Origin of the sequence: Pedobacter frigidisoli (assembly GCF_004331675.1) — a bacterium.
Lineage (GTDB): Bacteria > Bacteroidota > Bacteroidia > Sphingobacteriales > Sphingobacteriaceae > Pedobacter > Pedobacter frigidisoli.
Genome location: NZ_SJSN01000007.1, coordinates 115,344 through 173,014, shown reverse-complemented (window position 1 = coordinate 173,014; position 57,671 = coordinate 115,344). Strand labels below are relative to the sequence as shown.

Here is a 57,671-nt window from a genome sequence, read left to right as displayed (position 1 = left end):
CCACAAGCACCTGGAGAAAAATCGACCAACATAGCGGGAAACGTAAATGTAGAATATGCACTTTCTGCTGATGGGAGATATCGTTTAAGAGCTTATCGTAGAAATCAGAACGATATGATTGTTCAAGGACAGATTATTGAAACAGGCTTAGGTTTTACCTTGGTAGTAGACTACAATAAATTCAGAGAGATTTTTCAGAAAAAAAGAATAAAAAGAATCAGAAACATTGAACAAAAAGCACAAGATGAGACAACTAACTAGACCCTTTTTATTTTTAATGGCCTGTTTAGTTTGGGCGAGCTGTAGCAGTACGAAATCACTAAAACCCGGGCAAATTTTATATACAGGTGCCGAGGTGAAAATTAACCCTGATTCTTCTGGCAGAATTGATGATGAAAAACAAGTTAAATCAGATCTGGAAAGCAAAACAAGACCTCGTCCTAATAAATCCATTTTGGGCATAAAATATAAACTTGGCATTTATAACCTTGCGGGAGAACCTAAAAAACCAAAAGGCTTAAAAAACTGGTTACGGAAACAAGGTGAACCTCCCGTATTATTAAGCGAAGTAAAATTGAAATACAATAATGATGTTTTAACTAGCTATCTGTTAAGTGAGGGATATTTGCAAGCGGTAGTTACTGGAGATACCATCGTTAAAGATAAAAAAGGAAAGGCGATTTATACGGCCAATACTGGAGATCGATATAAGATTAATAAGATCAATTTTCCGCCAGATACCGGGAATTTGACTAAAATCATCAATGCAAATAAGGATAAAACCTTATTAAAAGTTGGCAATTTCTATGATTTGGATGTGTACAAAAATGAAAGGATTAGGATTGACAACGACCTTAAGGAACAAGGCTACTTTTATTTCAGTCCTGATTATTTAATTTTACAGGTAGATAGTACAATTGGCAAAAACTTAGTTAATATTTCAGTTAAGGTAAAAGATATAGCTCCAGATGCTGGATTAAAACCCTACACCATTAAAAACATTAACATCTATCCAAATTACTCTTTGCGAAGAGATAGTATTCTAAGAAGATTGAAGCCGCTTAAATACAATGATTTCAATATTTACGACGATAGAAATACTTTCAAACCTCGACTTTTCGATCGATTGGTTTTCTTTCAAAAAGATGAACCTTACAATCGTAGGGATCATAATCAATCGCTCAATAGAATGGTTAACATTGGTGCTTTTCAAGATGTGAGGGCAGAATTTTTACCAGATAGTGCAAAAAATGACCAACTCGATCTCAATATTTATTTAACTCCACTTAAGAAAAATTCATTAACTTTTTCGGTTACTGGAACTAGTAAGTCTAATAACTTTGTTGGATCAGAAGTTAAATTAACGCAAACAACCAGAAACCTTTTTAGAGGCGCAGAACAATTAGATGTGAGTGTGAGCGGTGGTTTTGAAACCCAAACTTCTGGAACCTCTTTGGGCAAAAACTCATTATCATTAACAGCAGAGGGAAAGTTAACATTCCCAAGATTTATTGTTCCTTTTTATAAGCCCAATAGCACAACAGCTTTTATCCCGAAAACAATTGCATCACTTTCATATCAAATGTTAAATCGTGGGTCGGAATATACGTTGAACGCATTTAAAGGCGAGTTTGGTTATAACTTTAAAGAGAATCTATACAAAGAACATAACTTCAATCCCATATCGGTAAGTTATATTTCTACAAGTTTTCCTGATACAGCTATTAGGGATAGTCTATATAAAGTTAATCCATTACTTCGTACAACACTAGAAAATCAGCTTATCATTGGAAGTAGTTATAACTTTACCTATACCAACCAAATGGAGCAGAATAGAAGGAATAATACTTATTTCTATGGCTCCTTAGAAACAGGAGGTAATGTTTGGGGTGCATTTGTTCCAAAAGATGAGAAGGGAAAACGAACGCTTTTCAACGTTCCAGTGTCTCAATTTATTCGGGTTGAAGCAGATTTGAGAGATTACTATAAAATTAATAGAAACCTTATTTGGGCAAATCGTTTGAATTTAGGTTATGGTTATGCTTATGGAAATAGCACTTCATTACCGTTTGTACGACAGTTTTTTGCGGGAGGTAGTAACGACATCAGAGCATTTGCAGCACGAACTTTAGGGCCTGGGACATTTAAAGTTGATGATAATGCCATTTTTTCTGATCAAGGTGGAGACATTAAATTGATGTTAAACTCTGAGCTGAGGTTTAAGATTGTGAGTGTTCTTTACGGGGCCCTTTTTGTTGATGCAGGAAATATTTGGCTACGAAAAGAAGATTTGGGTATCCCTGGAACGACAAATCTGGGTAGGCCAGGATCGGGCTTTAAGTTAAAAAATGCGCTTAATGAATTGGCGGTTGGTACTGGAGCTGGTGTGAGAGTTGATGCAACTATCTTTGTAATTAGATTGGATGTTGCTTTTCCAGTACGTAAACCTTACTTACCTGATGGACAACGTTGGGTATTTGATGATGTCGCTTTTGGAAATAAAGATTGGCGAAAACAAAACTTAATCTTTAATATTGGGATAGGCTATCCATTTTAATTTTTTGATGAAAGTAATCCATAAGATTAAACATTTTTTTATTGCCCTTTATCACCTGCTTATTGCTGCGGGAAAGGGTTTCGCGGAAGATAGAATTACTAAGCTTAGTGCTTCTCTCGCTTACTACACTATTTTTTCGCTTACACCGCTCATAATTATTATCCTATCTGCAGCTACCCTATTTTTGGGCGATAAAAGTAACACTGATACCAGAAACAAGTTTTTCGCTCAGGTTACAAATATGGTTGGGCCAGATGCTGCAGTTCAAATTCAGGGATTTGTTGAGCATTCTACTAAAACTGGTCAATCTACAATTGGTTTAATTATAGGTATAGCAACACTTATCATCGGTTCTACTGCAATTTTTATCGAAATTCAGGATAGTATAAATATGATTTGGAAAGTAAAGGCTATACCAAAAAAGGGATGGCTAAAAATGCTTACTAATAGATTGCTGTCGTTTTCCTTAATCGTGTCAATGGGGTTTTTACTATTGGTTTCCTTGGTAGTAAATACCTTTGTTGTTGGTTTAGGAGACAAGCTTATTAATTTACTTTCAAGAACCGATATTGATAAAGTTGTACCTGTTGCAGATGATACCATGGCGCTAATTATTTACATATTGAACAATGTAATCACCTTGGCGGCGGTAACCGCTGTATTCACTGTAATATTTAAGGTTCTCCCAGATGTTGTTATTAGGTGGAAATCGGCAATTATTGGCGCCCTATTTACAGCAGTGCTTTTTAGTTTGGGTAAATATTTAATAGGCATTTATATAGAAAAAGGAAATCCAGGATCAGCTTTTGGGGCAGCAAGCTCTATAATTGTCATATTACTATGGATTTATTATACTTCTATTATTCTCTACTTTGGAGCTGAGTTTACACAAGCTTATTCCGAAAAATACGATGGAGGAATTAGCCCAAGTAAGTATGCTGTGTTTACAAAAATCACTATCGTAGAAAAGAAAGTGGATGTATTACCTCCTCAACATCCAGAAGATACAGTTGACGCACCTGTGAAATAGTCATTCTGAACCTGAACAATTTTATTAACCGATTTTAGAAGTGGAATTTTGGAAAAGTTAACGAATAAACCTGCCGTTATTCCAAAAATAACCAAAATTAAAAATACGATGATGAGGTATTTGGTTGCTGAATTTTTAGTGGGTTTCAATTGCGTTGATTTAATTTTTATGATAAAACCAACGCCGAATTTTTATGCTACTTCATCAATAATTTTAGGTTCTTCCGCTACCTCGTCTTTTTCTACACGTAAATTCCTGATGATGTGCTGCTGCCTATCTGGAGTATTTTTCCCCATATAATATTCCAGCAAACTTTTAATGGTTTGGTCTTTCAAAATAACAGGGTCGAGCCTGATATCCTTTCCAATAAACAAACCAAATTCATCAGGAGAAATTTCTCCCAATCCTTTAAAACGAGTGATTTCTGGCTTATTCCCTAATTTTTCAATGGCATTTCGGCGCTCTTCATCACTATAACAATAAATAGTTTCTTTTTTATTTCGAACCCTAAACAATGGGGTTTGTAAAATATAAACATGTCCTGCTTTTACTAAATCAGGGAAAAACTGGAGAAAGAAAGTCATCATCAATAACCTGATGTGCATACCATCTACATCAGCATCGGTAGCGATAACAATGTTGTTGTAGTGCAAACCCTCTAAACCATCCTCAATATTTAAGGCATGCTGTAAAAGGTTAAATTCTTCATTCTCGTAAACCACTTTTTTGGTTAGCTCATAACAGTTAAGCGGCTTACCCTTTAAGCTGAAAACAGCCTGGCAATCTACATCACGAGATTTGGTAATCGAACCCGAGGCTGAATCTCCCTCAGTGATGAATAAGGTGGTTTCGTAACGTTTTTCGTGTGTGGTATTGAAATGAACTTTGCAATCGCGAAGTTTTTTATTATGCAGCGATGCTTTTTTGGCTCTATCGTTTGCCAGTTTTTTAATGCCTGCGATATCTTTACGTTCCCGTTCCGATTGATTGATACGTTTTAAAAGTGCATCGGCAACATCAGCATTTTTGTGCAGATAATCATCTAATTCTTTTTTAACAAAATCGTTGATGAAAGTAGCAACCGATGGCCCCTCTGGGCCCATATTTTGAGAACCCAGTTTTGTTTTAGTTTGCGATTCGAATACAGGTTCCTGCACACGAACGGAAATTGCTGCAATAATGGATGAACGAACATCCGCAGCATCAAATTCTTTTTTGAAAAACTCCCGAACGGTTTTTACCACAGCCGCCCTAAAAGCGGCCTGATGCGTGCCACCTTGTGTAGTATGTTGCCCGTTTACAAAAGAGTGGTAATCTTCGCCATATTGCTGACCGTGAGTCATTGCGATTTCAATGTCGTTACCAATCATGTGTATAATCGGATAACGGATTTCTTCGGGCTTATTAAACTTAGAAAGCAAATCGTACAGACCTCTTTCCGAAAAATATTTTTGATTGTTAAAATTTACAGTTAAACCTGTATTCAGGAATACATAATTCCAAACCATGCTTTCCACAAAATCAGGAATGTAATGATAGTTTCTGAAAATGGTTTCATCAGGGTAAAAAGTAATTGCGGTACCGTTTCGTTGTGTGGTATCAATGATGGGTTGGTCGGAAACGATTTCCCCTTTCGAGAATTCGACTTTTTTTGATTTCCCATCGCGGTAAGATTGTACAACAAAATTGGTAGATAGCGCATTTACCGCTTTTGTTCCCACACCATTTAAACCAACTGATTTTTGGAATGCATTACTGTCGTACTTACCGCCAGTATTTATCTTGCTCACACAATCTATAACTTTTCCCAAAGGGATGCCGCGACCGTAATCTCGTATGTTTACCTTTTGCTCGGAAACCGTAATTTCTATGGTTTTTCCACTGCCCATTACAAACTCATCGATAGAGTTATCTACAATTTCCTTAAGTAAAACATAAATTCCATCATCTTGCGCAGAGCCATCACCAAGCTTACCGATATACATACCGGGGCGTAGTCTGATGTGTTCTTTCCAGTCTAATGAGCGAATACTGTCGTCGTTATAAATTACTTCTGCCATAAGTTTTGTTATTGTTAGCCAGGTTGATTGAACTTTGCGAGTAAACAAAGTAGCCATACCGAGAGATGTTCGGAGCAAGCTTTAACGTTCAACATGACCAGTATTTAGGGATGATTTGATATTGAGAATTTTTGAAGTTAAAGTTGTTTGGTTTCGCAAATCTCAAATAGCAAAAATTAATATACAATAATAGATTTATTATGTGAGGGTAGCAAAATAAAATTTCAACAAAAATGAAAGGTAAAATGTAAGAGGTAAAATGGATGATGGGTAAGTCGAAGATATTAACTCTACGTAATCCTTTGTATCTTGTGCCGCTAATATAAATTCTTATCTAATGAACGAAAAAATCTCAAACTGGCTCGAAGAAGTCAGTAATGGCTGTCACGAAATCGCATCTAAAAATGAAACTTATCCTGATTTTTATGTATTCCAATCGGAAATTTTTGAAAATCCTGATTTATTAATCATTGGTGCAAATCCGGCGGGAGTTAAAACTTACAAAGAAGCAAAAGAACAAAAAGGAATTACCAAAAGAACTAAAAGTGATTTAAGTTCTGGAAAGAATATGTATTTAGCGAATCCAGATTGGGCGATAAGTAAGCCCGTTTTAAAAATATTCAATGAAACCATAAAACTTAACGAACTTTTAAAAAAGGCACTAATTATGAATGTCGTTTACTTCAATTCTAATCAAGTTTCCGATTTGAAAATTAATTTTGGTGATGATGGAAAAAAAATGATTAATTTTTGCAAGCAAAAAACCCAAGAGTTTATTAAGCTTGTAAGACCTAAAAATATAATATTTTTAGGAAGCGATGCCCCTAAATGGCTTAAGATTAAATTTGGTATAAGTCATAATGTATTAACAATAAAAGAGGGAACAAAAGAGCTATATCTTATTCAGAAAATCCATTTTGAAAATATACCCTGCTATTTAATGCATCATCCTTCTAGAAATCCCAAGTTTAACAATCCTGACAATCTCAGATTGAAGTCTGAATATTTGGATAAACACCTTTAATAATGCAAATGATAATTCAAAAAACTGCTGAGAATTTAATTGATGCATTCATTCAACCGCATGCTTTCACTGAATTTCTTTTCTATCTTAAAAAAGAAGACTTGGAAGTTATTAAAATACACATGGATGATTTCGCAAACGCTAAAAACTCTACCAAAGAAATACGAGAAGCATTACAAGCCATACATAGTGATGAAAACAGTTTTATATTGATACCAAGAATCAGTATAAAAAATAGATTAGACAATTCAAAAGCATTTATCACCAAATATCCTCAATATAGAAGCCTTTTAGATAAAAATTTTGAATACATGATTATATCGTCTATTGAGTTTGAAAGCAATAATCTAAGCTTTCCAGAAGATGAAGTAACATTCGGTTTGGAAATGGAATTTCTAACGAAAGGGATTCAATCTTCAGACATAAAATTAAAGTGGACGGATTTTTATAGGAATTTAGCAAGAGTAGAAGCATTAAAATGGTTGAAAGACATACAGAAATGACAGAACAAAAAAAGCAACTTTCGCTCTTCGATTTATCCATGATTGTGGTCAGTTTGGTAATTGGAATGGGCATTTTCCGTACCCCTGTTAACGTGGCTTCGAAAGCTCAAATTCCTGAACTTTTTTATCTGGCTTGGTTTATTGGTGGTTTCGTAGCTTTTTGTGGCGCCTTAACTTACGCAGAAATCGGCTCACGTTATCCGGTGACAGGCGGTTACTACAAAATTTTCTCACAGGCTTATCATCCGTCCATCGCTTTTGCCATAAACTGTATTGTACTTATTTCAAGTGCTGCATCTGTAGCCGCGATTTCCATCATCGGTGCAGAATACCTGAGCAAAATTATTTTGCCAACAGAAATGCAGACTGAAACCTACAGGGTTATAATTGCCATTACAACAATTCTGGTTTTCTACCTGATTAATTTGTTAGGATTAAAGGCCAGCTCTAAAACACAAAATGTATTAACGATTATTAAAATCGGCTTGATTTTAACCTTAATCTGTGCTGTGTTTTTTGGCGGACAAGCACAAACCGTTACACCAATTTTCAAAACCACAAGCGGCGCTTTACCTACCTGGTCTGATTATGGAAAGGCTTTGGGATTATGCCTTATTGCCGTTTCTTTCTCTTACGCAGGTTATGCACAAACCATCAATTTTGGTGGCGAAGTTAAGGAAGCAAAAAAAGTTATTCCGCGTTCCATTATTATTGGTTTAACCATCATCGTAGCACTTTACCTCATCCTAAACTACGTTTATGTAAAGGTTATCGGCTTTGAAGAATTAAAAACTGCCGAAAGTATTGCTGCAATTTTAGCTTCTAAAATATTCGGTCCTGCAGGTTTCAAAATGTTCTCGGTAATTATCTTCATTTCTGTAATGGGTTATGTAAACGTGAATTTATTGAGCAATCCACGGGCAATGTTTGCTATGGGCGAAGAAGGTGCCTTACCCAAAATCTTTAGCAAAATGAATAAAAAAACGGAAGTAATAACTTGGAGTTTAACCATTTTCACTTTGGTTGCAGTAGTCATAATCTTCTACGCTAAAACTTTCGATAAGATTTTAAACTACACCATTTTTCTCGAAAGTATTAGCATGGCAAGTTCTGCAGCCACAATTTTTATCTTGAGGAAACGCACCGCACATCTTGATAAAAAAACCATCTATACTGTGCCGTTATATCCTATATTCCCAATCATATTTATTGCCGCTTACACTTTTGTTGCCTTTAGCATTTACGCCGACGACCCAAGCGCTGCATTAAATGGATTGTATATTTTTATTGGCTTTCTGGCGATTTATTTTGTTTCGAGATTGTTTAGCAAAAAATAGTTATTTGAAAAGCAATTGTTGTGCTCGTCGGTTTCGATAGTCCCGCCATACACTAAAATCTTTTTAAACTTCTGTCATTCTGAGGCACGAAAACCTGCGAAGCAAGCATGAATTCCTATGAAAACGGTAATCTAAAATGAATAATCTGTTTCATAGTTTGCAGATTCTTCGTGCCTCAGAATGACAGCCTATTCAAGGTCGTGGAACATAAAAAGTATTTCCGTTTCTGTCGGGTTTAATTTGCAAATTTGCTACCTTGACCAAAGGAAGTTTACCATGCATTATTTTCTAAAATATTTTAGGTTAACCTGCGTAAAATAAACCTGATTGGAATTATTAAATTAAATCGTCATTTCAACTGGAGCTTAGCGCAATGGAGAAATCTTTGAAATAAGTTGCGCTGTACAAAGATTTCTCCACTGCGGTCGAAATGACGAATAAATAATATCAATAATCTAACTTTTTAAATTATTAATGAATAAAACACTCTCCTTAAAACAAGAAATTTTTTATGCTGCCGGTATGATTGGCTGGAGCACGATGACGAATATTATCATCGTAATGCTTCCTTATTTCTATTTGCCGCCAAGTAATGCGGGTTTACCTCCATTGGTGCCACAACTTGTTTTTTTAGGTGCTTTTAACATTCTCTCCATTATTGCAGCTTCGGGCAGATTGATTGATGCCGTTTTCGACCCATTTATTGCATCGAAAAGTGATGCCAGCAGAAACCCAAACGGACGTAGAATGCCGTTTATGAAATGGGCAATTATTCCTGCCATGATTTTTTGTGGATTAGTCTTCTACCCTATTCAAAAAGGAGAAAGTTTGCATAATGCTTGGTGGTTAACCATTACACTCTGCTTGTTTTTTGTTTCGGTAACTACTTATATTATACCTTACAACGCCTTATTGGCCGAAGTAACCCATACGCCAAGGCAAAAAGTGAAACTCTCCAGCTACCAGCAGGTTGGTTTTGTAATCGGAATTATTTTATCGGCATGCACCAATAATTTTGCTGATTTAGTTCAAAATAATTTCCATGTTGCCAACCGCAGCGAGGCAGTTCAAATTGCTATTTGGGGCTTGTGTATTCTATCAGGATTAGTCATGCTTTTGCCTATATTTTTTATTGATGAGAAAGATTTTTCGGTAGCAAAACCAACACACGTTCCGCTTTGGCCAGCCATTAAAAACACGTTTAAAAACAGCAACTTCAAATATTATTTGATATCTGATTTCGCTTTCTATACCGCACTGAGCATCATTTCAAGCGGATTGTTGTTTTTCTGCACCGTACTTTTGGGCTTAGATGAATCGGAGGGCGGGAAATTTATGGGCGCCATGGTTTTAGCATCTTTATTCTTTTATCCGCTGGTAAACTTCGGTTCGGCTAGATTTGGTAAAAAACCTTTTGTATTACTTGCCTTTGGTGTGCTTTGCTTAATATTTGTCACCATTTTCTTTTTAGGGAAGCTGCCTTTCGGTCCTTATACGCAAATTTATATCTTGGTGTTATCGGCATCTTTTCCGCTGGCTGCATTAGGGATTTTACCAACCGCAATCTTGGCAGATATCGCTCAAAAAGACACGTTAGAAACAGGTGAAAACCATGAGGGAATGTTCTTCGCCGTAAAGTATTTGTTTGTAAAACTTGGTCAAACTTTGGGAATAGCCATATTTGCCATGCTTACCATTTACGGTAAAGACCCCGGCAATGATTTCGGTTTGCGCCTGAACGGGATTGTAGGTTTTGGTTTATGTTTGATTGCACTGCTATTTTTTAGCAGGTTTAAGGAAAATAAAGAGTGACCAGAATTTTAAGGATAATGGTATTTAAGGATTAAAGCGCTTATTTAAGGAGTAATATGCTCGAAATCTGAAATGCTATCCTTTGTTTATAAACCTGATGGGAACGGCAGCCCCGATTTTTCATCGGGCTACAGTGTACAGCGGGGCAGGTGTTTCCTAAAAATTGCTGACATTCATTTCCAAAAAAAAATAAGCAAATTACATGTTACATGAATGCACTTAGACTGGTTTTAGCAAAAAGCAATTAATTTTTCTATCTTTGCCGCCGAAGCAGAATTTCTTTATCATTTAAAGCAATCCGCAAGTTAGTCCTTCAACAAATGATTGTTCTAGCTTCTTCGATAAATATTACACAAAAAAACACATGTTATTCAAAGAATTAAACCTCATTGAGCCAATTTTAAAGGCCCTTGAGACCGAGGGTTATACACAACCTACGCCTATACAGGAGCAATCCATCCCAACGATATTAAAAGGAAAAGATTTATTAGGCTGCGCACAAACTGGAACGGGTAAAACTGCTGCCTTTGCCATACCGATGTTGCAATTGTTGCACGAAAAACACATCAACACTAAAGCTACAAAAAATATTAAAGCGTTAATTTTAACGCCAACACGTGAGCTTGCCATCCAAATTGAAGAAAGTTTTAAAGCTTATGGCCGCAATTTAAACCTGCGCCATCTGGTAATTTTCGGTGGTGTTAGTCAGCACTCGCAAGTAGAATCGCTTAAAAAAGGCGTTGACATTTTAGTAGCTACACCTGGTCGTTTGATAGATTTAATGAACCAGGGTTTCATCAATTTAAACACTATAGAAATTTTTGTTTTGGATGAGGCCGACCGTATGTTAGATATGGGTTTCATCCACGATGTGAAGAGAGTTGTGGCTAAATTACCTGCAAGACGCCAAACGCTGTTTTTCTCGGCAACCATGCCCGATGAAATTCAAAAGTTAGCGAATACGATTTTATCCAGCCCGACGAAAGTAGAGGTTACGCCAATTTCTTCTACAGCAGAAACCATCGTACAATCGGTTTATTTTGTTGATAAGCCAGATAAAAAGAAATTACTGATTCATCTTTTAGAGGATAAAGGAATTGAAACTGCGTTAGTATTTACGCGTACAAAACATGGAGCAGATAGAATTGTAAAAGATTTGGGCTTTGCCGGAATTAAATCTGCTGCTATTCATGGAAACAAATCGCAAAATGCTCGCCAAAGGGCTTTAACTGAATTTAAGGATAGAAAAATCCGTGTTTTGGTTGCTACTGATATTGCTGCCCGTGGTATCGATATTGACCAATTATCTCACGTTTTCAATTACGAATTACCAAATATTCCAGAATCTTATGTACACAGAATCGGCCGTACTGGTCGTGCGGGTGCGAATGGTATTGCAATTTCATTCTGCGATGCGGAAGAAAATGAATACTTATTGGATATTCAGAAACTGATAAAAATTACTCTTCCTGTTGTTGACGACCATCCTTATCCGTTAAGTTGGGAAAATATGATGGCCAAAAACCAAATTAAACGCAAACCTCAAGCGCAATCGAAAGGCGGCGGCGGTGGTGGCGCTAAAAGAAATGGTGATGGTAACATGAGTGGAAAACCTCGTAACGCCAGCAATAATAGAAGATTTGGCGGCAATAGAAATAAGGCGAAAGCATAGTTTTTAAGCTGAAAGACCAAAGCTTTCTGGCTAATTGTATAAAAAACCCGGGTTGTAAATTACAGCTCGGGTTTTATTTTTATTTTTTCCGTCGGCTGAAGCCAGACGGCAATGAATAGGCGAATTGTAAATAATGCACAACACACAAACGGTAGTCCTTGCGAGGCACGAAGCAATCTTAATGCGGGCGCTGTAAACCCATAGTAGTAAGATTGCTTTCCCGAAAAGTCGGGACAAGCTGTGCCTCGCAAGGACGATAGCCTAAAAAAGCAAACCCCGAATTGATTGCTCAACTCGGGGTGTTTTTATAAAAATTGCAGGATAGCTTTCTGCTTTAGTCTTTAAGCTCCTTTAAACCACTACATTAATAATCTTTCCTTTTACGAAAATGATTTTCTTAGGTGCTTTACCATCTAAATATTTGATGAATTGTTCATCAGCTAATAGTATAGCTTCTGCCTCGGCTTGAGCTAAAGTTAAGCTCAAATTCAGGTTCATTTTCATTTTACCATTAATCGAAACCGGATAAGCAAACTCATCTTCTACCAAATGTTCTGGATTGAAAGTTGGAAATGCCGTGTAGGATAAACTTCCGGCTTCATTACCCAACTGAACCCAAAGTTCTTCGCAGATGTGTGGTGCATAAGATGATAACAAAATCACCATATCTTGCAAAATGCTGCGTTTATTGCATTTTAAATCTGTTAGTTCATTAACAGCAATCATGAAACTTGAAACGGAAGTATTAAATGAGAAACGCTCAATATCATCCTGAACTTTTTTGATGATTTTATGCAAGGTTTTCAATTCTGCTTTAGTTGGTTCAGCATCAGATACTGTAAATTTCCAAGCATCGTTGTGGAATAATCTCCAAAACTTGCGCAAAAACTTAAATACACCCTCAATACCGTTGGTATTCCAAGGTTTACTTTGCTCCAACGGACCTAAAAACATCTCGTACATACGCAAAGTATCAGCCCCATAACGTTCAATCAAATCATCGGGATTAACCACGTTGAATTTTGATTTCGACATTTTTTCTACTTCGACGCCGCAGATATATTTTCCACTTTCTAGAATGAATTCTGCATTTGCATATTCTTCTCTCCAAGCTTTGAATTTATTTAAATCTAATGTATCGTTCTCAACAATATTCACATCAACATGCAATGCTGAAGTTTTATAGTCTTTTCTTAATCCTGCTGAAACATAAGTATTAGTTGGTTTTCCATTTTCATCACTAATGCGGTAAACAAAATTACTTCTACCCTGAATCATCCCTTGGTTAATCAATTTTTTGAAAGGCTCTTCTTCTTTAGTATGACCTAAATCTTTCAAAAATTTATTCCAGAAACGGCTGTATAATAAGTGACCGGTGGCATGCTCAGAGCCACCAATGTATAAATCCACATCTTTCCAATATTCAACTGCTTCTTTCGAAGCAAAGTCTGTATTGTTATTGGCATCCATGTAACGGTACCAATACCAGCTACTTCCAGCCCAACCCGGCATGGTAGAAAGTTCGTAAGAATATCCAGCCCCACCTAAATCCTCCCCAGTAGGGAGGACTTTAGTATCTTCCATCGTGGCAAGTTTCTGCTCAATTTGAGCTACAACCCCCTCAGGATTTCCAATAACTTCGTTGTTTGTAAATCGAATTACTTCATAATTATAAAGCGCTAAAACTTCAGTTCTTTGCTTATCCTCTTCTGCTATTGAATCATGGTGTTTACCATCTACCTCAATGACCAATCCCTTTTTAAGCGAGATAAAATCGACAATGTATTTATCTACAGGATGTTGTCTTCTAAATTTAACTCCAGTTTGATTATCTCTTAAAAATTGCCATAAAATATTTTCCGCCTCTGTTGGCTCAAAACGATGTTGCTTAGCATTATCTTTCAAACTTCCATAAAGCATTGGGTCGGCTTTAGCACGGTAGGCGTCTTGCAGCTCCCTCTCCTCTGGGGAGGGTTGAGGTGGGGCTTGATACCTCCAACCTTCAGCTCTAGCCAAAGGTGGTTCTCCAGTTTCGGTAGGTAAATATTTATCAATTTCTGGTAAGATTAAAGGCAATTCTTCCTCTTTGATTAAGTAAGGTAAACCATCTTTGAAATATACGGGAATCGGCTCTCCCCAATAACGCTGGCGACCGAAAATCGCATCACGCTGACGGAAGTTAACTTTTGCTTTACCAACTTCATTGTCTTCTAACCAGTTATTCAATAGTGGAACAGCTTCTTGATAAGTTAATCCGTTGATGAAACCTGAGTTAATATATTTCCCCTCTTTGGTATGGTCTGCCTGAACATCAATATCTTTTTGTCTATCCAAAATCTGGATAATTGGTAAGTTGAAATGCGTTGCAAACAACCAATCGCGTTGGTCGCCACTTGGTACGCCCATAACCGCACCAGTTCCGTAACCCGCAAGCACGTAATCGGCAATCCACAATGGAACGCGTTCGCCATTCACTGGATTAATAACGTAACTTCCCGTGAAAGCACCCGAAACCGTTTTCGTATCCGCCATGCGGTCTAATTCCGATTTCTTTTTGGTCTGAGCAATGTAGTTTTCAACTTCTTGCTTTTGCTCTGGCGTGGTTAATTCAGCAACCCATTCATGCTCTGGTGCTAAAACCAAATACGAAACGCCAAAAATGGTATCGACGCGGGTGGTGAAGACTTCGATACAGGCCTCACCCCGACCCTCTCCGAAGGAGAGGGAGGCAGAATCGCCTAGTTTAGGGACTGTTTTATCTGGACGGCTTTCAAGAAGATCTTTTATTTTATTAGCAACAGCACTAGGACTATTTAAGACTTCTTCATTTGAAAAACGAAATACATCAAAACCCAGTTGATTAAGCGTATCTGTTCGAATTTGATCATTTTCTTGATTTCCAACATGATAACCTCCATCAATCTCAATTATCAATCGTTTATTTAGACAGATAAAATCAGCTATATAAGTACCAATGGGATGTTGTCTTCTAATTTTATGCCCAAGTTTGTTATTTCGAAGCTCCTGCCAAATTGCATCTTCAGCATCTGTTTGAACACCTTTATTTATTCTTGCATTAGTTTTTAATATATCCCATAACAATGGATCCGCAGTTTCGTAGCCATTGTTATTAGCTCCCTCTCCTTCGGAGAGGGCTGGGGTGAGGCTTAAAGGGAATTTCACACTCGCCCCCACACTTTTACCAATCCAGTTGCGTTGCATTTCCTTAATCGGTTCAGGCCAATCGATGGTATCCAATCCTTGCAAAAGCCTGTCAGAGTAAGCCGTAATTCTCATGCTCCACTGCGTCATTTTCTTTTGCTCAACAGGATAACCACCACGCTCAGAGAAACCATCTTTCACTTCATCATTTGCCAAAACCGTTCCTAAAGCAGGGCACCAGTTTACGGTACTTTCTCTAAGGTAAGTCATGCGGTATTTTAACAATTCAATTTGTTTTTCCTCGTCAGTAAAAGTTGCCCAATCGCTTGGTAAGAAAGATTTAACATCCTCATCACAAACTGCTTTTACATCGGCTGTGCCGGATGCATTGAATTTTTCAATAAGGGTGGAAATATCTTCTGCCTTATCGTTTTCGATGTTGTACCAGGAGTTAAACAACTGCATGAAAATCCATTGTGTCCATTTATAATAAGATGGCTCACTGGTACGCACTTCACGGCTCCAATCGAAAGAAAAACCAATTTGGTCTAACTGGCGGCGGTAAGTTGCAATGTTTGCCTCAGTTGTAATTGCCGGGTGCTGGCCGGTTTGTATTGCATATTGTTCTGCAGGCAAACCGAATGAATCGTAACCCATTGGATGCAAAACGTTAAAGCCTTTAAGGCGTTTATACCTCGAAAAAATATCTGATGCAATGTAACCAAGTGGGTGACCAACGTGTAAACCTGCTCCCGATGGGTAAGGGAACATATCTAACACATAGTATTTTGGTTTTTCAGAATTACTTTCGGCTTTAAATGTTTGATTATCGGCCCAAAATTTCTGCCACTTTTGTTCTATTTCTTTGAATTGGTAATCCATTACAAGTTTTAAATTTTTAAAGGGGCGAAATTACGGAAATTAAGGGGTTTAGGAAAACATAATTTTCGTGATGGAAACACGATTTACTAGGAGTTAGCTGAAAAAAAAATGCGCCATTGATATAAAAACCAATGGCGCAAGCAAATAATCCGGGGATCAAAATTTTTATCTTGTCAAATAATAGATTTTAACAATGTTTGTTTTATCAATTTTTGAGGTAAATTGAAATTGATTTGTGGTAAGGCTATTTACGTTTGCATAATTCACACCATCATTTAAATCCATGGTAAATTGATCTTCATATACAATAATATAAGTTCCAATTGTTCTGTTTCCGCTCAAACTTATCTCTACTTGATCATCGTTATTTGCCTTGAAATCTACATAATCCGCAGAGGTTCCATAATTGAAAGTTCCATTTTTTGTTACTGCATCGGTACCTGTATATCCAGAAACTACAATTTTGCTCAATGACCATTTTCCCATCATGCGAGCTTTTAATGAAGTGGTGTCCTTTTTGCAAGAAATAATTGTCGATGTAAAAAGTAATAATAGGCTCAGAAATGTAATTTGTCTTTTCATAGTTAGATTTAGTTTAAGATATCATAATTAACGCCGTTTAAACAAATTTCGTACCGCGTTTGGAGAAAAAGCAAATTTAACCTAAAGAAATTTATCATCAAACTAAATCTTTAACATATCCGTTAATGTGATTTAGCACCGCTTTAATTGGTGTTTATCAGGTATAATTTATATTTTCGCAGAAACAAAATTCAAATACATGGAAGAATTCGAAGTAAGTGACGCATCTAAGAAAACCAAAACCGTATATATCTCTACTATTATTAGTATTGCATTGGTTTTATTAATGCTCGGACTGCTTGGGTTGGTACTTGTACATGCCAAAAACCTATCTAACTATGTTAAAGAAAACATAGTATTAAATATTATTGTTGATGAAGGTGCTAAAGAAACGGATGTTTTGGCTTTTCAGAAAGAATTAAATGCAAATCCTGCGGTAAAGCAAACTCAATACGTAAATAAGGAATTGGCAGCACGGAATTTAACGCAAGATTTGGGCGAAGATTTTGTAAATTTTTTAGGCTACAATCCACTAACCTCTACTTTTGATGTTTATTTAAAGGCAGAATATGCAAACAATAAAAGTATTGATCAATTAAAGGCCAGCATTTCGAAAAACCCTGTGGTTAAGGAAGTGGTTTACCAAAGTTCGTTAATTGATATGGTCAACAAGAACATCAGTACCATTAGTTTAATTATTTTAGCGTTTGCAGCGCTGTTGCTAATAATAGCTATCGCCCTAATTAACAACACAATACGTTTAGCGATTTACTCACAACGATTTTTAATTAAAAGTATGCAGCTCGTGGGTGCAACGAAAAACTTTATCAGACGTCCTTTCTTATTATTTGCTGCCTTACATGGTTTAATTGCTGCATTTATAGCAATTATTATTTTATTGGCTACGTTAATTTATGCTCGTAAGGAAGTGCCTGAGATTATTATTCTAAACAACTACAAAGAATTTGGTTTTGTATTTGTTGCTTTGATCATCATTGGTATTTTTATTACAGGTATTAGCACTTGGTTTGCAGTAAGCAGATATTTACGTTTAAAATCTTATCATCTATACAGATAATGGCATTAGAAAAAAAAACAAGTCCGATTGTTAAGGACGTTAAAAGCGAATTGGTTTTTACCAAGAAAAACTATCAGTTATTATTAATCAGTATTGCTATTGTAGCTGTTGGTTTCATTTTAATGATGGGTACCACAGGTGATATCTATGATTTTAGAAGAACTTTATTGGCACCTATTGTTGTGTTATTGGGTTTTGCTTTTGGAATTTACGCCATTCTAAAAAAATAATCTCTTCGACAAGAATTTTATATTGAGAACGCTTAATTTTTATTAGGCGCTTTCTACATTCTACGCCATCTAAATCATTATGAACTATTTTGAAGCTATCATCCTAGCTATAATTGAAGGATTAACAGAATTTCTTCCTGTTTCGAGTACTGGCCACATGATTGTCGCATCGTCATTCATGGGAATTGCAAGTGATCCATTTGTTAAGCTCTTCACTATTATAATACAATTAGGAGCAATTTTATCGGTGGTGGTTTTATATTTCAAAAGATTTTTCAAATCAATAACCTTTTACGTTAAGCTATTAGTTGCATTTATTCCTGCTGCTGTATTTGGCTTATTATTATCAAAAAAAATTGATGAACTTCTAGAAAGCCCTATGGCTGTTGGTATTTCGTTGTTGGTTGGTGGAGTAATTCTTCTTTTCGTAGATAAATGGTTTAACAAACCAACCATCAACGAAGAGGAAAACATCAATTACCTTACTGCTTTAAAAATCGGATTTTTCCAATGCATAGCCATGATTCCTGGAGTATCTCGCTCCGGTGCAACCATTATAGGTGGAATGAGCCAGAAACTTAGCAGAAAAGTTGCTGCAGAATTCTCATTCTTTTTAGCGGTGCCCACTATGTTTGCCGCAACAGCCAAAAAACTTTACGATTTTTATAAAGAGGGCCACACCATTACTCATGAGCAAACCAACTTATTAATTGTTGGTAATGTTGTTGCTTTTATTGTAGCATTATTAGCTATAAAAAGCTTTATTGGCTATTTAAATAAACATGGCTTCAAAATGTTTGGCTATTATAGAATTGTTGCCGGCTTGGTAATCATCATCTTATTACTCACTGGCCACAGCATGGAAATTATATAATCTGTATCTTTGCGCAAAAAAGATTTGTGAGTACAGAAAATTCAAAGTTTAAAGATTTCAATTTTGCAGAAGGCGAATTGTTGCTAATTAACAAGCCATACAAATGGACATCTTTTGATGTAGTGGGCAAAATTCGAAATTCTTTAAAACCATTAAAGCTTAAAGTTGGCCATGCCGGCACTTTAGATCCCTTAGCAACAGGATTGTTGATCATTTGTACAGGAAAGTTAACCAAGCAAATAGATACCTTTCAGGCTGAAGAGAAAGAATATACTGGCACCATGATTTTAGGTGCAACCACACCATCTTTCGATATGGAAACGGAAGTAGATCAAACTTTCGACATATCTCAAATTACCGAAGAAGAAATTTACGCCGCCACAAAACCTTTCATTGGCGATATCGAACAATATCCACCCGCTCATTCTGCCGTTAAGGTAAATGGCGAACGTTTATACGTTAAGGCAAGATTAGGTGAGGAAGTAGAACTTAGAAAACGCTTTGTTAATGTGCCAGAATTCGAAATAACCAGAATTGAATTACCAGAAATAGATTTTAGAATTGTTTGTAGCAAAGGAACTTATATCCGCTCTATTATTTCTGATTTTGGTCTGCAACTAAATAGCGGCGCCTATCTTTCTAAATTAACCAGAACAAGAAGTGGAAACTTTTTGCTTTCAAATTCGTTTGAGGTTCTAGAGCTTGTTAATTATATTCGCAGCAAGAAAGAAGAAGCTAAAGCACAAGAAGAAGCATGAACCACATCAAAAACAAGAATGCTCGATATTTAAAAGAGATACTTCTAATTATTGCAGGTGTAACTTCGGCTTGTTTCGGCTTAAAAAGTTTTTTACTGCCCAGCCATTTTATCGATGGTGGTGTTACAGGTATCTCACTTTTGGTAAGCACATTAACAGGTTGGAAACTTTCTTACCTCATCGTAATCATCAATATCCCATTCGTAATTTTAGGCTATAAGCAAATTGGCAAAGGTTTCGCCATTAAAACAGCCATAGCAATTGTTGCACTCTCTGTGGCGCTAATCGTTATGCCATTTCAACCCATCACACACGATAAATTATTAATTGCCTTTTTCGGTGGATTATTTTTAGGTGGAGGAATAGGGTTAGCAATGCGTGGCGGTTGCGTAATCGATGGCACTGAGGTTTTGGCACTTTACATCAGTAAAAACAGCATTCTAACAGTTGGAAATATTATCCTCATTTTAAATATCATTATTTTTGCCTTTGCAGCTTATTTCTTAAACATAGAAACAGCCTTATATGCAATCTTAACCTATCTTTCAGCATCTAGCACAATAGATTTTATTGTAAACGGAATCGAACAATATACAGGGGTAACCATCATTTCCGAGCATCAAGAAGCCATAAAGGGATTCATTATTGGAGATATGAAACGTGGTGTAACGATATACAAAGGTGAGGGTGGCTATGGTGAACAAAAAGATATCGATATCGTTTTTACTGTGGTTACCAAGTTGGAGATGAGCAAATTGCAAGCAGCAATTAGGCAAATCGACCCCGATGCATTCGTAATACAACAACAAATTGCCGATTTAAAAGGTGGCGTAGTTAAGCGCCATGCCTTACACTAAAGTAATTAAAGGAATTAGGGCATGCCCCCAAGCTACGCAAGGGGTCGGGCTGTACGCTAAATCTTTTTTGTTAATGCCATCTTAGGTTTAACGAAAGAATAACAAAAAAGTATACCGCTTCCATCCCTCATGCAAAAACCCAATTCTATAAATAAAGCGTAAATTGAAAATATACAATAACCTTTCCGATTTTAAAAAACTAGATAATGCCATTGTAACCATAGGCACTTTTGATGGTGTACATTTTGGCCACCAAAAAATTATAAGGCAATTGGTAGAAAAGGCAAAGGCAGATGGTGGCGAAAGCGTAATCCTGACTTTCTTTCCACATCCAAGAATGATTATTGATCCCGAGAACCAGAATTTAAAAATGATCAATACTATAAACGAAAAAGCAGATATTCTAAAAAGCCTTGGTGTAGATCATTTAATTATTACACCTTTTACCAGAGATTTTTCCAATCAACTTCCCGAAGATTATATCAAGAATACATTAGTTGATAATATTGGCACCAAACACATCATTATCGGTTACGATCATCGCTTTGGTAAAAATCGTTCAGGAAATTTATCCGATCTTAAAACAGCAGGTTTACATTTCGGCTTTTCAGTAGAAGAAATTATGGAACAGGATATTCATGATGTGGCGGTGAGTTCTACCAAAATACGGCAAGCGCTTTTAGCGGGCGATGTTAGTTTGGCTGCAGATTATTTGGGTTATCCATTTTCTATTTTTGGCAGGGTTATCAAAGGAGATAAAATTGGAAGAACGATTGGTTTTCCAACGGCCAATATCTTTGTAGAGGAAACCTACAAACTCATTCCAGGCGATGGAATTTATGCGGTAACGGTAGAGATGAATTGCCACGAATCGATTAAGACTTTCCAAGGAATGGCATATATTGGGCAAAGGCCAACTATAAATGGTATGACTAGAAATATCGAAGTAAACATATTCGATTTTAACCAAGAAATTTACGGCCAGGATATTAAAATGAATTTCTTAAAATTCTTGCGCCACGATGTAAAATTCACTGGACTAGAAGCCTTAACCGTTCAACTCCAAAAAGACAAAGAAGCTACGCTAATTTATTTTGAATCTCTAAAACAGCAATAATAGTCCATTTTTATCTTTCAAAATAGCCTCATTTTCGTTATATTAGCGGCAATGAGGCTTTTTTACATCATCATATTCTTTATATTTTCTTTAAATTTTGCGGGTTTTGCAGCGCAAGAAAAAAGAATTGATGTACAAAGCAAAATCCCAAAAATTAGTTTTGTTTCTGGTAAAGATCGCTTGAAATTAAACACCAATCTAAATCAAGATAATGAGCGCTTGCAGAAAGATTTCATTAACAATACTATTGTAAAAACAGTTTGTAATGCTTTTATCGCACTTATATTCTTCATATTTCTTTTTTCAAAAAATAATTTAGTCAGTACCAATGCAATAATCAAACGATTAAAATATAATTATTGGTGTTTATTTAAAATACGCTATCCAAAACACTTTTTTTGGTAAGTATTTTCTAACTCAACCGCAGCGATGCGGATTTTCAAGAAACGTAAACAATGCATAAAACTATGCTTGTTTTTATATTTTACATCATTATCGATTTAATTATCAAATGCATTTACCCGATTTAATTGCCGATTTAGGATTAATTCTTGCAGCAGCAGGAATAACCACGCTTATATTTAAAAGAATTAAACAGCCTTTGGTTTTAGGCTATATTTTAGCTGGCTTATTGGTTGGCTCCCACCTCAGTTTTTTCCCATCCGTTACCGATACTAAGAGCATCAATATTTGGGGAGAAATTGGTGTAATCTTCCTTTTATTTAGTTTAGGATTAGAGTTTAGTTTTAAAAAACTGGTTAAGGTTGGCGGTTCCGCCTCCATTACGGCCATCGTAAAAGTGCTGTTCATCATCCTTGTAGGCTATCTGGTTGGACAAGCAATGGGCTGGTCGAACATGGATAGCTTATTTCTCGGTGGAATTTTATCCATATCCTCCACCATGATTACCATAAAGGCATTTGAGGAACTTGGCTTAAAACACAAAAAATTTGCAGGCCTTGTTTTTGGGGTTTTAATTGTAGAAGATTTACTTGCTATTCTCTTACTTGTTTTATTTTCTACACTAGCCGTAAGTCAACAATCTGCCGGAACGGAAATGCTTTTCTCCATCCTTAAATTGGCCTTTTTCTTGGTTTTATGGTTTCTAGGCGGCATATTTTTAATTCCAACTTTTTTAAAGGCAACAAAAAAATTGATGAATGATGAAACCATGCTTGTGGTATCATTAGCCTTATGTTTAGTAATGGTTTTATTGGCAGATAAAGTTGGCTTCTCCCCTGCCCTTGGCGCATTTATCATGGGCTCAATTTTGGCAGAAACTACTCAAGCGGAGCGAATAGAACATTTAACCAAATCAGTAAAAGATTTGTTTGCTGCGGTTTTCTTTGTTTCTGTCGGGATGCTTATCGATCCTTCCATGCTTGTGAAATACGCTGTTCCAATCTTGGTGGCTACCTTTGTAATCATCTTTGGAAAGATTTTATTTACCATTTTGGGCGCTTTATTATCAGGTCAGCCGCTTAAAACATCAGTTCAATCGGGAATGAGTTTGGCCCAAATTGGTGAGTTTTCATTTATTATCGCCTCTTTGGGTTTAACGTTAAAGGTAACCAGCGATTTTCTTTATCCCATTGCAGTAGCTGCGGCAGCCATTACAACATTTACAACGCCATACCTGATAAAATTATCTGATCCATTTTATCAATATTTAAAACGTGTTCTACCTCAAAAATGGCAAGATGGTATTGAGCGATACAGCTCGAGTACGGAAGGGATTACAACCTTAAGCGATTGGCGGAAATTATTACGTTCTTACATTTTTAATACCATCGTCCACTCGGTTATTATTATTGCCATCATCTTTTTGGCCTACCGATATGTTCAACCGTTTATTGTTAAAAATATTGCCAATAGTTTAACCTCAATTATTATTAGTGTTGTGGTTTCCTTTATTTTAATGTCTCCATTTTTATGGGCATTATCCATCCGTAGGATACAGAAAACAGCCTATTCTCACCTGTGGCTAAATAAAAAATATACACGTGGCCCGTTAATTGCCATTGAGGTTTTTAGAATTGCATTAGGTATTTTCTTCGTTGGATTTTTAATGTATGAATTTTTCGATACCTGGGTTGCTGCTGGAATTGCCTTGGGATTAATCATTTTAGGAATGATTATTTTTGCCAGAAAGCTCCAATCATTTTATGATAAATTGGAGAAACGATTTATGCTTAACCTGAATGCCAGAGAAAATCAAAAGCCAGATATTTTACCTTGGGATACGCATTTAGCTGAACTAACTGTTTCTCCAGAATCGGAAGTTGTAGGGCAAACGTTAGCCAGCTTAATGATTCGTGAAAAATATGGAGTGAACATCGCAATGATTGAAAGGGGAAGAACCAATATTCCTACTCCCGGAAGAGACGAAAGACTTTACCCTAACGACAAACTTCTTCTAATTGGTGCTGATGATCAACTTGCAGCAGTTAAGACCGTTCTTGAGGTTGATTTACCTGAAACCGAATACGAAAAAAGCTTTCCAGATAAGGAAATGACTTTACAAAAAGTAGTTGTACACATAGAATCTCCTGTATATGGTTTGAGCATTAGAAACGCAGGAATAAGAGAAAAAGCGCAGGCCTTAATTGTTGGTATTGAGCGTGGAGAGGAGCGGATCTTAAATCCATCGTCTGATTTTGTTTTTGATAACGGTGATGTAATTTGGATTGTAGGCAATAATAAAAAGATTAAAGAGGTGATATAACAGTCCGAAAGTCAGGGGTCTGAAGTCGAGCGCCTTGAGACTAGGTGCCAATGTTTAGGTATATGTTTACCATAATCAAAACTCGTTACTACCAACTAAAGACTCCGGACTTATTTTTATATCTTCGTGTATAACGTGATTTATGAAAGTTGACAGAGAAAAAAGTGAGTTTCTTGATGATATGATTGAGCAGTGGCAAACCGACGGCCTAATTAATGAAGAAACAAGCAATAAACTCCGCAAGAGTTATGAGGCAAAAAACTTCGATTGGCTACGTTTAGCTCAATATGCATTCTGGGTAGCTTTAGCCTGTGGCTTTATCGCTTTAGGTTCTTTGTTGATAGATAACTCCATCCTTAATTACTTAAAACGCGTTTATAACACACCAAATATTGTTATTGCAATTGTTTCTGGTGGCTTGGCCGGTTGGCTTTATATTTTGGGTTTCCGTAGGAAGAAGAAATTGGCGCATTTAAAGTTCAGTAATGAGGCTATCGTTTTCTCTGCAATTCTTTTAACTGCCAATGCGGTTGCTTATTTTGGAAAATCGATTGACAACGGTTCTGGTAATTTTTCAATCTTAATTCTTATTTCGGTTTTTATTTATGGCGCTTTAGGCTATGTTTTTAAATCTAGATTGATCTGGATTTTCGCACTAATTTCTTTAGGCGCTTGGTTTGGTACAGAAACAGGTTATTTAAGCCGTTGGAATTATTATTTCCTTGGAATGAATTATCCTTTACGTTTCGTAGTATTTGGTGCAGCACTCACGGCTGCATCGTTTATCATGAAAGCCATACCCAAAACACAACATTTCTTTCAGGTTACCTATATCTCCGGAATGGTATATTTGTTCATTTCCTTATGGGCTTTATCCGTTTTCGGGAATTTTGCAAGCTTAGAGGAATGGTATAATGTGAGGCAATTAAGTTTATTTTATTGGGCACTAATCTCTGCTGCAATTTGTTTAGTCAGCACCTTATACGGACTTAAATACCACGATGATATTGCCCGAGAGTTCGGAATTACTTTCCTATTCATCAATCTCTACACCCGTTATTTCGAGTATTTTTGGGATAGTTGGCACAAGGCACTTTTCTTCTCTGTATTAGCCGCATCATTTTGGCTCATTGGCAGAAAGGCAGAAAAAATTTGGAATGTAGAGTTTTTGAAGTAAAATTTAAAGCTTGATTAAAGCTAATACTTAAAAATATTTCTAATTTCATCATAAGTAATTTGTCCGCTAAAGATATATCACGTTAAAAAATGGATGTTACCAACCAGCAATTATATAGCAAGGTTATTCAATTGCTTAACGAAGCAAGGCAAAATGTTGCTCAAACCATTAATAATACAATGGCCATGGCTTACTTCGAGGTTGGTAAAATGATTGTAGAAGAAGAGCAAAAAGGAGAAGAAAAAGCTGAGTATGGCAAGCGGGTATTAAAGGAACTTTCAGAAAAACTAATATCAGAATTCGGCAAGGGCTTCTCCTTTAGGAATTTAGAGCAAATTCGCCAATTTTATCTCACTTATTCAATTACGCAGACAGTGTCTGCGCAATTGGAAAAAAGTCAGACAGTGGCTGACGAATTCAAAAATGATGAAATTCCCAAAACCATTTCTCGGAAATCGACTAACCCAATTCAGCAGACACTGTCTGCGCAATTCAAACTGACCCGGTCTCAATCCTTGATTTAATGAAGATAAACATTTTGGCAAGCGAAAAAGACCTTATCCAAATCATCGAAAATTAATTCAATAAGAATATGAAAATATTTCAGCAAGCATTAACGCTTAGAGAAAGAAGACGAGGCTTTCATATTATTACTGATGAAATAGAAGATGCCATTCCCCAAATTGATGAACTCGACACAGGAATCTGCCAAGTATTTATTCAACATACTTCTGCTTCTTTAACGATAAACGAAAATGCTGATCCTACCGTTCGGGTTGATTTTGAAATGTTCTTTAACAAAACGGTAAAAGAAAATGATCCCAATTATGAACATGATTATGAGGGATCAGATGATATGCCAGCCCATTTAAAAGCAGCAATCTTAGGCAGTTCGATAACTATTCCTATTCGAAATGGAAGATTAGCACTTGGAACTTGGCAAGGTATTTATCTTTGTGAACATCGTAACCGTGGCGGCCAACGCAGATTGATTATCACCGCTTGGGGCGAATAAATTACTTTTTCTCTTCTTCTTTTATCTGCTCTTTTATTTCAGGATGATTATCTTGAATGGAATTCGCACCAGTTTCTACCTCTACTTCTTTGGTAATCACAGCATAATGTGATGGATAAATTTCTGATCCATAAGCTACTGCATAAGCTTTGGTAAATTCTGCTCCGAAATAAAGTATAATGGAAGAGTAATAGGTCCAAAGTAATATTACAATTAGCGATCCTGTAGCGCCGTAAGTTCCTCCAACATCACTTTGTCCGATATACATGGATATGGCGAATTTACCAATCATAAATAAAATCGCCGTTACTACAGCACCTGCTAAAACATCTTTCCATTTGATGATTGCATCAGGTAAAACCTTAAATATTACACCGAATATCAGTGTAATTACGCCCAGAGTTACAATCTGGTTAATGATATAAAAAACCACGACAGAAACCTCAGCAAATCTTGATTGCAAACTCTTGCTAAAAATATCCAAAACAGAAGTTATCGCTAATGAAACCAGCAACACAAAGCCCAAGCTAACAATTACCGAAAAAGATAAGAAACGATTCTGGAGCATTTTCACCCATCCTCTTTTAGGTTTAGGCTTTAGTCCCCAAATGGTATTGATAGAATCCTGTATATCGCCAAAAATAGTTGTTGCTCCAATTAAGAGCGTTACTATTCCGATGATTAATGCAACTGTACTTTTACCATCGAGATAAGCATTTTTAATAAGTTCTTGTAATGAAACGGCAGATTCTCTACCTAAAAAGCTCTCCAGCTGAGCGTAAACCTGTCCTTCTGCAATTTCTCTCCCTAAAAATATCCCACAAAGTGAAATAATTACCACCAATAAAGGTGCCATTGAAAATACAGTGTAATAGGCAAGAGAACCACTAAGTTTTGTAACCTTATGATCGGTAAAACCTGTAAAAGATGCTTTTAAAACACCCCAAATTCCTTTTAGTGTGATTTTTTCCTTTGCCATAAATAAGGTTGATTAGATTGTTTCTTAAATCTAAACCCCTTATTTTTTGAATTGTTTGTTATTTAACAACCACAGTTTATCGAAGTCCTCATTTTTAGTTGATTAGGTTTTAATTTTAATGTTCGATAACTGGAATCGAAAAACAAAAAGTAGAGCCCTTGCCCTCAACAGAATTTACCCAAATTTTGCCGCCCAGTCGTTTTACAATTTCTGAGGAGATGTATAAACCTAAACCCAAACCAGGAAAAGTATGCTCTCTGTTTCCACTTACACGGTAAAATTGTTCAAATACATGATCTTTAAGCTCGGGGCTAATTCCAATACCGTAATCCTGTACGCAAACCTGAACGAAATTACCATGATCTTGAGTATAGATAACAACTTCATTAGCATCTGGGGAATATTTAACTGCATTTGTTAATAAATTGGTAACCACTTGGCAAATTCGATCTCTATCCCCAACAATATCCTTTTTAAAGTCGAGTTCGGTGAGAATGATATGCTTAAATGAAGTGCGTTGAACATCCTCAATAACTTCCTCTAACATTTCATTAAAATCGAATTTGCTATTATTAAATTGCAAACGACCAGAATTTATTTTAGTAACATCGAGCAAATCGCTGATCAAATTCGTTAACCGATCTACTTGCTTATTCATCTTACCTAAAAGATCGGCGTTTTTAAAATCACCCGATCTTTTAAACATCGATTCTAATACTTGGGCGTAAGCTTTAAGGCTGGTTACAGGTGTTTTCAGTTCATGACTGGCTATACCTAAAAAGTTATCTTTCTGTTTTTCGAGTTCTTTTTGATGATGTACATCGGTATTGGTTCCGTACCACTTAACAATGTTGCCATTGGTATCTCGCAAAGGCATTGCCCTTACTAAATACCAACGAAATTCGCCATATTTATCTAAACACCTAAATTCAGTCTCGTAAGGATCACCAGTTTCTAAAGAATGTTTCCAAGCAACTAAAGCACCCGGCAAGTCTTCTGGGTGAAGATTTTCTGCCCATCGAGCACCCAAGGTTTCCTCATCAGATTTACCTGTTTGATCGAACCAACGCCTATTGATATAATCTAAATTACCATCAGTTTTGCTCGACCAAACCACCGGTGGAACGGCATCAGCCAAAAACTCCAATTCATCAACAACATTTTGTAGTGCAGCATTTTTATTGGCAAGCGTTTCCCTGATGTTTAGCTCCGGTCGCAAATCTCTGGCAATTCCAGCAATGGCTACGGGGATGTTGGTAATTTCCTCCCGAATCATGTACAGCTGTTTATGAATCGGGATAATTTCATTTGTTAGCTGATGAGTAAGCTCCAGTTCTCCAGACCACTTCCCTTCTTTAAACAGAACGGGAAAAATCTCATTTTTGATTTTATCGTTGGATAAATTACTGTGATAATCGAACAAATTGCTGGATAAGATTTGGTCAGCATTAATACCAATCAACTCAATTCCTGATGGATTAATATAAAGGGTATTGCCATAAATGTCGCAATAGTTACAGAAATCCTCACTACTATCTACAATTGCAGCTAGCTTTTGAAGCTCCGCTTTCGCCCTAATTTCTGGCCTCAAATCTCTCGCTGTTGCACCTCTACCAATAATTTCACCAGTAACAGGATCCTTAATTAATAGATAACTAACCATGCATGGTATCGCATCCTTGGTTTTACGGTTAATTAAGCTGATATGTCCTTTCCAGCCTTCAACCACATCAATTTCTTTGATAATATGATTTTGAACGCGATCCAATTCTTCAGGCGTATAAAAATCGCGAGCACTTAACTGGGTAACATCAGCATCTAAATCTACACCAAGTAACAACCTCGACGCTTTGTTCATATAAATGAGGTTTCCACTCATATCAGCAACCGTCATGTGGTCGGCATTATTATTAACAAGGCTTAAAAGTTGTTGCTCACGCCTTCGGGCTGTAACCTCCGAAGTTATGTCTTGCGCAATCCCTGCAAAGCGATAAGCAATTTGATCAACATTAAAGTAAGCTTTGCCCTTGCAATGCACCCATCTAACTAATTGATCGTTCTGACTTATAGTTCTATATTTTATATCATATTGCCCTTCGGTTTTCGGGTTAATTGCATTTAGAACAGCCTCATTTACCATCTTTTCATCATCATGATGAATACAACTTAGAACATCTTTATATTCTACCTCGCCAGCTGAAGAAAATCCAAAAAGCTCACGGCATTTGGCATCCCAATTCACATGGTTATTAATAGGATCAAGATCCCAAGTTCCAATTTCGGCAGACAAAAGGGCAAAAGATAAACGTTCTTTAGTCTCAGTAATTTGTTTACGGGCTTTTACTAATTCTGTTAAATGAGCAGCGGTATTGATTATCGCAATGGTTTTGCCTTCGTTATCTTTTAAAGGTTTGTAAGTGTATGTAAAATAGAAAGTTTGCAACTTACCATCAACTATCAAACTTGCCTCTGATTCTTTTGCATGATAGGTTTCGCCTGTAGTATAAACGGAACTTAGGATATCAAAAAATGATTGCCCGCTTAATTCAGGAATGGCTTCAATTAAGGGCTTACCGATAACCGAGCTATCTTTCCCCCACAAATCCAGCATTTCTTGATTTGCGTTGGTAATAATCATATTCACTCCTGTGTAAATGGCTGTTGGCATTGGTGATGCTTCAACCAAAGAATTGAATCTCTCTTCCTCTGAAAATAGGTTTATCATTTAATCTAGTTCGTTCTTTAAAGATATGAAATATCAAGGCATTCGGTTAAAATAAAAAGCAAACAAAAAACCTCGAGTTTGGTCGAGGTTTTGTGAAATAACTTAGTTGGAATGACTATTTCCCCTTAATCCAAAGTGACAGATCATTTACCAAGACATCCGAAACATTTACCGGAATTTGGTATTGTGCCATCGTACCCTTTTCTATTTGAGTACTTAATAAATGATTCAATTCTGGATAAAATTTAAGGGTAACATTTTTCTTTTTTCCTAAGGCAGTATTCCATAAATCGAAATCAGTTTTACTAACCTGAAAATCATTCCCACCTTGAAGAATGTAAATTTTTTGCTTAGTTAAGCCTTTTGCCACATTTACTTGATTGTAGGAATTTAAATCAGCCCAATATTTTGCTGGCAAACCTAGTATAACCGAATCTGGCTTTATAGTAGTACCCAGCTGAGAAATTCTACTTTTATTTATTTCGATTACCGCATTTGCCAATTGTTTCTTGTTGGCTTCTGTGGTATCTTTCGATAAATCGAACATGTATTTATTTTGATCAATGATAATATCCGTCAATTTTCTGGCTGGAGCGGCAGCCAAAACAATTCCCGCTAATTCTGGAGCGGTGCTTGCAATTTTTGGAGCTAACATTCCGCCTAAACTATGCCCGAAAACATAAATACTTTTCGGATCGGCACCAACTACGGTCTTTGCCATTGCAATTGCCGAAGCTGCGTCATTTAAAACTTCTTCTTTAACTGTAAATTGTGTTGTAAACTCATTCGGGTAAACCAACGTTCGCTTTACATATCGAATAGATCCTATTCCTTTTGATGCTAAACCTGTAGCCAAATCCTTAAAGGGTTTATTTGCGCCAACAGTTTCATCCATATCGCCAGGACCAGAGCCATGTACAAATACAACCATTGGGAAATTTTTAATATTTTTAGGAGTGGTTACAATTGCGGCCAATTGTCTTTTCGCCTCGCCAATGTAGATTGCCTTTTCACGATATAAATTCGTATCAGCATAAGCAGGTTTTAAATAAGCTGATGCAACTTTCGCTGATCCTAAGAAAATACCAACAATTTTTTGCGCTTTGTTAAATCCTAAAATAAAATTTTGATCGCCATTAGCAAACTTACCTTCTACGGTTACGGCAAAAAAATCACCTTGAGCCTTGCTTTGAATCGCATCAAAAGACTCAGCCTTTCCGTATTTGCTTCCAAGATCAGTCCAAAGTTTTTTTAAGTTATCCTCAGTGAGTTTTGTTTTTAAGGTATCATCAAAAAACGCATGAGCATCGGTAAATTTTTCTTCTTGTAGCAGTTTAAAAAAATCGTTCGCTCCGTTAAATAGCTGGATAACATTTTGAGAAAATGCCGATGTTGCGAATAGTAAAGCGATTACGAATAATATACTCTTCTTCATGTATAGGGTTTGGTTGTTTGCAATGTACCAAAGTTAATAATATTTGGCGCTCAAATCGCTTTAAACTAAATGCTTATTTTGTTTTAACTATTTTTAACATTTCACTTTATCTAATTATTGCATCATTAGAAATAACATCGTTTTAAGCATCGAGTTGAGGAGTTATTGATACAAATGAAAGCTCCTCAAATATTTTTTTTTAAAAAAACTGATTAGGAATACAATATTTTCATATCTCAGCGTTTATGTATGTGAGAGCGTTAATTTAGATGACGGGGATACTGCCTAATAGGTGGAATCCCCGTTTCTTTTTTACAGATTTTTTCACAGAAAAAAGGGACAAATTTAAAAATGTCCCTTTTTGATATATGATGGAGTGGTGAATTTTATTTGTTCAGATCTGAAAAATCGGCTGTTTTCTCTTGATGATAATTTTCGAAGTTTTTGATTCCTTTTGGTTTCAAAATCACGTATAAACCTATTGCGATTAAAGCCAATGCTGTAGTGATTCTAGACAATTCAAAGTGAAAAACTGAGATATCTTTCATGGTGAATATCGCACCAATTATAGTTAAGGCTAACCAGCCGCTGCCTTGAAAATTTTTGCGATAACCAATCCACAAACCTGCACCCAACATAATCGTATGCCAGCTCAATACCCAATGCGGGATATCAATTCCCGAATTTCTGAGTAAGAATACAGAACCGATTACAACAATCAAAATCCCTAAACCTAATTGTTTATCTGCTTGATTTTTTTTGATTAAATTTTCCATGACCTTTGTTTTTATATTCAAATGTATCACGAAAACTAACGCTGTGGAATGGGTTTTCCTCCAATAACTTTAATATATCGGTGAGTGAAATAAAACCATCGGTAAAAATATTTTGAGGATATGTGAAAGATAAAAAAGTCGGTGAGAATTTCATGAACATGCATCTGAAAAAAAACCGCATAATTGTTATTAGGGCGTTTTAACACGCTGTCCGCTGTATCTTTTTGGCAGAAAAAGCCAAAAAGGATGCCGCTTCCATTGTTAACGCTAGCAATCTCAAAAAACTAACGCAAATATTATTCAAAAATAACGATATCCGTTCCATCACTCATGATTACTTTAGAGGTTAAGCCTATGAACAAGCCATTGGTTAAAACACCATTAATTTGATTCAGCGATATATTCAATTTTGCAGGATCATCAATTAAGCCGAAATCTGCATCGATAATGTAGTTCCCATTATCTGTGATGAAAGTTTTATGGTCGGCTTGTCTCAGAATTCCTTTACCTCCAAGCTTTGCAACCTGATCGAAAACATATTGGTAAGCTAGTGGAATAACCTCTACCGGGACTGTAAAAGCTCCAAGCTTTTTTACCTTTTTTGAGGCATCAGTAACAATGATAGCATTCTTACTCAGTGTGGCAATGATTTTTTCCCTAAACAATGCTCCTCCACCACCTTTTATTAAATCAAGAGATTCGGTAAATTCATCTGCACCATCTATGCTGATATCGATTACACTTAAGCTTCCCAGATCAAGTATTTCGATTCCGAAGGATTTTGCTAAAACTTCTGTTCTGATGGAACTTGCAGCCGCTGTAATTTTTAAGCCTGCTCTTACCATTTTGCCTAATTCTTGTATGGCTAAGGTTGCGGTAGAACCTGTTCCCAAACCAACAACATCTCCATCTTTTACATGTTTTACTGCAGCCAAAGCGGCAGCTAGTTTTTCAGCATCTTGTTGGGTTTTATCTATCGTGGCCATAAAGTAAAAATAAGAAAATATAGTTTACTTATTGAGAAAGAAACAAAGACTGAGGTTAGAACTAATTAGACTTACGAAGTTCTCCTACGCTCCTGCCCTTTGAAACTTCGTAAGTTGTAAGATGCAACCAACACCTGCACAAAAAAAGCAAAAAAAAATTTACTGCTCATGCAATAAATTCATTTTACAGCGTTTATGTATATGAGAGCGTTAATTTAGATGATGGGGATTCTGCAAATTGTGGAATCCCCATTTCTTTTTAGCATTTATTTTAAACGCATTTTGCTATTAAAATCTCCCAGTCAAGCTTACCCCATAAGTTTTTGGATTACCCAAGTGTGCTGCACCAAAATCGTAAGCATAATCTACATAAGTTTTGTTGGCAAGGTTTCGTCCCCAGAAAAACAAGTCGAAGTTTTTAGCTGAAAAACCAATTTTGGCATTATAGATATTGTACCCCTTTTGCTGAACTTGGTTGCTTAAATCGTAAAACTGATTTCCTGTAAATAACCATTCTCCTCTAGCAATAACATTTAATTTAGCTGCCTTGTTAATTTCATAACCATATTGCAAGGCAAACATCGAAGTGATTTCTGGCGTATAAATTTGTCTGTTTCCAGCTAAATTCACCATTTCACCATCTTTAAATAAGTTTAATGATTTGTATTTGGCATCAGTATATCCGAAGTTATAATCCACATTTAATCCTCTTATTGGTCTAGCAGAAAGCTCCAAATCAATACCCTTGCTCGTTAATTTTCCTGCATTTCGCGTAGTTGTTAAAGCATCTGGCAAAATTAAAACGGGGATTTGTGCATCAGTTACCGAAATATAAAAAGCGGCAACATTTAAACTTAAACGTTGATCGAAAAATGTGTTTTTCGAACCAATTTCGATGTTATTGCTATATTCAGGTTTGTAAGCATCCAATGGTTTTGCTGTAGGGTCAGAAGCCAATTGCGTAATTCCACCTGCTCTGTAACCTCTTGTGTAACTTGCATAAATGTTGTTGTTTTCAGCAACAGCATAAGCGAGACTAAACTTCGGAGAAATGGCATTGAAATTTGCTCGAGCTGAGGTATCGCCTTGCGTAACAATTGGATCGTACCCTGGAATTAAGTATTCACCTGACGCCAATAATTTTTTGTGTTCGTAATCGTATCTCAAGCCTGCAATTGCTGTTATCTTTTCTGTAACCTGATAAGAAAGCTGAGCGAATGCTGCCAAACCTAAACCTTTACCAGAATTGATGTTTACTGCTGTAGTGTAAGGTTCAGCTCCGTAAAATGCGCCATCAGCTCCAAAATAAGATCCTTGCTTTACAGGATTTGTTTGATAAAAACCATAAAGCCCTGCTACCCATTTAAATTTCGATTGGTTGGAAGCTGGCGAGCTGAACTTAAATTCTTGAGTGTAAACCTGCACTTTATTGTAATCCTTACCATAATCATTTACGATAGAAATGATATCAGCCGGAGAAAAATCACCATCAATGGGTTGTTTGTAATATCGATAGTTAGATTGATAAGCGGTTTGAGAGTTGAAGTTGAAATCATCACCCGAATAGTTTGCCGATAACGAAACGTTAAACAAATTATCGACCATTTCAGTTGTAGAATTTTGATTCAACTTAAAGGGGTTTGCCAAAGCTTCTTCAATCGAACTTGCTAATGGAAAGGTTCCGTTATTTCTATTTTCGTTATGTTTTACATTTAAGGTTAAATCAAATTTCGATGAAGCCAGAAACTTCAAATAATAGTTCCCTAAAAACCCATGAAGTTTATCGAACTTGGTATTGTTAAACTCATTAGTATAAAAACCATTTTGCTTGTTGTACATACCAGCGGCACCAAAAAATAATTTATCCTTAATTAAAGGAGTTCGAATGCCAATGCTGTATCGCTGCTGACCGTAATTGCCAATATCTACGCCAGCAAAACCGCTCGTTACATTTGTTGGCTGTTTTGTAATGATATTGATCACGCCACCCATTGCATTTCTGCCATATAAAGTTCCCTGCGGTCCACGTAAAACCTCAATTCGTTCTACATCAAATAACGATGAAATATAACTATCCAAACCGAATTGATTCACACCATCAATGTAAGTTGCAATCGCAGGGTCGTAAGAAGTAGTTCCAATTCCACGTATGGAAGTTACATTTCTACCATCTCCAGGGTTGCTGCTGTAAAGGTTAGGAACAATGGTTGCCAAATCTCTGGTATTCTGAATGCGGTAATCTACAATCTTAGAAGCTGAAAAAGTGCTGATACTCGCAGGAATATTCTGAACATTTTCTTCCGTCTTTTGCGCTGAAACCGTTACTTCATCTAATTTTGAATTACTCTCTGTTAATACAATATTCAGTGTTTGATTAGCCTCGACAACTTTCACAGCTGTAGCAAAACCAATCGCACTGAATTTTAAGGTTAGTTTTCCTGCAGTGGTATTCTTCAATTCGAAGTTACCATTGGCATCTGTAGTTGTGCTTAAATTAGTATTTAACGCTTGAACGGTAACATTGGCTACTGCCTCACTTTTAGAGTCTTTTACAGTTCCGGATATTTGCTGTGCATTCACTGCAAAGCAGGTTAATAAGAATATACTTACTAACAATAGGGTACGCTTCATCTTTTCTTTCTACAAATTTTAAAATAAAACGGTCGGCGTTTCCGCCAACCGTTTAAACAACTAAACTGAACTTCTATTTATTTAATGAGTTTATCCATAAGGCAATTTTGTAGGCTTCTGCTTTGGTAACTTGAGGCATTGGCGGCATTTCCGTTGCATATCCTGGCCAGTTTTGGGGCTGTGGATTATGAATCAATTGAAAAATTTTCTCTTGAGAATATTTCCGTTTTGCGATTTCTACGAAAGCCGGGCCAATTTGTTTTTTGGTTGTATTGTGGCAAGCCAAACAAGTATTCTTAGTTAACAAGCCTTCTACTTCTTTAAAGGTTGGTGCTTTCGCTGGTGCTGTTATTGCAGCTTTTGCAGCGGTCGCCGTTCCTTTAGCTTCTGGCATTTTACCAGCAGCAACTTTTGGAATTGCTGTGTTTTTTGTAGGAGCTGCCGCAACCGCTTCAGAGTTTTTAGTACTCACTTCACTCATCGACAGCTTCGCTCCATCAGGAATTTGATTCAAAGTATAATAAGCTACGGGATGAATCAGCGAATAAAAACCATCTTTTGATCTTACACCATCCAATGTTAAAGTATGGATATAATATTGGCGAAGATTAGAAACGATAATTCTGGCATTTAATCCATCAGCTGATAGCTTAACCCCAGAAATTTTCAATTTTTCGGTATTTACTGGAGGCGAACCATAAACAGGATGATATTTATAAATGAAGCTTTCTGCATTATAGGAAGCTAAATCCTCTGCAGATTTACGATCAACGGGCATGGTGAATTCAACCTCAAAACCATCAGGCATTGCCCTAACTGCTTTCATTTCGAAAGGTGTTTTATTGTTGTAAACCAATCGCTCTAAACCCTCGTTTGCATCACCAGCAGATCCCCAACCACGGTTGGTTTCTCCTACAAATAATGATCCATCAGTTCCCCATTCTAATCTTAAAACGCCAGAACGAAAACCTTTGCGAAATAAGAATGCAGCACCTTGCTCTTCGCCTTTAACGGTTTCCATAAAAATTCTGGAAATGATACTCATTCCCTGATCGCCAACCAAAATTTGACCGGCAAACGGACCAAATGTATTGGCAGGAATTTTAACAGGTTCTGAAGATGAAATTCCTAAAATACCGTATGGCAACCAAGCAAGTGGCAAACGCAATTCTGGGAAAACCTTTTTCATTTCGAATAAGGTTTTAAAAGTTTCGTTTACTCTATTTTCTGGCTTGATGTATCTTCCTTGTTCATTTTTAATCCTACGTTCATCCATTTTAGAGTAGAAAAAATCAGATTGCAATTTAACAGGAGAGTTTGGAAGATTGGTCCACCTTAAACTAGCCGGATGGCCCATAAAATCACCTTTATTTACTTTCCATAAACCTCCAGAACCAACCCAATCACCTTGGTTTTCTGTATAATAGAACTGACCATCTAATGTTCCAATTCCTGCAGGAGACCTAAAACCCGCCGCGTAAGGCATCATTTTACCATCTTCGGTAATATTCATCGCCCAACCACGCATCGGTACGCGACTTTCTGCTCGCCACCATTCTTCATCGCCAAAGGCAACATTACCAGTAACCATAAAAGTACCATCTGGCATTAATTTTGGTCCGAAGCTATATTCGTGGTAATGACCACTTAAAGGCCACGCATAAACGGTTTCGTAAACATCAGCTTTACCATCCTGATCTTTATCGATTAATTTAGTTAGCTCGCCACGTTGCGCCACGTATAGCGCTCCGTTTTTGTAGGCAATACCTAAAATTTCGTGTAAACCATAGGCAAATCTACGCCAGTATGGCTTTTGGCTTGTGGGATTTTCGACAATATAAACCTCGCCCCTACGTGTAGAAACGCCTAAATCTCCATTTGGTAAAGTGATTAAACCACCAACCTCTAAGATTGGACCTTCGGGTATGCGTACTTTATTTATTCTGAAAAAATCTTCTTCTTTCGGTGTTTCTTGCGCAAAAACTGTAGAAAAGCTAAAACTTAATGCCAGTATTGCTAATGTTTTAAATGTATTTCTCATCGTCATTCTAATTAAAACAAAATGGTATAATTTAACTTACTTCCAATTGCTACAATAATTTCTTTCTTGCCGTCAACATCTCTAATAATCGGTTTTGCAGATCCATCGGCAAGTTGCAGATAGTAAGATTTATCATCAACCAAGTATAATCCTTTCGAAACCTCTTCAATATTCGAGGCAGAGGCCAATAAAAAGTAAAGATCTTTTGAGGGTTGATCTACAGAAATTTCTCGTGTTAATCCTTGTCCGTTTTCCATAACCGTAATGGCATCAGTAACATTTGTTCCATTGACGAAATACTTAAACGCTGGGCGATCTTGTTTATCCATCACATAACCCTTAGTTTTGAAACCTGTGCCTGCAGTATCTGCAATCCATTTATCTTGATCGCTTGCCAACTTAGCGATTGCTAAAACCGGTTTTCTAGTGAAACGAGTTACACTGCCGAGCGGGCGAGAAGTTCCGTTTCCACGATCGTGCCACATGGGCGTTGCATCGATAAAACCACCATGCCAGCCTTGCAATAATGTTCCGTTATCTAAATCATAGCTGAACGCTACTTTTTCTGGTCCGCCAACTGAAATGGCATGCACAGAACGTACACCACGACCAACATCTACAAAGCTACGAATCATATTATTGCTAGCTGCATCCACATAAATCGGATCATCATCATTTCCTTGATTATTCTGGGGAATCGAAGACAACTCCTTAATTTCGATATTTTTGAAAGCCACAGAACCATGATCGCCTTGCAAACGCAATGGACCTTTTGCTTTTTCAGCACCAGCTGCACCTCTGGTTGCACCAAACAATTCTACATTTTCATGAATAGTAACTCCATTCAATTCAATGCTTACAATTTTGGCATTTTCAGTTTTTTTACCAGCGCCATCAAACTTTGGCGCTTGAAAAATGATTTTGATGTGTTGCCATAATCCTGGTGCCTTACTTGCATTTTGGCGAGGAGCTACGCCACCAAAACCTTTATCAGCTTCGGGTTTCGAATCATCCCAACGTTGATAAATACCACCATTATTAGATGATGTAGCCGTTTTTAAACCCCACGCATCATCAATTTGAATTTCATAATTACCCTGAAGATAAATACCAGAATTAGTTCCCTTTGCCGTTAGGTAATCTAACTCTACCGACACATCTCCATATTCATTGACAGTATATAAATCGGATCCAGCTTTTTTTTCTGTTGATGTATTGACAAGGATTCCCTCACCTTTCGTTGTTTTTAAAGTGTTTTCCGAGTTTAAATCAGCGAAAACATTTCCAACTATCGACCAAGAATTTGCAGGATTTTTAAATGCAGAAAGATCTTTTAGATCTAGACGCTGACCATAAGCCAGTAAGGTTCCGCCAAGCCATAAAATGCTTACGCAACCCGCCTTTAAGACGTTCATTTTCATATTTGGTTTGTTAGTTTTAACCCAGTTAAGGTTAAATATTTTAAATTTATCCATCGGACGAATAATTCATCCGATGGATAAGTATTTTATTTTTCTGTTGATAACGAATAAGGGAAATCAGCAGGATTTGATCCTCTAGTTTTATTTGGAGTAGCAGTCATGTTGAAGTTTAACACTGCACCATTCTGCAAGCCACTGTGGCTAATCCAATTTTTTGTATAAGGCTTTCCGTTTAATTGTAATGCCTGTACATAACGATTATTATCGCTATTTGCTGGTGCATTGATTACAACAGTTTTGCCGTTTTCTAAAGTTAAAGTAACTTTTTTAAATAAAGGCGCACCTAAAACATATTGATCAACAGCTGGTGTTACTGGGTAAAAGCCCATTGCTGAAAATACATACCAAGCTGAGGTTTGACCGTTATCTTCATCTCCACAATAACCATCTGGAGTTGCTTTGTACATTCTATTCATGGTTTCTCTAACCCAATATTGAGTTTTATAAGGAGCACCACCATAGTTGTACAAATAAATCATGTGTTGAATTGGCTGATTTCCATGCGCATATTGACCCATGTTTGCAATTTGCATCTCACGAATTTCGTGAATCACGCCACCATAAGCACTTTCATCAAATACTGGAGGCATAGAGAAAACCGAATCCAATTTGGTTACGAATTTCTGATGACCACCCATCATTTTAGCCAAGCCATCAACATCTTGAAAAACAGACCAAGTGTAGTGCCAGCTATTTCCCTCGGTAAAAGCACCGCCCCATTTAAATGGACTAAAAGGGCTTTGGAAAGTTCCATCTTGATTTTTACCACGCATTAAGCCAGAAGCTGGATCGAAAAGATTTTTATAATTCATTGCTCTTTTCTTGTAGACATCAATCTCCGAAGCTGGTTTACCCAAAGCTCTCCCCAATTGGTAAATGGTGAAATCATCATAAGAATATTCTAATGTTTTAGCGGCATTCTCATTTTTCTTCACATCAAAAGGAACATAACCTAACTCATTGTAATATTTAACACCATCGCGACCAACAGCTTCCATCGGACCTTCGTTGTTTGCGCCATGCTTTAAAGCTTGCCATAAAGTTTCAATGTCGTAACCACGCATACCTTTAATGTAGGCATCAGAAACTACTGAAGCCGAGTTATTACCCACCATAATGTTTGCGTAACCTGGGCTACTCCACTCTGGCAACCATCCACCTTCTTTGTAATCGTTGATTAGTCCTTGTTGCATTTCTTTGTTTATCGATGGATAAACCAAGTTTAAGAAAGGATACAAAGCTCTAAAGGTATCCCAAAAACCTGTTCCAGCAAACATATATCCAGGTTTAACTTCACCTGTGTAAGGACTCCAGTGAACAATTTGATTTTGAGCATCAACCTCATATAATTTATTTGGAAAAAACAAGGTACGGTACATGCATGAATAGAAAGTACGCATTTGATCGATCGTGCCACCCTCTACAGCAATTTTGCTTAATGTTTTGTTCCAAATAGCTCTACCTTTTGCTTTTGTAGCATCGAAACCATCGTTTGCCAATTCTCTTTTTAAATTGATATCAGCTTGTTCGAAACTGATGAAAGACGAAGCCACTTTCGCAGTTACCTGCTCGCCTTTTTGAGTAGCGAAACCAATAACAGCACCAGCATGATCAACCGTTAATTCTAAATCCTTGTTGTTTAGTTTCTTATCATCCCAAGTTTTAGCAATTTTGAAATCCTTGTTAAAATAGATTACAAAATAATTTTTAAAGTTTTTAGGAAGCGGTCCGCGGGCATATTTAGAAGTATAGCCGATAATTTTTCTTTCCGCAGGAATAATCTTGATGTATGAGCCCTTATTCTGAGCATCTACCACTACGAAAGAACTATCCGTTTTAGGGAAAGTAAATCTAAATTGTGCAGCACGTTCTGTTGGTGTAATTTCAGTCGTTACATCAGCATCAGCTAAGTAAACGCTGTAATAATATGGCTTAGAAACCTCTGCCTTATGGCTGAACCAACTTGCACGATCATCATCATTGAAAGCCATTTTACCCGTAACCGGCATAATTGAAAATGATCCGTAATCGTTCATCCAAGGAGATGGTTGGTGAGTTTGCTTAAAGCCACGAATTTTATCTGCACTATAAACGTAAGCCCATCCATCACCACTTTTTCCGGTTTGTGGCGACCACATATTCATTCCCCAAGGCAAACCTATTGCTGGGTAAGTATTTCCGTTGGATAAATCTGGTTTGGATTGCGTTCCCATTAACGGGTTTATCCAATCTACAGGATCTGTAATTTTGCCTACATTTTGTGCGAAACTGGTTGTGGCCGCAAAACTTAATAAGGCGATGAATAGTTTTTTCATTTGTTATTTATATCAGTTTATGTGTTTTCGTTTAAATTTCGGGATTAGCGATGTAATCTGCCCAAAGGCCATCCAAATCCTTACCTGTTAATTTTGCCCAAATATCTTTGGTATAAGTATGATCTTTTAGTGATTCGTTTACCGCTTTGATAGTTCCAGGTTTGACCTTTTCCATCCAGGCAAAAAATCTTGCCGTAATTCTATAACTGTTTTTATAAGTATGTTCTGGTTTTAAATCGGGTAAGGTCCAATTTGCCCCTGCATTATCAACACCAAATTTATAACGAGCATAATCTGCAATACCTTCAGTTAACCAACCAGGGCCAATACTTCTTCCATAATCCTGAACAATATGCATTACTTCATGGGTAACCACATCAATATCCTCCGGATGACTAATCATCCATGTAGAGCTGAAAGTTACCTTTCCATCGCTGGTTCCCGCTACTCCTTTATATGCGGTATCTACTGCAAAAACTACATTTTTCTCTGTCGCTGGATTATATTCTTTTGCTAATTTTGGATAAACCACAAAAAAAGTTTCAATTAAACGTTTCTTTAATTTTGGATCTAATTCGGCGAAATTATTTTCAAAAGTAAGTTTGTAACCTTTCCTTTTAATCACTTCTTGTGCTTTCAGGTTAGAAAAAGGCAAAATACCAATAGTGGCTACAATGCCAGATAGGATAATTCTTCTCATATTATTTACCGCTATAAGTTAATTCGATTTTCGGACTTCTCCCATAGTCTGCCCAAAGTTCATCGAGTGTTTTTCCAGTTAAATTCATCCAAGACTTTTCGGTGTAAGTGTGCGCCCTTAATTCTGTATCTAAAATTGAGATTAAACCTGGCTTTACATTTTTCTCTAACCAAGCAAAGAAACGAGCCGTAATGCGGTAGCTGTTGGTGTAATTCTGTTTTGTGGTATAATCTGGCAAACTCCATTTAGAGCCTATGTTATCCACTCCGTATTTATAACGAACATAATCGGCAATACCTTCAGTTAACCAAACCGGACCAGCACTATAACCATAGCCCTGAACAATATGCATGGTTTCATGTGTTACTACATCAATATCAGTTGGGTGTGCTTTCATATAATTTGCACTGAAAAGGATGCGATTTCCACTTGCTTCAGCAACAGCCTTGTAGGCTGTATCCACCACGAAAAGTACATCCTTTGTAGATGCATTATTAAAAGTTTTTACCAAAGTAGGGTAAACCTTAAAATAAGTATCAATTAAATTTTGCCTAACAGTAGCATTTAAATTGGGGTCTTTGCTGATGAATGTGAGCTTATAACCCTTGTGTTTATCTACAGAATAAGATGACCAATTTTTTGACAGGGCATTCTTTAACTCTTTTTCGATCTTACTCTCAGATTTAGATTTTATCCATTCCTCATTTACTAAAATTTCTCCAGCCTTCGCTTCTATTGTTGGTGTTGCAGTGGCCGTAAAATTAAGCGTTACCTTTCTTTTAGTGCGATAGCCATCTGCCATCGCAAAAAAAGGATATGTATTATTAAATGCCGATTTGAGTTTTTCGGCAGTTTTACCGCTTAAATCATTATCGCCTAAAATGGTTAATGAATATTCTTGATCCCTTTTTTCTTGAGCGGTTGCAGCAATTGAAATTATGGATATTAAAGCTATACTAAAAAGTTTATTTAACATGTTGATTTTTTATCGAGTGCAAAATAATTATAATATGTAAAACGATTTAGTGATTGCTAGGAAAGTTTTATAACATTTTTGTCTTATTCCTTTTCAGTACTTTGATAACTCATATCGCAGCAGCTTGCAGCACCAATTAATGCAGCATGTTCCTTTAATTCTGAAATCTTAATATCTGTATCAATTCCATTACCTTTTAATGTAGCAATAAGCTCTGGGGCAAATGCATGAAACGATTGGGCAATATTTCCACCAATAATTAACGTATCTATTTTGTGCTTATTGATGATTGGTATTAAAAATTGGGCAAGGTTATATCCAAATTCCATAAAAACCCTCACCGCCAATTGGTCAGTGTTAACAATTTCCGCCAACTCTTTAACGCCATCTAATTCCTTACCGCTTAATTGCAGGTAACGTTTAACAAACCATCTCGAAGCAAGATAATCCTCAGCAATACCATCCAAAAATTCAGAATTCCATAAATCGGCATCAATTGCTTTATAATTAAGGCAAAGAGATGAGCCCAAACCTGTTCCTAAAGTTAAGCCCAGTACATTTGCATTTCCCTTAGCGGCACCAGCAAAAACCTCACCCTGTAAAAAACCTGCCGCATCATTAATAAAATGAATATTCTCTGGCGGCATATCTAATCGTTTTGAAAGCTCTTCCTTAATGTTTATTTTATAAAGTGACTTAAATTTATCTTGATCCTTAATTAGGGAAATACCCTCCACATAATCAAATGGACCTGGCATTGCAATCCCAACATTTCGAGCGCCATTTTTAATATCCTTGAAAGCTTTCGTAATGATTTCACACCATGCCGACAAAATCACTTCCTTATTCTCCTGCGAATTTACAGGGCTACGCTTGATAGAGTCTTTTATCAACGTTCTTGATTCTAAATCTACCAATGCGGCCGTAATGTGTGAGCCACCAATATCTACACCTAATGCAACAGGCTTTTCCATTCTATATCTTTATTTCTGTTAACAATTCCTTTAATTCTGTTTTGAATCGGCCAAAAGTAGCAATTCAATATTTATTTACTAAGCGAAAACGGTTTATCTTCGGCCAATAGTCCTCTTTTTAACGAAGGTTTAACATCCATCTCTAATTTTAATACACCACCTTTAAGTAAATCACTGTGATTTATAAAATTCTGCGTGAAGATTTTTCCGTTTAGCGTTGCCGATTTAATATAAACATGAGATGCATCGTTCGCCGGTGCATCAATAATGAATTTTTTACCGTTTTCTAAGTTTATTGTTGTCTTTTTGAATACAGGACTGCCTAACACATATTCACCTGTGCCTGGAGTTACACTGTAAAAACCTAGTGCACTTAAAACATACCATGAGGATGTTTGTCCTTGATCTTCATCTCCAGGATATCCATTTTCGGTGGCATCGTATAATTTCTTCATTACCTCTCGAGCATGAAATTGAGATTTCCAAGGCTGGTTGGCATAATTGTACAAATAAACCATGTGTTGAATCGGTTGGTTGCCATGTGCATATTGCCCCATATTCCCAACTACCATTTCCGTCATTTCGTGAATCATTCCGCCATAAGTACCCACGTTTACTTTGTTGGGCTCGCTAAAAACAGAGTCTAATTTTGCGGTGAAATTATTTTCGCCACCCATTAAATTAATGAGGCCTTTGGTATCTTGAAATACCGACCAATGGTAATGCCAAGCGTTCCCTTCGGTAAAAGGTCCACCCCATTCTGTGGGATCGAACTTTGACGACCAGTTTCCTTGTGCATCTTTTCCACGCATAAAACGGGTACCTGCATCGTAAACATTTTTGTAGTTATACATCGGTTTTTCAAAAACCTCCATATAATGTTTGTTACCAACCATCTTAGCTAGTTGGTAAGCACAATAGTCATCATAAGCGTATTCAAGGGTTTTTGCGGTGGCTTCTCTATATCTTGGATATGGAACGTAGCCCAATTCATTATATTCCTTAACACCATCTCTACCATTTGCTGGTCCCCACGGACCTTTGTTCATGGCTTCGTGATAGTATGCATCTAAAGCTTTTTGAGGATCGAAAGTTCTAATTCCTTTTGCCCAGGCATCTGCCAATAAAGAAATGGCATGGTTACCAATCATACTGCCCGCTTCACTTGGAAACGACCAGGAAGGCAACCAACCGCATTGCTCGTAAGCATTGAGCATGGCCTGCATATAACGACCGTGCATTTCTGGCTGAACCAACGAATTAAGTGGGAATTGAGCACGAAAAGTATCCCAAAAACCGGTATCGGTAAACATATATCCATCGTGAACCTTACCATCATAAGGACTGAAATAGTATGGTTTTCCCTCAGCATTTAATTCATAGAACTTTCTAGAAAACAAACTCGCCCTAAAAAAACACGAATAAAAAGTTTCCATATCAGCTTTTGAGCCGCCTTCCACTTCTACTTTTCCTAAAGATTTATTCCAAACCGCAGCAGCCTTGGCTTTTGTATCTTCTAATGTTTTATCAGCTCCCAATTCTCTTTTTAAATTGAGTTCTGCCTGATCTAAACTGATGTAAGATGAAGCCGTTTTAACCTGAACCTTAGCTCCATTCTCAAATTGAATGAAAGCCCCTTTTCCTAAACCTTCGGCTGATGTAGAATCGGCAGAAACGGTATTCCTTTTATTTTCCCAAGTTCCATAAGATTTAATTGGCTGATCGAACTGAACTATAAAATAGCTCTTCCAACCTCTTTTAAAACCCTCGCCATTATTTACCCAACCTGTAATTTTATTTTCTTTTGGATGAATTTGTACGCCACTCAAACGCGTATATCCATCTAAAACCAAAAAGCTTCTTTCACCTTTTGGATAAGTAAAACGCAAATGTGCACCACGCTCCGATGGCGAAATCTCTGTGGTAATATTGTTCTCAAACTTTACTTTATAATAGTTTGGTTTTGCAATTTCATTTTTATGGCTAAATTTTGTCTCTCGTTTATTTTCATCAACAACCAATTCATCAACCATTGGCATAAACGAAAATACAGCGTAATCTCTTGTCCACGAGCTACATTGGTGCGCTTGTTGAAATCCACGAATTTTATCCTTAAAGTATTGGTATTTCCAGCCATCTCCATTTCTACCTGTTTGAGGTGTCCAAGTATGCATACCGAAAGGTAAAGCGGTTGTTGGGTACGTATTCCCCCGAGTAAGTTCGTGCTTGGAATTGGTTCCCTGCAGCGTGTTCACGAAGTTAACCCAATCTTTTTGCTGTGCCACTAACCCTTTGGCAGCAAGGCAAAATAGAACGGATGCAATTAATTTAATTTTCATTTGTGTGTGTTTGTGTTTATTCAACTTGGTTGATGTAACCTATTCATCAATCCAATTTTCTTTAAAATCAATGCCTACTCACATAAGTAGATGATGTAAGTAGGCCTGATTTTTATTTTATCCCCCATTTATCGGCAAGCATTTTGATGTAATAACCACCAACAACACTTCTCGCTTGGAATCCTGTCATTTTACCATTTGTAGTTTCGTGCCAATCGCTTAAGGGAACCTTACTTTCCGTTTCAGTAGCAAAGCGATAAACTGGATGAACAAATTTTTCGAAGTCAGCATTATTATCGGCCAAAGTTGCGGTCCACATAATCCAATCAGACTTAGTATAAGTTTTACGGCTATCTAATGGCAAGCCGAAATCTTTTTGCTTTGTTAAATAAAAGTTGATTTCCTTTTTGTAAACCGCAGCGGGAAAAAGATCGAGCTGTAATAATTTATCCCACACCAAGTTATATTTTTGGCTCCAGGTATTTTTATCGTTAAAAGTTATTGCATAGTGGTCACCATCATCAGCTAACTTCATCCAATTTTGGGCCATCAATTTTGCTGCATCTCTATATTTTGTTGCTACATCAGTTTTACCTAAAAGTTGCGCCATTTGTGCATAGCCGCCTAAAGCTACAATAGCCTTAACCGATAAATTGGAGTTTCTAGCCAAGTGACCAGCAAAATCATCAGTACATAATTGATTGGCAGGATCAAAACCCTCTTTTAATAAATAGTTTGCCCAGATAGACAGTACATCCCAATGTTTTGCAGCGTACTTGGTGTTGCCCTCTGCCTTGGTAATTGCTGCTGTTAAAATAACCATATTTCCAGCTTCCTCAACAGGCATATCTTCGCCGTAGGTTTGTCCGTTTGCTAACGGATAAGTACCTAAATCGTGAGCGGCGAAAGGTTTTTTCCATTTTCCACTTTCAGAATAATAAAAAATTCCGTTCATCATTCCCTTTAATAATTCAGGGCTATAAATTAAATATTGAGGCGCCGATGGATAAGTGATATCAACCGTATTTATTGAACCATTGCTGAAATTTTCTTTTGATAAGAAAAGGATATCTCCATTTGGCGCATAAACAATTTTATGCGCTGCAATGCTTTGTCTGTAGGCCAGTTTGCATAAATCTGCATATTCTTTTCCGCCTGCTTTAAGTGCATCTGCATAAAGCTTAGCATCGAAAGTTGCACATTTTATTTTCAAACCTGCGTAATCATTATTGGCCTGAATAAGCTGATCTTCAAAATTTTGAGAACCCGATTGTTTCCAAACCGGAGATAACTGCTCCTTGAAATATTCAACCGACTTTAGATCATCATAACCAACCATTACAAATTTTTCAACGCTTGTTGCGCTTACCGAACCAAATGGAATAACTGTACTTAAATCGATTGTTTTGGTATTTAAAATTTGTTTTTCTGATGAGTAAGTTGATTTAATAAAGCTGTTTAAATTAGCATCTTGCTCACCTAGAAACTGCTTTGCATTAAATTTTTCTGGAACGGCGATATACATGTAACCCCAATCGATACGAACATCATCACCACGCTTTTTCAATATAGGCTGCTCTACGGTTCCTGCTTTTAAGATAGATAAAGTACCCGATTTTGTAGCCCAGGCAGAAACTGGCTGACCGGGAGAATTTACCGCAATGTTTGATGAAGCACCTAAGTAAACATCAACTTTGTGTGCTTTTGAATTTGTAGATTTAACAGCATAGCTGATGTAACTAATTGGGCGAGCCGTCAACTTGATATCATTTAATAAAAGTGGAGAGGTAAAACTCACTTGCAAATCTACATCGCCACATTTAAAAGTATATTTTGTTGTTGTGGCCTGAACGGATACATTGGTTTGTTTTGCCACTACAATAGGAAAATCAATCGCAGCTTCTTCTACAATACCAGCATCTAAATGTCTGCCCCCCGCAGTATTTTTTACGTGAATAGCCAATACATTTTCTCCTGATTTTAAAATACCATCGGCAATTGGCAAATAAATATAATCAGAAACGTAACCGTTTTTCCTGTAGATCATTTTCCCGTTGAGGTAAACGATTACATTATCATCATGATTAAGTTTTAAAACTTTCTTAGCGGCAGAAAGATCGGAGATGGTAAATTTTCTGCGGAAATAAAGATCATCACTGTTCCATTTAGTTTTTGCATTTTGATCATCTCCAAAAGGTGCTTCGGCTTTTTTCCAATCAGAATCATTAAATGTTGGGGCTTCCCAACCATCTGCTGGCTTATCAAACGAATAGCTTGCTTGGTAGCGTGATTGATCTGTCGCAGGAAGAATTTGTTTGTATTTTTTGGTCTCTTTCCCTAAGAAACGGTAGAATTTATCATCAACCTTGATAACACCCAATAGTGATTGTTCTTTGCCTGTCCAGTGCTTAGTAACCGATTCATTTAACCCATCGCCAAAAGACCAAATGCTAAAATAAGCGTCGTGTGTAATTAAAGGATAAGCTGGTGCTTTATCTTGGGCTTTTGAAGTAGAAATAAAAAAAAGGCATAATGCTAGTAAGGAAAGTTTTCTCATAATCAATATTTGGTTTCAATGAATGTTTGGATAAACGTTTTACTCAGTTTAACCTACCATCCTTTTTTATCCTGAAATTGAATGAAAACCGTGGGAGATAATTTCTAGTTTAAATGGCTTATAATCGCTTAAAGCCAAATTAACGTAAAACGTTTTACTAATTCAATATTAGAGAAATTAAAAAGATATTAAAACAGGATTATGTAACATTTGAGTTACGACAAAACAATTAATCTCGGATGATTAATTTAGCGGGAATGATGATTTGTTGATGCTCTAATTTAGCTTTAGAGGAAAGTTGCTTAAGGATTAATCTGATTACATTTTCTGCGATTTCCTCTAACGGCTGTTGCACTGTAGAAATACCAGGTGTGTGGAGTTCGAAAGCTTCATGATCATCATAAGCAATAACAGAAAAGTCATCACCAATTTTTTTGTTAATTTGCTTAAGCACCTTTAAGCCGCTAATGGCTAAATAGTTAGTCGCAAATAAAACAGCATCAATCTTTTGGTTTTTAAAAAGCTCCTTAATTTGGTTAATGGTTTCGGCTTCATCTTGGTTAAAATGTATTTTCAAAATTAAATCATCATTAGCCTTAATTCCATTATCTTCAAGTGCTTTTTTATAACCTTCGCAACGTTCGGTAATTTGTTGAACGTTAATATCAGTAGTTACCAATGCAATGTTCTTTTTTCCTTGTTGAATAAAACTTTCTACAGACTGATAGGAAGCATTAAAATGATCGGCACCTACATAACTCGTATTGATATCTGGCAAGTTTCTATCAAAAAATATTACCGGGTTTCCATCATTAATCAGCATTTGCACATCTTCCTCAATGCCCTTGATTGGCGAAATAATGTAAGCATCTACCTTACGGGATTTAAACATATTGATTAACTCCTTTGCCTTATCAACACTGTTTTCGGTACTCGAATAAATAATTTTATAGCCCTTTTTATAGGCTTTATCCTCTATTAACCTTGCTATTCTGGAGAAGAAAGAGTTAGAAATGTCTTCAATAATTAAACCAATGATGTTAGAATTGCCAGTTCTTAGGCTTCTGGCAATTTGATTTGGCTTGTAACCACTTTCCTCAATAATTTTTTCTACTTTCTCTATTACAGCTTCACTTATTGATTTTTCTTTGGCCTTGCCGTTTATAATAAAGGAAACTGTGGTGATGGATACGTTTGCTTTTACAGCTATATCTTTGATAGAAAGCGATTTCATTTGGTTGTAGTCTATTGGGTTGATCTATTTCAAAGCTAAAAAATTTGTGCTTTATAATTAGAACCCTGTTTATAAAAACGCAATTTAACATTTTTTATATTAATCGTTTTAGAAAGATTAATTAAAGCTTTTTGTTTACTAAGATTCGGCTAAAAAACAAAAATGGGCACCGTTTTGGCACCCATTTCTAACTTTTTAATACCCAGGATTCTGGGTTAATTTTGGATTTAAATCTCGTTGTCTTTGTGGAATTGGATAAAGCGCTTTTGTGGCAGCAGATGGGGTATGATCCCACCATGTACCGGTATTAAACTTGCCAAACCTTATTAAGTCATCTCTTCTAAAACCTTCAAAGATAAATTCTCTACCGCGTTCCGCCAAAAGTTCGTTTAAGTTTAAGCTTGCCACTGTATACGCATGATTTGGCCAAGTAGCTGCTGTGTAGGCTCTTTGTTTGCAGGTATTAATTAAGCTTACGGCATCTGCGGTAGCATTACCTCCATTTTTACGCATCAAAGCTTCAGCCTTTGCAAAATAAACCCAGGTTAAGCGGTACACATTCCAATCGGTATTATTATAATTTGCATCAGATGCAACCTTAATACCATTTACAACCCCAGGAATAGAGTTACCCAATTTGTATTTATTGAAGCGCACGCCACTATTCTCTTCTCCTTCACTCATATTTGATACGGTAGATCCTTTTGAGTTTTGCTGAATATTATCAACAAATACTAATGGCTTACCGGAATATTCAACGGTACCGGTAACAGGCGAAACGCCGTCTGCAAACTTCACCTGTGGACCAAAAGACAGCCAAGTTGTTTTGCGAAGATCATCTGCATCGAAAGTTGTGTAAACTCCTGGAATTACGACAACCCCATCGTTTCCATTTCTTCCACCGCCATATATATCTTTCTGTGCGAAATGATAAAATTCGCTAGTCCAAGATGGTTCGAATCTTGCACGAGCAAAATCGTAAGCAATAGAGAAAATCACCTCGTTAGATAAATCATTTGTATTTTTAAATTGATCTGTAATATTTGGATCTAAAGCCATTGCTCCGTTTTGTCCTCCAGCTTGATTATTTATTAATTGATCAGCAGCTGCTATACAATCATCCCAACGTGCCGTACCAGACCAAACTTCGGCGTTCAAATATAATTCTACCAACATTGCATATCCACTCGCTTGGCTCATTCTTCCCAATTGTGCCCTAGAGAGTTTCGGAACATTATTGATATTGTCCTTAATTTCCTTTTCTACAAAAGCAAAAACATCCTTTCTGCTTGTTGTTGTTGGATAAATTGGATTAGCTGGGTCAGCAGGCTCGGTTGCAATAGGAACACCTCCAAAAAGATCCATCAATTTCAAGTAATGAAAAGCTCTTAACAGCTTTAATTCAGAAACATATGAATTCTTTTCTTCTTGCGTAATTCCCATAGCCGAAATATCACGCGTACTAATATTGGCAATTGGATCATTACAGAATCCAACACCGCCATACATCAGCGACCATGCATTGTTAAACCCATCCTCATCAACTGTCCAGGTGTGGTAATGCAATCTTTTCCATTTACCACCATCTTCTCCATGCGGACCTTTAGTAGGCCAAGCCAATTGATCGCCCGAAAGCTCGGCTGGGCGCCACCAACCATCTTGTCCTGACGGCGTAACCCACGCATTAGCATGAGTGTATGGCCTTAAAACGGCAGATAAAACCTCGTTTTTATTGGTATAAAACTTATCAGCTGGAATTTGATCATAAGCATTTTCATCCAACTTTGTGCAGGCAGATCCTACGCTAATCAACAGCACTAATGCGGTATATAATATTGATTTGTTTTTCATTGTCTTAGAATTTAAAAGCCTACATTAACACCAAAAAGAAATGATCTTGTGCTTGGATAGGCACCCCTACTATCAACACCTGGGCCTAGGCCCGTATCTTGAATAAAGTCTGGATCATTACCAGAATATCCTGTTATTGTAGCTAAATTTTGTCCAGTTGCGTAAACACGCAGGTTACGAATAAGCTTAGTTTTTAACTTGAAATTGTAACCAAATGTTACCTCATCAATCTTAACATTTGTACCATTTTCTATATAATAATCAGAGTACATAAAAGTATCCTTGATTTGGCTGTACTTCGGATCAGTAAAGGCTGCACTTAAGTAATTCGAGCCCTTGATGGATTGATTACCATAAGTTAAGGCGGTAGCATTTAAAATTTGATAATCAAATTTTCCCCTTAAAAAGATCCGTAAATCGAATTGTTTGTAAGAAAAGTTTGCCGTGTATGAAGCGTAATACTTCGGAATTGCATTTCCAATTGGCGCAAGATCTGTTAAGTTCTTATCCTTCGAAATATTGATTTGATCATTAAGCACAGCAACGCCGTTTCTATTGTAAAATAACCATTTTCCCGCTGCGTTAAAACCAGCAAATCTTTTACCATAAAACACGCCCAGATCTTCACCCTCATAGGTTGTAATGGCATCGCCCAATGCGCCTGCACCACCTATACCAGCAAAGGTTTTGTACTTTACAGCGTAAATATCGTTGGAGTAAGAATCTAAAGTGTTCTTAATCGTACTACCGGTAAAGTCCATGCTAAAAGTAAAATCTTTGTTCTTAATTGCTTGATAAGTTAACGCAAGCTCTATACCTTTTGATGAAATTTGACCAACATTAGCAAATATTGAATTTTGAACATAAGGTGGTTGCGGCGTTGTGTAGGTATCTAAAAGATCTTTCGTTGTTCTCTTAAATAAATCCAATGAGCCTGTTAGCTTGCTATTGAACATTGCGAAATCGGCACCGATATTAATTTCTCGCTTACTTTCCCACTTTAAGAATGGGTTTGCGTTTCTACTAGGCCCGTAAGTTTCGCGGTAGATACCATCGGGATAAAGGTATTTACCACCAGTACCCAAAGTTACTCTTGATGCATTATTCTCAAAGCCAGAATTACCAGTAACACCATAACCTACTCTTAATTTAAGGTTGTTAATAAACTTAGCGCTTTCCATAAATTTTTCTTCGGAAATGTTCCAACCTACAGATACTGCTGGGAAATTCCCCCACTTATTGTTGTCACCAAATCTTGATGAACCTTCACGTCTTAGAATAAACTGAGCCAAATACTTTCCATCAAAGGCATAATTTACACGACCAAAAAAAGCAATTAATGTATTGTCATTCTTAAAACTGCCTAATGAGGCCTTTCCAAGTGCTAATGCCTCGCCTTGATTTAAATTATCCTCATTAAATTGATCATTTAAGAAACCTCTATTACTGGCATCCGATCCTTCTTCAATATAATAGCGATAACTATAACCGGCAACAGCAGTAATTGAATGTTTACCCAAAACTGTGTTGTAAGCTAATGTTGGTTCTAGCGCAAATGCTTGCGATAAAAAATTACTCTTGAAAGCATACCCTCCATTAGCAAACTCAGTATTTTCTACAGAATTTTCACTTGCCAAAATTGCGTAGCCACCATCAATGTAACTATTGCGCTGTACGGAACCAAATATAGATGCCTTTAAGCCTTTAATGATATCTAAATCGGCTTTCATATCGGCACTCGATGTTTGCTGTTTGCGGTAATTTGTCTCTTGAAACAAACGAGCATACTGGTTTGTACTTTGATTATCGAAATAATACGAACCATCTGAATTAAAGATTAAACTCGTTGGATTTTTCGCAGCTTCCTCTTCCCAACCACCACCACCTAATAAATTGGCGTTATTGAAATTGGTTGCTAAGTTCATTTGAACATTCAGTTTATCATTTAATCCTTTCTGGTTTACATTTAAACGAAGTGTATATTCTTTACGTCCATTTTCTTTTGCAATTCCTTCTAAATCACGATAGTTTATACTTGCTCTATAGCTCGTTTTATCTGTTCCGCCAGAAAGCGCCAGATTGTGATTTTGGGATAAGTTGCCATGATTTACCAATAAATCATACAAGTCATTATTTCCACCTCTATCAATTGCATCAATTTGTTTTGAGGCAATTTTTGCCCTAAACTCATCCGCAGTTAAGAAATCTAATCGATTTTGGATATATTCCTTGCGGATATAACCAGAATAATTAAATGTTGGTGCACCAGGTTTTCCTTTTTTGGTTGTAATTAAAATTACGCCGGCATTGGCACTAGTACCATATATTGCAGCACCCGAACCATCTTTTAAAACATCTACAGATAAAATGTCATCCTGTGTAAGTAAATCTGGATTTCCTCCCGGAATACCATCAATTACAAAAAGCGGACTTGCACTTCCTGTAACAGAAACTACTCCACGTAATTGTACGCTAGGGCCAGAATTTGGATTTGAGCCACTTGCCCTAGTAATGTTTAGTCCCGCAACCTTACCCTGAATAAGATCTATGGCACTTCTTGCGCCACCTTGCCTAAACTGGGCAGTATCTACGTGCGTAACCGACGACGTGACTTCCTTGGTTTTCAGGGTTCCGTAACCGACAACAACTACATCATTGAGGTTTTGGGCACCAGACGGAACCAAACTCACCACTAAAGGTGTAGCGCCGTTTCCAGCTGGCATCGATTTCGATTGATAACCAATATAGCTGAATACCAGAACATCGGTTGGCGCACTTACATTAATACTGAATTTACCGTTTTCTTGCGTTACGGTTCCGCCGGTTTTACCCTGAATTTTTATACCAACTCCTGGTAAACCGAGTTTTTGTTCATCTACAACTGTTCCGGTAATTACCTTTTGAGCAGCGGTTGCACTTGGTGCAGCAGTTGGGGCTGCTGTTGCAGGCGCTGTTGGAACTGGTGCCGTAACTGGACTTGCACCACCCAAGGGATTTACGGGTGCTTTAACAGAATCGGCAGGTTTCACAACCGGAACTTTTTTGGTTGTGTCTTTTTTAGTTGTGTCTTGCTGAAAATAATAGAGACTGTAATTTTTCTTTTCGCTCTTTAATTTCGCAAACAACTGGGGGCTTGAAAGTAGGATCAGGCATAGGAAACCTGTCATCCTGGGTAGAATGTTTTTCATTGGCACTCACTAGTTTAGTTTATAATTAGTTACGCTTTGCGGCCAACTATTCACTTAATTAATGGAGCATTGAAAATTAATTAGGGATGATAAGGATTTCCGCAAAACGATTTAGTAACGCCTTAAAGGCACTTTTGTTTTGATAAAAATGGAACCTACCCTAAAATGTTACATTGAGGAAAATTATTTTAGCGCTAGATATGCCACAATTAATTTGGCTGTCTTTTCCGAAGCGCCGGGTGTTCCCATCAGGTTTAGTAGACCTTTGTAGTCGCTTAACATTTGGTCTCTACCCTCTCCATCAAGTATATGTACCAGTTCTTGGTTTAGCCTTTCGGTATTGCAATCTTCTTGAATAAGCTCGGTTACAATTTTCTTATTTACAATTAAATTAACCAATGAGATAAATTTAATTTTAACCAACATTCTTGCAATGGCGATAGAAATTGTTCCACCTTTGTAAACTACAACCTGTGGAATTTCGAATAAGGCAGTTTCTAAAGTTGCAGTTCCCGATGCTACAATTGCGGCATGTGTATGATGCAATAAGTTATAGGTATTGCTAAATAAAAGTTTAGCTTTTTTCGAACCAATAAATTGATGATAATAACTTTCGTTAAAGTTTGGCGCAGCTGCAATTGCAAAGATATAATCTGGATAATTCTCGGTGATGCTTAACATTGCTGGCAATAATCTTTCTATCTCTTGCTTTCTGCTTCCAGGTAATAGAGCGATAATTTTTTGATCGCCAATTAGATTTTTCTTTCTAAATTCCTCATCGGGTGTAAATTGGGCAATTTCATCCAAAAGTGGATTGCCAACGTAATCTACTTCCATTCCCCATTCCCTATAAAAATCGACCTCAAAGGGCAAAATGCAGAACATTTTATCTACAACACGTTTAATTTTCAAAACACGTTTTTGATTCCAAGCCCAAACTTTTGGAGAAATATAGTAACAAACCTTAATGCCATTTTCCTTTGCAAACTCAGCAATTTTAAGGTTAAAACCAGGAAAATCAATCAACACCAATACATCAGGCTGCCATGCTAAAATATCGTTCTTACAGGTTTTAAGGTTTTTAAATATTGTTCTTAAATTTAAAATCACCTCAGTAAAACCCATAAAGGCCATGTCGGCATAGTGTTTTACCAGTTCGCCACCTTCAGCCTGCATTTTATCGCCACCAAAATAGCGGAAAACAGTTTCGCTATCCTCCACCTTTAAGGCTTTCATTAAATTGGCACCATGTAAATCGCCTGATGCTTCTCCGGCTACGAGGTAGTATTTCATATATGATGTAAAATGGTTAATGGATGATGGAAAATGTAGTTGGAAATTCATCATCCATTTTACATTTGCCATCCTCCATCTTTAAAAAACCTTATAAGCAAAGAACATAAAAGCACACACAAATGTGGCTGCCAAAATTCCTCTGCCAATGTTTTCCTTATTGTATTTAAAAAAATATTGCATGGTGTAAGCATTAATGGCAATACAACCAATGTATAGTAAATCTGCTTTTGCTAAGGCGCTAACATGGTGAATGATATACCAAGCAATGGCACCTAAAATTGCAGGAATCAACAACCCAATCCCCAAACCAATCCAAGTAGAATTATCCAGCTTTCTTAATGTTTCGTTCATTTCTGCGGATTTAACCTAAATTAATTCCATCGGGAGCTGCTATTTTGTTTGGCGTTCCTTGAGTATTCGATTTGCCTCCTAAACCAAAATCCCAGCTGTTTAGCGTTTGAATAGCATGATGAGCAGTTAAATCAAACTGAACAGGAACTATAGAGACAAAATTATGTTCCAAGGCCCAAACATCAGTATCCTCGCCATGATCAAAATTTTGGAAAACGCCAGTTAACCAATAATAAGGTCGTTTGTAAGGATCCGTTCTTTCTTCAAATTCTTCCATCCATTTTGCATTCGCCTGGCGGCAAATCTTAATTCCCTTTAAATTATCCCCTTTCGGAAAATTTACGTTTAGCAATGTCCCATCGGGTAAGCCATTCGCTAAAACTT

At 36.8% G+C, this 57,671-nt stretch carries 42 protein-coding genes (2 of these 42 cut by a window edge); 19 read left to right on the top strand and 23 right to left on the bottom strand.

Annotation, left to right across the window (positions count from 1 at the left end):
• The 3 genes in view from EZ449_RS10660 to EZ449_RS10650 are tightly spaced (at most 7 nt apart) and all read left to right on the top strand, a layout consistent with a single transcriptional unit that may run on beyond the window.
• Positions 1 to 261, top strand: the 3' portion of a protein-coding gene (locus tag EZ449_RS10660; protein ID WP_131558492.1) for a translocation/assembly module TamB domain-containing protein. Its footprint begins 4,734 nt before the window's first position; the window shows 261 of its 4,995 coding nt (coding positions 4,735–4,995); its start codon lies beyond the left edge, outside the window; it ends in the stop codon at positions 259 to 261.
• The gene (gene tamL / locus EZ449_RS10655) at positions 245 to 2,557 is read left to right on the top strand and encodes a translocation and assembly module lipoprotein TamL (protein ID WP_131558490.1); all 2,313 of its coding nucleotides are present in this window, start codon (positions 245 to 247) and stop codon (positions 2,555 to 2,557) included. The genes EZ449_RS10660 and tamL overlap by 17 nt, the downstream gene beginning before the upstream one ends.
• A gap of 7 nt (positions 2,558 to 2,564) precedes the next feature.
• A complete protein-coding gene (locus tag EZ449_RS10650; protein ID WP_131558488.1) occupies positions 2,565 to 3,587 on the top strand; it encodes a YihY/virulence factor BrkB family protein in 1,023 nt (340 codons plus the stop codon).
• Positions 3,588 to 3,778: 191 nt separating this feature from the next.
• Here EZ449_RS10650 and EZ449_RS10645 read toward each other — a convergent pair whose 3' ends face one another.
• Positions 3,779 to 5,647, bottom strand: a complete 1,869-nt coding sequence (locus tag EZ449_RS10645) for a DNA topoisomerase IV subunit B (RefSeq protein ID WP_131558486.1) — start codon at positions 5,645 to 5,647, stop codon at positions 3,779 to 3,781.
• 337 nt (positions 5,648 to 5,984) lie between these two features.
• Between EZ449_RS10645 and EZ449_RS10640 the strand changes: the two genes are divergently transcribed.
• The 5 genes from EZ449_RS10640 (at position 5,985) to EZ449_RS10620 (ending at position 11,995) form a co-directional block, all read left to right on the top strand.
• Positions 5,985 to 6,671 carry a uracil-DNA glycosylase family protein gene (locus EZ449_RS10640; protein ID WP_131558484.1) on the top strand — a complete coding sequence of 229 codons (687 nt, stop codon included), beginning with the start codon at positions 5,985 to 5,987 and terminating at the stop codon, positions 6,669 to 6,671.
• A 2-nt stretch (positions 6,672 to 6,673) separates the two neighbouring features.
• A complete protein-coding gene (locus EZ449_RS10635) occupies positions 6,674 to 7,174 on the top strand; it encodes a hypothetical protein (protein WP_131558482.1) in 501 nt (166 codons plus the stop codon).
• Positions 7,171 to 8,511, top strand: a complete 1,341-nt coding sequence (locus EZ449_RS10630; RefSeq protein ID WP_131558480.1) for an APC family permease — start codon at positions 7,171 to 7,173, stop codon at positions 8,509 to 8,511. Before EZ449_RS10635 ends, EZ449_RS10630 begins: the two co-directional genes overlap by 4 nt.
• A gap of 474 nt (positions 8,512 to 8,985) precedes the next feature.
• Positions 8,986 to 10,323: an MFS transporter gene (locus EZ449_RS10625; RefSeq protein ID WP_131558478.1), complete on the top strand. Its 1,338-nt coding sequence runs from the start codon at positions 8,986 to 8,988 to the stop codon at positions 10,321 to 10,323.
• A gap of 364 nt (positions 10,324 to 10,687) precedes the next feature.
• Positions 10,688 to 11,995: a DEAD/DEAH box helicase gene (locus EZ449_RS10620; RefSeq protein ID WP_131558476.1), complete on the top strand. Its 1,308-nt coding sequence runs from the start codon at positions 10,688 to 10,690 to the stop codon at positions 11,993 to 11,995.
• Positions 11,996 to 12,346: 351 nt separating this feature from the next.
• Here the strand turns inward: EZ449_RS10620 and EZ449_RS23060 are convergent, their stop codons facing one another.
• Together EZ449_RS23060 and EZ449_RS10600 are read right to left on the bottom strand one after the other, a co-directional pair.
• On the bottom strand, positions 12,347 to 16,039 hold the full coding sequence (locus tag EZ449_RS23060; protein ID WP_225872287.1) for a leucine--tRNA ligase: 3,693 nt from the start codon (positions 16,037 to 16,039) through the stop codon (positions 12,347 to 12,349).
• A gap of 165 nt (positions 16,040 to 16,204) precedes the next feature.
• Positions 16,205 to 16,621: a hypothetical protein gene (locus tag EZ449_RS10600; protein ID WP_131558474.1), complete on the bottom strand. Its 417-nt coding sequence runs from the start codon at positions 16,619 to 16,621 to the stop codon at positions 16,205 to 16,207.
• Positions 16,622 to 16,820: 199 nt separating this feature from the next.
• On the opposite strand from EZ449_RS10600, the gene EZ449_RS10595 reads away from it, so the two are divergent.
• The 11 genes from EZ449_RS10595 (at position 16,821) to EZ449_RS10545 (ending at position 26,452) form a co-directional block, all read left to right on the top strand.
• A complete protein-coding gene (locus tag EZ449_RS10595) occupies positions 16,821 to 17,699 on the top strand; it encodes a cell division protein FtsX (RefSeq protein ID WP_131558472.1) in 879 nt (292 codons plus the stop codon).
• Positions 17,699 to 17,929 (top strand): DUF3098 domain-containing protein, encoded by a 231-nt coding sequence (locus EZ449_RS10590; RefSeq protein WP_131558470.1) that lies wholly within the window; start codon positions 17,699 to 17,701, stop codon positions 17,927 to 17,929. The genes EZ449_RS10595 and EZ449_RS10590 overlap by 1 nt, the downstream gene beginning before the upstream one ends.
• A gap of 79 nt (positions 17,930 to 18,008) precedes the next feature.
• Positions 18,009 to 18,803 carry an undecaprenyl-diphosphate phosphatase gene (locus EZ449_RS10585; protein WP_131558468.1) on the top strand — a complete coding sequence of 265 codons (795 nt, stop codon included), beginning with the start codon at positions 18,009 to 18,011 and terminating at the stop codon, positions 18,801 to 18,803.
• Positions 18,804 to 18,829: 26 nt separating this feature from the next.
• A complete protein-coding gene (truB, locus tag EZ449_RS10580) occupies positions 18,830 to 19,561 on the top strand; it encodes a tRNA pseudouridine(55) synthase TruB (protein WP_131558466.1) in 732 nt (243 codons plus the stop codon).
• Positions 19,558 to 20,418 (top strand): YitT family protein, encoded by an 861-nt coding sequence (locus tag EZ449_RS10575; RefSeq protein WP_131558464.1) that lies wholly within the window; start codon positions 19,558 to 19,560, stop codon positions 20,416 to 20,418. The genes truB and EZ449_RS10575 overlap by 4 nt, the downstream gene beginning before the upstream one ends.
• A gap of 163 nt (positions 20,419 to 20,581) precedes the next feature.
• Entirely contained in the window at positions 20,582 to 21,535 is a 954-nt protein-coding gene (locus tag EZ449_RS10570; RefSeq protein ID WP_131558462.1) for a bifunctional riboflavin kinase/FAD synthetase, read from the top strand.
• A 51-nt stretch (positions 21,536 to 21,586) separates the two neighbouring features.
• On the top strand, positions 21,587 to 21,940 hold the full coding sequence (locus EZ449_RS10565) for a hypothetical protein (protein WP_131558460.1): 354 nt from the start codon (positions 21,587 to 21,589) through the stop codon (positions 21,938 to 21,940).
• Positions 21,941 to 22,046: 106 nt separating this feature from the next.
• Positions 22,047 to 24,260: a cation:proton antiporter domain-containing protein gene (locus tag EZ449_RS10560; RefSeq protein WP_131558458.1), complete on the top strand. Its 2,214-nt coding sequence runs from the start codon at positions 22,047 to 22,049 to the stop codon at positions 24,258 to 24,260.
• A gap of 142 nt (positions 24,261 to 24,402) precedes the next feature.
• Entirely contained in the window at positions 24,403 to 25,437 is a 1,035-nt protein-coding gene (locus tag EZ449_RS10555) for a DUF2157 domain-containing protein (RefSeq protein ID WP_131558456.1), read from the top strand.
• An 89-nt stretch (positions 25,438 to 25,526) separates the two neighbouring features.
• On the top strand, positions 25,527 to 25,961 hold the full coding sequence (locus EZ449_RS10550; protein ID WP_131558454.1) for a DUF1016 N-terminal domain-containing protein: 435 nt from the start codon (positions 25,527 to 25,529) through the stop codon (positions 25,959 to 25,961).
• A gap of 68 nt (positions 25,962 to 26,029) precedes the next feature.
• Positions 26,030 to 26,452: a secondary thiamine-phosphate synthase enzyme YjbQ gene (locus EZ449_RS10545; RefSeq protein ID WP_131558451.1), complete on the top strand. Its 423-nt coding sequence runs from the start codon at positions 26,030 to 26,032 to the stop codon at positions 26,450 to 26,452.
• A gap of 1 nt (position 26,453) precedes the next feature.
• Here EZ449_RS10545 and EZ449_RS10540 read toward each other — a convergent pair whose 3' ends face one another.
• The 20 genes from EZ449_RS10540 to surE form a co-directional block, all read right to left on the bottom strand.
• Positions 26,454 to 27,431: a YihY/virulence factor BrkB family protein gene (locus EZ449_RS10540; protein WP_131558449.1), complete on the bottom strand. Its 978-nt coding sequence runs from the start codon at positions 27,429 to 27,431 to the stop codon at positions 26,454 to 26,456.
• 115 nt (positions 27,432 to 27,546) lie between these two features.
• Positions 27,547 to 30,156 (bottom strand): PAS domain S-box protein, encoded by a 2,610-nt coding sequence (locus EZ449_RS10535; protein WP_131558447.1) that lies wholly within the window; start codon positions 30,154 to 30,156, stop codon positions 27,547 to 27,549.
• Positions 30,157 to 30,271: 115 nt separating this feature from the next.
• Positions 30,272 to 31,591 (bottom strand): alpha/beta hydrolase, encoded by a 1,320-nt coding sequence (locus EZ449_RS10530; RefSeq protein WP_131558445.1) that lies wholly within the window; start codon positions 31,589 to 31,591, stop codon positions 30,272 to 30,274.
• Positions 31,592 to 31,977: 386 nt separating this feature from the next.
• On the bottom strand, positions 31,978 to 32,367 hold the full coding sequence (locus EZ449_RS10525) for a LiaF transmembrane domain-containing protein (protein ID WP_131558443.1): 390 nt from the start codon (positions 32,365 to 32,367) through the stop codon (positions 31,978 to 31,980).
• Between the two features lie 296 nt (positions 32,368 to 32,663).
• Positions 32,664 to 33,353 (bottom strand): ribose-5-phosphate isomerase RpiA, encoded by a 690-nt coding sequence (rpiA, locus tag EZ449_RS10520; protein ID WP_131558441.1) that lies wholly within the window; start codon positions 33,351 to 33,353, stop codon positions 32,664 to 32,666.
• A gap of 288 nt (positions 33,354 to 33,641) precedes the next feature.
• Complete coding sequence (locus EZ449_RS10515; protein ID WP_131558439.1) at positions 33,642 to 35,984, bottom strand: TonB-dependent receptor; 2,343 nt, start codon at positions 35,982 to 35,984, stop codon at positions 33,642 to 33,644.
• A gap of 73 nt (positions 35,985 to 36,057) precedes the next feature.
• Positions 36,058 to 38,025, bottom strand: a complete 1,968-nt coding sequence (locus EZ449_RS10510; RefSeq protein ID WP_131558437.1) for a c-type cytochrome — start codon at positions 38,023 to 38,025, stop codon at positions 36,058 to 36,060.
• An 11-nt stretch (positions 38,026 to 38,036) separates the two neighbouring features.
• The gene (locus EZ449_RS10505; RefSeq protein WP_131558435.1) at positions 38,037 to 39,446 is read right to left on the bottom strand and encodes a 3-keto-disaccharide hydrolase; all 1,410 of its coding nucleotides are present in this window, start codon (positions 39,444 to 39,446) and stop codon (positions 38,037 to 38,039) included.
• An 86-nt stretch (positions 39,447 to 39,532) separates the two neighbouring features.
• Positions 39,533 to 41,821 (bottom strand): GH92 family glycosyl hydrolase, encoded by a 2,289-nt coding sequence (locus EZ449_RS10500; RefSeq protein ID WP_131558433.1) that lies wholly within the window; start codon positions 41,819 to 41,821, stop codon positions 39,533 to 39,535.
• 31 nt (positions 41,822 to 41,852) lie between these two features.
• Complete coding sequence (locus EZ449_RS10495; protein WP_131558431.1) at positions 41,853 to 42,521, bottom strand: basic secretory protein-like protein; 669 nt, start codon at positions 42,519 to 42,521, stop codon at positions 41,853 to 41,855.
• A 1-nt stretch (position 42,522) separates the two neighbouring features.
• A complete protein-coding gene (locus tag EZ449_RS10490; RefSeq protein ID WP_131558429.1) occupies positions 42,523 to 43,497 on the bottom strand; it encodes a basic secretory protein-like protein in 975 nt (324 codons plus the stop codon).
• 83 nt (positions 43,498 to 43,580) lie between these two features.
• Entirely contained in the window at positions 43,581 to 44,471 is an 891-nt protein-coding gene (locus EZ449_RS10485; RefSeq protein WP_131558427.1) for an ROK family protein, read from the bottom strand.
• A 71-nt stretch (positions 44,472 to 44,542) separates the two neighbouring features.
• Entirely contained in the window at positions 44,543 to 46,810 is a 2,268-nt protein-coding gene (locus EZ449_RS10480; protein WP_131558425.1) for a GH92 family glycosyl hydrolase, read from the bottom strand.
• A gap of 112 nt (positions 46,811 to 46,922) precedes the next feature.
• The gene (locus tag EZ449_RS10475; protein ID WP_131558423.1) at positions 46,923 to 49,367 is read right to left on the bottom strand and encodes a glutaminase family protein; all 2,445 of its coding nucleotides are present in this window, start codon (positions 49,365 to 49,367) and stop codon (positions 46,923 to 46,925) included.
• Positions 49,368 to 49,596: 229 nt separating this feature from the next.
• The gene (locus EZ449_RS10470) at positions 49,597 to 50,601 is read right to left on the bottom strand and encodes a LacI family DNA-binding transcriptional regulator (protein WP_131558421.1); all 1,005 of its coding nucleotides are present in this window, start codon (positions 50,599 to 50,601) and stop codon (positions 49,597 to 49,599) included.
• Positions 50,602 to 50,796: 195 nt separating this feature from the next.
• On the bottom strand, positions 50,797 to 52,452 hold the full coding sequence (locus EZ449_RS10465) for a RagB/SusD family nutrient uptake outer membrane protein (RefSeq protein WP_131558419.1): 1,656 nt from the start codon (positions 52,450 to 52,452) through the stop codon (positions 50,797 to 50,799).
• Between the two features lie 11 nt (positions 52,453 to 52,463).
• Entirely contained in the window at positions 52,464 to 55,640 is a 3,177-nt protein-coding gene (locus EZ449_RS10460; protein ID WP_225872286.1) for a SusC/RagA family TonB-linked outer membrane protein, read from the bottom strand.
• 183 nt (positions 55,641 to 55,823) lie between these two features.
• Complete coding sequence (gene lpxB, locus EZ449_RS10455; RefSeq protein ID WP_131558417.1) at positions 55,824 to 56,933, bottom strand: lipid-A-disaccharide synthase; 1,110 nt, start codon at positions 56,931 to 56,933, stop codon at positions 55,824 to 55,826.
• Between the two features lie 81 nt (positions 56,934 to 57,014).
• Positions 57,015 to 57,287, bottom strand: a complete 273-nt coding sequence (locus EZ449_RS10450) for a stationary phase survival protein SurE (protein WP_131558415.1) — start codon at positions 57,285 to 57,287, stop codon at positions 57,015 to 57,017.
• A gap of 10 nt (positions 57,288 to 57,297) precedes the next feature.
• Positions 57,298 to 57,671, bottom strand: partial view of a 5'/3'-nucleotidase SurE gene (gene surE / locus EZ449_RS10445; protein WP_131558413.1) — the end only. The gene runs 472 nt beyond the window's last position; 374 of the gene's 846 nt are visible here — the last part of the coding sequence; the start codon falls outside the window, past its right edge; its stop codon occupies positions 57,298 to 57,300.

Bases quoted from the DNA above. Each gene is read 5' to 3' on its own strand.
- EZ449_RS10480 (WP_131558425.1), bottom strand. From the start codon at position 46,810: ATGAAAATTAAATTAATTGCATCCGTTCTATTTTGCCTTGCTGCCAAA.
- EZ449_RS10600 (WP_131558474.1), bottom strand. From the start codon at position 16,621: ATGAAAAGACAAATTACATTTCTGAGCCTATTATTACTTTTTACATCG.
- EZ449_RS10510 (WP_131558437.1), bottom strand. From the start codon at position 38,025: ATGAGAAATACATTTAAAACATTAGCAATACTGGCATTAAGTTTTAGC.
- EZ449_RS10535 (WP_131558447.1), bottom strand. From the start codon at position 30,156: ATGATAAACCTATTTTCAGAGGAAGAGAGATTCAATTCTTTGGTTGAA.
- EZ449_RS10505 (WP_131558435.1), bottom strand. From the start codon at position 39,446: ATGAAAATGAACGTCTTAAAGGCGGGTTGCGTAAGCATTTTATGGCTT.
- EZ449_RS10500 (WP_131558433.1), bottom strand. From the start codon at position 41,821: ATGAAAAAACTATTCATCGCCTTATTAAGTTTTGCGGCCACAACCAGT.
- EZ449_RS10485 (WP_131558427.1), bottom strand. From the start codon at position 44,471: ATGGAAAAGCCTGTTGCATTAGGTGTAGATATTGGTGGCTCACACATT.
- EZ449_RS10640 (WP_131558484.1), top strand. From the start codon at position 5,985: ATGAACGAAAAAATCTCAAACTGGCTCGAAGAAGTCAGTAATGGCTGT.
- EZ449_RS10630 (WP_131558480.1), top strand. From the start codon at position 7,171: ATGACAGAACAAAAAAAGCAACTTTCGCTCTTCGATTTATCCATGATT.
- EZ449_RS10595 (WP_131558472.1), top strand. From the start codon at position 16,821: ATGGAAGAATTCGAAGTAAGTGACGCATCTAAGAAAACCAAAACCGTA.
- EZ449_RS10620 (WP_131558476.1), top strand. From the start codon at position 10,688: ATGTTATTCAAAGAATTAAACCTCATTGAGCCAATTTTAAAGGCCCTT.
- EZ449_RS10475 (WP_131558423.1), bottom strand. From the start codon at position 49,367: ATGAGAAAACTTTCCTTACTAGCATTATGCCTTTTTTTTATTTCTACT.
- lpxB (WP_131558417.1), bottom strand. From the start codon at position 56,933: ATGAAATACTACCTCGTAGCCGGAGAAGCATCAGGCGATTTACATGGT.
- EZ449_RS10625 (WP_131558478.1), top strand. From the start codon at position 8,986: ATGAATAAAACACTCTCCTTAAAACAAGAAATTTTTTATGCTGCCGGT.
- EZ449_RS10565 (WP_131558460.1), top strand. From the start codon at position 21,587: ATGAGGCTTTTTTACATCATCATATTCTTTATATTTTCTTTAAATTTT.
- EZ449_RS10575 (WP_131558464.1), top strand. From the start codon at position 19,558: ATGAACCACATCAAAAACAAGAATGCTCGATATTTAAAAGAGATACTT.
- EZ449_RS10645 (WP_131558486.1), bottom strand. From the start codon at position 5,647: ATGGCAGAAGTAATTTATAACGACGACAGTATTCGCTCATTAGACTGG.
- EZ449_RS10450 (WP_131558415.1), bottom strand. From the start codon at position 57,287: ATGAACGAAACATTAAGAAAGCTGGATAATTCTACTTGGATTGGTTTG.
- EZ449_RS10470 (WP_131558421.1), bottom strand. From the start codon at position 50,601: ATGAAATCGCTTTCTATCAAAGATATAGCTGTAAAAGCAAACGTATCC.
- EZ449_RS10530 (WP_131558445.1), bottom strand. From the start codon at position 31,591: ATGAAGAAGAGTATATTATTCGTAATCGCTTTACTATTCGCAACATCG.
- tamL (WP_131558490.1), top strand. From the start codon at position 245: ATGAGACAACTAACTAGACCCTTTTTATTTTTAATGGCCTGTTTAGTT.
- EZ449_RS10545 (WP_131558451.1), top strand. From the start codon at position 26,030: ATGAAAATATTTCAGCAAGCATTAACGCTTAGAGAAAGAAGACGAGGC.
- EZ449_RS10590 (WP_131558470.1), top strand. From the start codon at position 17,699: ATGGCATTAGAAAAAAAAACAAGTCCGATTGTTAAGGACGTTAAAAGC.
- EZ449_RS10560 (WP_131558458.1), top strand. From the start codon at position 22,047: ATGCATTTACCCGATTTAATTGCCGATTTAGGATTAATTCTTGCAGCA.
- EZ449_RS10525 (WP_131558443.1), bottom strand. From the start codon at position 32,367: ATGGAAAATTTAATCAAAAAAAATCAAGCAGATAAACAATTAGGTTTA.
- EZ449_RS10585 (WP_131558468.1), top strand. From the start codon at position 18,009: ATGAACTATTTTGAAGCTATCATCCTAGCTATAATTGAAGGATTAACA.
- EZ449_RS10635 (WP_131558482.1), top strand. From the start codon at position 6,674: ATGCAAATGATAATTCAAAAAACTGCTGAGAATTTAATTGATGCATTC.
- EZ449_RS10550 (WP_131558454.1), top strand. From the start codon at position 25,527: ATGGATGTTACCAACCAGCAATTATATAGCAAGGTTATTCAATTGCTT.
- EZ449_RS10540 (WP_131558449.1), bottom strand. From the start codon at position 27,431: ATGGCAAAGGAAAAAATCACACTAAAAGGAATTTGGGGTGTTTTAAAA.
- EZ449_RS10555 (WP_131558456.1), top strand. From the start codon at position 24,403: ATGAAAGTTGACAGAGAAAAAAGTGAGTTTCTTGATGATATGATTGAG.
- EZ449_RS10515 (WP_131558439.1), bottom strand. From the start codon at position 35,984: ATGAAGCGTACCCTATTGTTAGTAAGTATATTCTTATTAACCTGCTTT.
- rpiA (WP_131558441.1), bottom strand. From the start codon at position 33,353: ATGGCCACGATAGATAAAACCCAACAAGATGCTGAAAAACTAGCTGCC.
- EZ449_RS10490 (WP_131558429.1), bottom strand. From the start codon at position 43,497: ATGTTAAATAAACTTTTTAGTATAGCTTTAATATCCATAATTTCAATT.
- EZ449_RS10460 (WP_225872286.1), bottom strand. From the start codon at position 55,640: ATGAAAAACATTCTACCCAGGATGACAGGTTTCCTATGCCTGATCCTA.
- EZ449_RS10465 (WP_131558419.1), bottom strand. From the start codon at position 52,452: ATGAAAAACAAATCAATATTATATACCGCATTAGTGCTGTTGATTAGC.
- EZ449_RS10495 (WP_131558431.1), bottom strand. From the start codon at position 42,521: ATGAGAAGAATTATCCTATCTGGCATTGTAGCCACTATTGGTATTTTG.
- EZ449_RS23060 (WP_225872287.1), bottom strand. From the start codon at position 16,039: ATGGATTACCAATTCAAAGAAATAGAACAAAAGTGGCAGAAATTTTGG.
- EZ449_RS10650 (WP_131558488.1), top strand. From the start codon at position 2,565: ATGAAAGTAATCCATAAGATTAAACATTTTTTTATTGCCCTTTATCAC.